Below are 57,671 nucleotides of genomic sequence, written 5' to 3' on the forward strand. Positions count from 1 at the left end.
TTGATTTCTTCTTGAAATTGATAGAAGGTAAATGCATATCCTAACTCTTTTTCTGCTGTTCTAAGTGAGTTATCTACTTTGACCTTAGCTAAACTTTGAGCAAAGCAATCCTCAATAGTATTGAGTTGAATGAGCCCTAGTTGAGCTCCCGATAGCTGTGCAATTAAATCCTCAATTAGTGCTTTAGCCATAGGACTTTGGCTAGCTTTAGCTAAGCTATTTAAGCTGTCTAAAAGCTCTGCCTTTTGCCAAATAAAATCGGCCAGCGACAAAGTACTATCAAATTCTAGTTTAACCTGGGCTAAATATTCCTCTTCTTCTTTTGCTTGTTGTTCCTCTTTGGCCAACTTCTCCTTCAACTCCTCCTCCGTCAAAAAGTCATCTTTGGCCAGGGCTTGGTCCAAAATGGGTTCTAGTTGGTTTGGGGAAAGGACATAAGGAGCAATGCTAGACTCAATAAAGCGGGATTTAGCTCTATACTTCTTAATCTTTTCTACCGTATCATAACGCTCAAAAATTTGGGCCAATTCTTCTAAAAATATACTGGGCGGCTTGTTGTCTGCCTGCTCTACTAAAGCCTTAATATCTGCCGCAATCAGACGGCAAACTTTGAGTTTTTTACCTTGAGAAAAGCTGATATACAAATGATTGAGAGCATTTGTTCTTAGCCATTTGTCTTTTTGAATATTGCTTTTTAGACTTTTTGCTTTATCAGCTAAATCTAGAGCATTCTGGGCAAATTTTACCAAAAAATCAGTTTTGGGAATATCTTCTTCCTTAAGGGCCAAAAATAGCTGCTCCAAATTGGCCTTTTCCATTTTGAGCTGCGGCTTAAAGGCCTTTAGGCCCTCTTTGGTCTTGAGCAAGGCCAGCTTAATTGTAGGGCGATCGGGATCCTCTGCAGGAAGCTCCTGATAAAGCGCATAGAGTTCTTGATATTGGGCCAAGGTTTCTTCATAAAGGGCTGTATCTTCTTGATACTGCTGCTGCTTTGCCAAAAAAAGTTCTCGCTGCTTCATCTGTAATAGATTTAGATGGCCAAAAAATAAACTGGATAAGAGAAAAATGGCTAATGCTTTCATCGTTTTGTTTTTGTGTTTACTTAAAAGTAGTAACTTTTAATTATAAACGCAAAAAAAATAAATTGCTTTTTTTCCCAGTCGCTGCGCTCCTCTAGAACGCAAGAGTTTGGAGCAAAAAAAAGCAGGAAAAATGAAGTCAATCATTTTTCCTGCTTTTGTATTATTATGGACCTTAGGCCTATAGCGGATCAAGTTCAATAAGGACTTGATTTTTCTCTACTGCTGCGCCTTTATCTACCTTAATGGCTTTAATAATGGCATCGGCTGGGGCTTTAATCACATTTTCCATTTTCATGGCTTCAAGGATGAGGACCGCCTCATCTTTTTTCACTTCTTGGCCAACTTCCACCATCAGGTCGAGCAGCAAGCCGGGCATAGGGGCTTTAATATCATTGACCTTAGCGGCTCCTACTTTTTCAAAGCCGAGGCGTTCGGCCAAAAGATCGAAGCGATCTTTAGCACTGAGGCAGTAGGTATTTTGTCCGATACGGATTTCAAAACTTTTGCTTTGATAATCGGCAGCGATTACTCTAGCGGTATAAGATCGGTTTTGGTAGAGAATATGGAAAGCCTGATCTTCTAGTTGGACCAGGTCCCAGTTGAAGTCTTTGGGATCCAATTCTAGAAAATCTTCTTTAGATTGATGTTTAATTTGGTACATAGCACTATGCTTTTCCGAGCTGAGTCAAAAAGTAAATTTCAAAAAGCGTAAAGCAGAAGTATACCCAAAAGAAGGGCAATACAAAAAGCTGGTCGGCTGGTTTAAAGGTATAAAAATAGGCCAAGACCAGCGAAAGGCTGAGCAGCATTTTGATGCTAGTTTGCATCATAAAGACTCGGCTAAACTGCAATTGGTCGGGACTTTGGCTAGCCTGACGGGCCCAAAAGAAGCAGAGCCAGCTAAAGAGCACAAAAAAAAGGTAGCTGGCCCAGGCGAGGCCGCCATAGTTCGCAAAGCGGGGCCAAAACCATTGCAGGCCCAAAAGGCTAGCGGCAACAAAGGCCGAAACGCCTAAAAGGCTAGAATAAAATTGAGATAATTGCATGATTACTCTTCTTCCTGGTCTTTTGGGGGACTTTCGGCCAAGAGTTGGCGAATAAATAGGTAGAGGGCCAAAAAAACGGAGCCTAGAGAGCCCAACACCACAAATAGGGGTTTGCTATCGAGGTATTTATCTAGGTATAGGCCAGCAAAGGAGCCTGCAGCAATCACCAAGGCCATTTGCACGCCCATACCAGAGTACTTCATATAGCCCTCTAGGGCTTTTTTGTTTTTTCTAAAGGCTTGGCCTTTTTTATTTTTTGGATTGTGGCCCATGTTGCAAGTTCATTTTGCAGGCTCCATTCATTTGTGCGCCATCTTCTACGGCCAGTTTAGTGGTTTCTAAATCGCCTTGAATTTTGGCCGATTTTCGAACATCCAATAATTGTTGGCAATAGACATTTCCTAAGACTTTGCCTTCAATGATGGCATTTTGGCAATGAATATTGCCTTTGATGACAGAAGTTTGGCCCAAAACCACTTTGGCTTTGCAGCGCAGATCGCCCTCTATGCGTCCATCTACACGGATATCAATAACAGATTGCACATTTCCTTTTACGATAGCGTCTCGGACGAGGCTGTTATGAGAGACGGCGGCTGTTCGGGCAGCACGTTCTTTATTTTTATTGCTAAACATAAGTGAGTTCGTTAAGAAACAAAGCAAAAAAAGGCTGTCTGTTGAGAGACAGCCTTTTTAGCTAGCAGATTGCATCAAAGCAACTGGGCTAGCCAACTAGTTTGATTTAGCCGATTTTTTGGGGCTAAGAGTAACATGCATACGGCGGTCCTCCATTTTAGGGGGATAATCCGTTACGCTCAATTCTGTTAGTTCTGCAACAAAGCGCTTGAGCAGGGTACGTCCACGGTCCTTAAAGACAATAGAACGGCCTTTAAACTGCACATAAGCCTTTACCTTGGCGCCATCTTCTAGAAAGCTCTTGGCATGCTTAAGCTTAAACTCAAAATCGTGATCATCGGTATTGGGGCCAAAGCGAATTTCCTTAATGACCACCTTCACCTGTTTGGCTTTGAGTTCTTTTTCGCGTTTTTTGCGTTCGTAGAGGAATTTTTTCAGGTCGATAATTTTGCAAACAGGGGGTTTACCCTTGGGCGAAATTTCTACGAGGTCCAATTCCAATTTATTGGCCCAAGAGGCAGCAATTCGCGTTTTAATAACGGTACCACTTTCTACCTCTTTGCCAGCTATTTTACTGATTTCATCAAAGTTATCACCTACCAAGCGAATTTCTGGTACGCGAATATTATCATTGGTTCTGTACTCAGATCCAGGTGTCTCTCTCCGACTATATCTTCCTCGGTTTCTGTTAATTCTTCTAGCCAAACAACTAATAATTTAATGAAAAAAATGAATAGAGAATTTTTTCTCTTTGGGAGAAATTTCTCGGCTTGATGCTTCAAAAGTACTAAAAAAAATTGGCTCTCTTTGTTCCTTTTCAGCGTTTTTTGCATCTTCTAAAAAGAAGAGCTATATATTATAGTTAATTTTGCTTGTTTTTCCTAACTTTTGGGCCCTTTTTATCCATCTAGAGGTGAGCGAAGCGAGCCGGCTGAGGGATGGGCAGCAGGGCGGCAAAGCCGCAGACCCAGCAAAATGAGCGCAGCGAAATTTTGCGCAGGGCCGAGCGAATAGCGAGCTGCGAAACAGCCCGACCCGAGCCGATAGGCGAGGGGCAGCCCCAAAAACATAAAACTAAAACTAAATGAAAAATCCTCCTGTTTATTCCCCTGAAGAGTTGGCTAAGGTCTTACTCTTAGAAGAGTATAGTTTGCCCTATGATTATAAAGATGGGCAATTAGTATTGCCTGCGGATACCGCTAAAAGTTTGTCTTTTTTGCTACAAAAGGAGCAAGAAGAAGGGCAGCGTTATGAGATTTTTGCAGAATTTGATTATCGGCAGATGTTTGATGATCTCTGTGCATTTTTGGATGATCAAAAGATTCCCTATAAAATTTGGGAAAAGCAGCAAGATCCTGGAGAGGATTATGCTCGGGCGCCAGCCTTGAAAGAGAGTGTTTTTTATGTCTATTTGCGTTTGCTTGATTTTGAGCGCACGCAGGCACTTTTGCGAGAGCAGGCCAAGACGCAAAGCATTTATAAGCAGGCCGATTATCATTTGCGGAAATATGGCGATGAGGAGCTGATGAAAATTTTGGAGCAGCCTGAAGATTGGCAGGCGTTGGATGTGGTGGCTGCTCGTTATTTGCTCAATGAGCGGGGCCATGAGATTACGGAAGAGGAGGTAGAGCTGATGCGGCAACATCGGATGATTCAGTTGCGGCAGCCCAGAGCGTTGACCTCCAAAGAGCGCCGAGATGGTTATTTGACGGCTATTCTTTTGGGGCCATTGGGCTTTTTTTGGGGCTACCATTATTATTCTGATCAGCGATTATTACCCAATGGGCGAAAAGTTCTTAATTTTGCGCCCCAAGCTAGGTCTGAGGGGATCCGAATGATGATGATTTCACTGAGTTGGAGCCTTTTGGCGGGCCTTATTTTATATTATATGTTATAAGTTTTTGATGGGACGGAATAAGAAATTACAGAAATTTGCAGAGCTACACGAGCTGCCCAATGTTTATTTAAACTTTGGCGTTAATTCGCCAATTATTGAATTGCCCAATGGCCAAAAGCAGGATATGCGCGGCCAATGGAAAGCGCAATTGGGCCAAGATAAACCTTTGGTGCTCGAGCTAGCCTGCGGAAAAGGAGAGTATAGTCTAGGCCTTGGCCAAATGTATCCCGATAGCAACTTTATGGGGCTGGACCTCAAGGGAAACCGCATTTGGACCGGCGCCAAAAAAGCCTTGGAACAAGGCCTAGGTAATGTCTTTTTTCTCCGTGCCCAAATTGATTTTATCGAGTCCTTTTTTGCATCTGAAGAGGTAGACGAAATCTGGATTACCTTTGCCGACCCCCAAGCCAAAAAGCCTAGAAAGCGCCTGACATCGCCCCTCTTTTTGTCGCGCTACCGAAATATTTTAAAGAAAGGCGGCAAAATCCATCTTAAAACCGATTCGCCTCTGCTTTATGAGTTTACCCTAGAGCAAATTGAGGCGCAAGGCCTTCCCCTAGAGTTTGCCCATGATGATATTTATAGCTTGGCCGAACAAGATCCAAATTGGGGAATTACTACCTATTACGAGCAATTGCACCGAGGCAAAGGCGCTACGATTAAGTACGCTCGTTTTAGGTTGGATTAAATAAGATATAATGCGATTTCGTTCTTTCTTTTCTATTGTCCAAAAGGGCTTGCCTTTTTTGGCCTGCCTGCTTATGTTTATTGGCCTGATTGCCTCTAAAGCACTAATCGCTATTTCCTCGGCTGCTTTTGGACTAGCAGCATTGCCTTATCTCTTTAATAAAGAAAACTGGAAACAGCTTCGGCAACGCTGGCTGTTGTTCTCGCCTAGCCTACTCTTTTTATTGCTAGCTGCTACAGCAACTTATTCTACAAATTGGGAAGAACTCGGGATTCGCCTAAGGGTGATGCTCCCCCTCCTTAGTCTGCCGATTTGTTTTGCTTTTTTGCCAACTCTACCCCAAAAACAATGGCGATGGCTACTGGGCGTTTTTGTGCTCCTAATTAGCTTAGCTAGCTTAGGGGTTTTGTTTAATTACATGATCCACTTTGAAAGTATACAATATGCTTTGCAAAGAAGTAAAGGCATGCCCAACCCCGCCCATGATCATGTGCGCTTTAGTTTGCTCATTTGCTGGGGCTGTTTTCTTTCTGGACAACTATTTATCTGGAAACATGGCCGCTGGCCAGCCCTTTGGGCTATTCTTAGCCTTTTTCTTCTCCTTAGCTTACATATTATGGGCGTCCGCTCAGGGCTCTTGGCTTTTTACCTTTGCTTTTGTATCTACCTAAGCTATCAAGCTATCCAAAAAAAAAGGTACTTACAAATGCTCATTGGCTATGGTTGCCTAATTTTACTTCCCTTTATCGCCTATAAAACGCTACCCTCTTTTAGAAAAAAGGTTCACCTTAGCCAAGAAAATATTCGCCTCTACCAGCTAGGCGTTATCGAAAACTACTCGGATACACAACGAATGCTTTCTCTAGCTATTGGTCTAGAAGTTTGGGGCAATCAACCCCTATTAGGAGTGGGCCTAGGCGACCTAAAAGACCAACAAGAAAAAATCTATAAACAACGATATCCTAAACAACGTCCGATGTATCCACATAGCCAGTATATTACCATCTTGGCTGCAAGCGGAATCTTAGGGCTAAGCTGCTTTATTTTGTTCTTTGCAGGCCCCTTTTTCTCCAATAGCCCAGCCCTTTTTCGCTTTTTTATTGGCCTGATTGCCATCTCCTTCCTCACAGAAAATACACTCTTTCCCACCATCGGAGCTAACTTATATGCCTTTTTTTATTGCTATTTGTTAGCAGAAACTAAAGACTAGGTTCTGGGGCTGCCCTTCACTTCGTTCAGGTCGGGCTGTGTCAGGGCTCGCAGGTCTGCTCGGCCCTGCAGCGCTAAAGCGCTTTGGTCTGGCCCTGCGGGCCCCCCTTATCCATCCCTCAGCCGCGGGCCTACGGCCCTTTGCAGGCGGCTTCGCCGCCTGCCCAAGCCTATAAAGAAGGGGCCAAACTCGCAAAACCCGATTGTGCCACAATTTTTTGCCCCGCTTCTGATTGACAAAAGGCCATAAAGTCTAACCAAAATGGATCTTTAAGGGCCAAGGTATCTAAATATAAGTAGAGGGGCCGCCTAAAAAGATACTGCAGATCTTGCAAATTGGCCTTTCGTCCCGCTACCGCTACTGTAGAAACACTTAGGCCCGCAGGCAACTCATAGGGCGCAAAGGCCAAGCCGTTGGGGTCGTTGGCCAAGTCCTGCAAAAGGTAATCAAAGTTCTCTTGCTGCTTATGGACCGCCCCCAACTCTCCCAATATCCGCTGCACAAAATGAAAGGAACCCGATTGCTCATTGCGCAAATAAAGCCGTATCGGACCAGAAAACCGCGGGTCTATTTCTGCCCAATCTCGAACCTCCCCCCGAAATATTTTGCCTAACTGCAACTTAGTCAGTTGCTTGATCTCTGCCTTTTCTTTATGGACCAAAACCCGCAAGGCATCATAGGCCAAAAGTAACCGCTGCTCCTCCTTTAAGGCCGGAAGCTGGGCCAACAAACTGTCCTCAATTTCCTTAGATGCCATAGCCATTTGCGCCTGACCCGCCGCTAAGGCCATAAAACCCGCCTGAGAACCCTTGGGCAACAACTCTAAACGCAGCTTCTTCCCATCTTGCTCCCAACGGTAAAGATAGGCCCCAGATAATTTTGACTTCTCTAAAGCCTGAACGCCTTTCTGGCGCAAATAAGCCTCTAATAAGGCTGGCATTAAAACCGCCCCCAAGGTTTTTGAACCCGTAATTTTATATAACTTAAGCCCTGATGGCTGGGGGCTATTGCCGCCTTGCTCTATTAGAGAACTAGCCCCCTCAGGCCGACAAGCCCAAAGGCTAAATAGAATCAAAGCATAAAAAAAATGCTTAACTTGGAATACAGGCATGGAAAATAAGATTTTTCAGTCTTGGAATTTTATTTTTGGGGGCAGTTTACGGGGATCTAGGCCAAAAATAGCCGCTCTAGCGCTTTTTCCCCCTTTTCCTATATTGCCAAATTGTTAACAACTCTAGATATTCAGATGATCCAGCTACCTTTTGTCCAACAAGCCGAAAAGCATCGCAACCGTAAAGCCATTACCGACGAAAATGGCTCTTATACTTATCATTACCTTTTGCAAGCTTCGGCTTCTTTGGCAGCCTACTTACTCAATGGTCGAGCAGATCTAGCCGGGGCTAGAGTCGCTTTTATGATTAGCCCAAGTATTTATTTTGTGGCCTCTCAATGGGCCATCTGGCGAGCCGGTGGGGTAGCAGTCCCCATTCATTTGTCTTACCCCCTACCCGCTGTCGAGTTTTTACTGGAAGACACCGGGGCCGAAATATTAGTGGTAGACCGCAGCCATAAAAAACAATTGGAGGGCCTAGAAGACCGACTCAATATTCAAGTCTTTACTATTGAGGAATTACTCAACGACCTGAAAGAATGTAACTTGCCCATCATTTCCCCAAAACGAAATGCATTAATTATCTATACTAGCGGAACCAGCTCCCGCCCCAAAGGCGTACTCAGTACGCACGAAATTATTCAGGCCCAAATAGAAGCACAGGTCCAAGCTTGGGAGTGGCAAAAAACAGATCATATCCTCAATATCCTCCCTTTACATCATGTGCATGGGCTTATTAATGCCCTAGCTTGCCCCCTTTGGGTGGGCGCCTGCTGTACGTTCCATGAAGAGTTTGAGGAACGTAAGGTCTTTTCTACTCTAGAAGCCGGCAGAGTGAATGTCTTTATGGCAGTCCCTACTATTTATTATAAGCTGATAAATACCTATAAAGAGCTACATAAGTACCAACAAAAACATATTAGCTCGGTCTTGGCCAATTTTCGCCTGATGGTCTCTGGATCAGCCGCCCTGCCCGTACAAGTACTCAAAGAATGGCAAACGATTTCAGACCACCGCCTACTGGAACGCTATGGCATGACCGAAATCGGTATGGCGCTCTCTAATCCCTATAACCAACAAAGCCGCGTGCCCGGCCATGTAGGCCAACCCCTGCCTGGCGTAGAACTTCGCCTCTGGGATGAAGAACAAGGAAAAGCCATTACCAAAGAAAATGAGGCCGGAGAAATTCAAGTGAAAGGCCCAACGGTCTTTAAAGAGTACTGGAATCGCCCAGAATATACCGCCAACTCCTTTACCCAAGATGGCTGGTTCCAAACTGGCGATATTGCTATCCTAGAAAAGGGGAGCTACCGCATTATGGGCCGAAAATCTATCGATATTATTAAGTCTGGAGGATATAAAATCTCTGCCCTAGAGTTAGAGGAAATTATGAGGGAACACCCCCTCGTAAAAGATTGTGCCGTCCTAGGCCTAGAGAATATCGAATGGGGCGAAATTGTAGCCGCCGCCGTTATCCCTAATACCCAAGATGCAGAAACCCTAGAACCTCTGCTCAACGAATGGCTGCGCCAAAAATTACCCGCCTATAAGCTGGTGCGCCGCTTCTTACTCCTCCAAGAACTTCCCCGAAATACTATGGGAAAGGTCAATAAACCTAGCCTGAAAAAGATGTTTGAAGACCCCAATAACCAACACTAAAATAGAAAGACTTTTGTTAGACCAAGGGCTATCTGCACCAAAATAGTCGGCCACAAATTGTAAAAGCCGCAAAAAGCCACTATATTCAATGGTCCAAAAAAAAGTACAATTACCCTAATTGACTATACACGCTTATGAAACCGAAATTACAACCAGAAATCCTCCAAGGCCTCAAGTTTGCCGATTATCGCAAATTCTTCTATAAGGAACTCAAACGCATGAAAGCCGGCTTCCCCCAAGGAGAACAAACCGAATACCTCATGCTCAGCGAATTTGAATTTGCCGACCTAAAAGGGAAAAAAATCCCCTTTATCGTTGTCGGAACACTAGGTAGTAGCTGGGGCAAGTTCTATAAAACAGAAGCGAAAAAACGCCCCAATAAAGATTTTAGTAAAGGTAAAGTCTCTTTTGGTGCCACAGAAGGAGGTTTGCAAAATTTCCACTTCGAACTCAATGACGGTAAACTGACCGCCAAACATATCAAAATTGCCGAAAAGGCCCTCTTCAAAAAAGTAAAGCTTAGCCCAAAACTAAGCGAAAATATTGGAGCAGGAGAAGCCGTAGCCGTAGCCAGCGCCACCGCCGCCAAAATGCAAAAAGCTAAGGAGACCCTAGAGAAACAAGGAAAAACCCTCAAAGAAAGCCTGCTCCAACTCAAAGAAGAGTTCCTACAGGTAAAAAAAGAAGTGCTGCCCAAGTTTAAAGTTGGCAAAGCCGGAAATAAAGCCATCAAACAACTTAAAGCCGCTCAAGCCGCTTTCCAAACCTTTAAAAAGGATTATAATGGCGCACACAAAAAAGTGCAAGCCGGCTTTAACTCCGCCTTCCAACAACTAGAAGGCCAAGCCAAAGAAATGGCCAAATTAGCCCTAGCCGTCAAAAAGAACAAAAAGTCTTTGGCCCAAGAATTAGCCGAAGCCTACTTTATGAAGAAGGAAAAACGAACCGCTACCGAAAAAGAAGTAGCCATTATGCAACAAAGCCTCAAAAATGCTATCGCCTACCGCAAACTCGATAGCCAAGACGACCGAGCCCTACAACTGAAGGCCATCTACCTGACCGCCCAACATGTAGGCCCCTTCTTTACCGGAGAAAATACAGACCTCGTCTACCAAAAAATGCAAGCTTAATCGCACTAAGCTATTGCCATATACAGAGGCTGCCGACAATCTGTCGGTAGCCTCTGTTTTTATAGTAATCACTAACAACCCCCAAAACAATCTCTCTATACCACTGTTTCCCCCACTAAAGGGATTTCCCGAAAAAAGACTGGTTTCTTCCCCTAGTTTTTGTATCTTTTCCCCTAAATATTAAATTTTTTGTATATGAGCAGTGCAGATAAAAATCTATCCGACTACCGCCCCGAGGAAATCCCCTCGGCCCAGAATTTTAGCTTCGGTATTGTAACCGCCGCCTGGAACCAAGATATTACAAACGCCCTTTATGAGGGCTGCAAAAATACACTACTCGAGCATGGCTGCTCTAAAGAGCAAATCCACTCGCTTTGGGTGCCCGGCACTTTTGAACTGCCCACTGCCGCCCGCCTTCTCGCCCAAAATAAAAAAGTAGATGCCGTCATCTGTATCGGTTGCGTGATCAAAGGAGAAACCTCCCACAATGAGTACATTAACCAGTCAGTAGCCATGGCCCTACAACAACTCTCTATCGCCTCAGCCAAACCCTTCATCTTTGGAGTGCTTACCCCCAATAGTATGCAACAAGCACTCGATAGAGCCGGCGGAAAACATGGCAATAAGGGCGTAGAATCCGCAGTAACCGCTATCCAAATGGCCGAATTGCGCAAAAACCTGAGTAGCACCGAAAAGAAAATTGGATTCTCCTTTGGACTATAAACAAATATTCTCATGAGCTTAAAAATGACTGTCCGTGTAATCGATACGGGCTTTTTTAAATTAGATGGCGGCGCCATGTTTGGCGTGGTGCCCAAAACACTTTGGCAACGCCTAGAAGAACCAGATGAAGATAATCTCTGTACCTGGGCTATGCGATGCCTCCTGGTCCAAACCGAACATGGCCGAAATATCCTTATCGATACCGGCATCGGAACCAAACAATCCGAGAAGTTTTTCTCTCACTTCAAATTGCATGGCCAAGCCTCACTCTATAGCTCGCTCGCTATGCACGGCCTAACCCCCTACGATATTACCGATGTCCTCCTCACGCATTTGCATTTCGACCATGTCGGCGGCGCCGTCAAACATGATGTAGATGGCAAGCCTACACTCAGCTTCCCTAATGCCACCTATTGGTGCAGCGATAAACAATGGGAGGAGGCCACTATGCCCAACCCCAGAGAACAAGCCTCTTTCTTGCTCGATAACCTGTTGCCCCTAGAGTCTTCAAACCAACTTAAGTTTATCGAAGCCGGCCCCTACGACGCACAAACCCGCTGGTTTAGCAATTTTAACCTCCTCTTCGCCTATGGCCATACCAACGGCATGATCCTGCCCTACCTCATGGTCAATGGCAAAAAAGTGGTCTATTGCGCCGACCTCATTCCTTCTCCCAGCCATATCCGAATCCCCTATGTTATGGCCTACGATATGCGCCCAGAACAAACACTCATCGAAAAGGCCTACTTCCTAGAACGTGCCCTAGCCGAAGAATGGATCCTGGTCTTCGAACACGCCAAATCCGTAGAAGCCGCTACCGTCAAAAGAGATGAACGCGGCCGCATCGTGATCGATAAAATAGATACCCTCGACGCCTTCCTAGGCCAAGCTGATATTTTTGCATAACCTTTTTTGGGGCCTCCCGCCTACGGCGGGCGCTACGTTCCAGGGCTCGCTGTTCGCTCGGCCCTTCGCAGGCTTCGCCTGCTCGGTCTGGCCTACGGCAACCCCTCCACATCGCTAGGCCATAAGGCGGCTGAAGGGCATCTAGCCCCTCAGCCGCCTTCCTAATGTATACCTTATCTAAATTAAAATAATGAAAGAGCAAATCTTAGAGCGCTTTCTGCGCTATGTGAAAATCGATTCTATGTCAGAGTTTGGCGTAGACAAAATTCCCAGTACCGAAAAACAATGGGATATGGCCAAAACCCTCGAGGCCGAACTAAAAAATATGGGCATGCAAGAGGTAGATCTAGACGAACACTGCTACCTCATGGCTACTCTCCCCAGCAATAGCCAAAAAAATATCCCCACAATCGGCTTTGTGGCCCATATTGACAGCTCTCCCGATTTTATCTCGGATGATGTCCGACCCAAAGTATGGCCCAATTATCAAGGCCAAAGCCTCGCCCTAGACGAAGAAGCAGGCATCTTCCTCTCTCCCAAAGAGTTTCCCGAAATGCTCAAGTATAAGGGCCAAACCCTAATTACTACTAGCGGAAATACCCTCCTCTCTGCCGATGATAAGGCCGGAGTAACCGAAATTATGTCGGCCATGGATTACCTCATCCAACATCCCGAAATCGAACACGGGAAAATCCGTATCTGCTTTACCCCAGATGAAGAAGTAGGCCGTGGCGCCGACCTCTTTGATGTGGAGAAGTTTGCCGCCGATTGGGCCTATACTATGGATGGCTCTGAAGTAGGCGAACTAGAATACGAAAACTTTAATGCCGCCTACGCTAAGGTGACCGTCCAAGGCAAAAGCGTACACCCCGGCTACGCTAAAGGCAAAATGGTCAACTCTCACTACCTAGCCGCACAGTTTATACTAAGCCTCCCCCTAGAGGAAACTCCAGAACATACCGAAGATTATGAGGGCTTTTATCACCTCAATAATATGAAGGCTTCTGTAGACCAAGCCGAAATGCTCTATATTGTTAGAGATCATGACCGCCAAAAGTTTGAGGACCGTAAGCAGTTCTTTGAGCAAAAGGTGGCCGACTTTAACCAAAAGCATAACAATTGCCTGAGCCTCGAAATGAAGGACCAGTATTATAATATGCGCGAGAAAATTGAACCCCTTATGCATATTGTAGATTTGGCCGAGGCCGCTATGAAGGACCTCAATATTACCCCCCTGATTAAACCTATCCGCGGCGGTACCGATGGCTCTCGCCTTTCTTATATGGGCCTGCCTTGCCCCAATATTTTTGCCGGCGGAATGAATTTCCATGGCCGCTATGAGTATGTCGCCCTAGAGTCTATGGTGCTCGCTACTCAACTCATCGTTCGCATCGCAGAACGCCTAGCCGAAGAGGCCTAAGCCTTTCTCGCTATCCACAAAAAGGGCTGTCGGCATCGCCGACAGCCCTTTTTGTTTGGCCCTAGATCTAAGATGCCGTTCTGCATCTGCAGAATAGGGCAAAAAGGTATTGATGGGGTGTTTTGCATCTGCAGAATAGGGCAAAAAGGTTTTGATGGGGTGTTCTGCATCTGCAGAATAGGGCAAAAAAGTTTTGATGGGGTGTTTTGCATCTGCAGAATAGGGCAAAAAAGTTTTGATGGGGTATTTGATCTCTGTCAAATAGGGCGTAAAGGTTTTGATGGGGTGTTTTGCATCTGCAGAATAGGGCAAAAAGGTATTGATGAGGTAGATTTCTGTTAATACTTATAGCCCTGGGCTGAAGCCCAGGGTTATTGACTGAGCGAACTGACGGACTAAAGTCCTTGTTCGCTTTTCTACTCCTGAGGCTATTCAGGAAACAAGAAAATGAACCCAAGCCCTAGCAGCAAGCCCGCTCTTTGCATAGCCCCACAACCATGGGCTTCAGCCTGGGAGCTAACTAGCTATGTAAAAGGGGCAATTTTGTGGTTTTAAAGGCCCTAAAAGTTAAAATCATAAGGGTTTTAACCCTCATTCATAAACCATTGCGAAGCAATATCAACTGTTGTCTGGCTGTAGGTTTCAACCTACAGGCCCATATAGCAGGCGGCGCAGCCGCCATGGCCGTAGGCCAAACGGCCTAGCGATGTGCAAGGGTGGCCGTCAGGCCAGACCGAGCCAGCGAAGCTGGCGAAGGGCCGAGCAGACCTGCGAGCCCTGAAACGTAGCGCCCGCCGCAGGCGGGAGGCCCCAAAAAAAATCCCCTTCTGCAGCAACTACAGAAGGGGAAAAAAGGAAACTACCCTAGACAATTAGTCTTGTAGGATAATTTTTTGGCCCAACTGCTCAGTAGGCAATTGGATTTGGAGGTAGTAAGCGCCGGCGGCAAACTGGCTAAAGTCGAGTTGGATATTTTGCTCGATGAGTTCGCCATAGTTTTGCTGCCAAACCATTTGGCCCAAGCTATTGTATAGCGCTAGGCGGACATCCTGAGCGGCTTCTAGGCTCAGCTCTAGCTGTAGTTGCCCTTTGCTGGGGTTGGGGTAGAGCTGTAGGTTGCGCAAGAGGCTAACTTCCTGGACCGAAGAGGCCAAAGAGGCGCAGAAATTATCTGTGCTGCTGCTCCCAAAAGCGGCAGAAGCCATATTGACTACCGTATCATTTGCAGGAGAAATAATATGATAATCGCCATCTTCTGCACAGTTATAGAGCGTACCTTCTATGCCATCGCCATAGCTGTCAAAGATGGTAAAATCGTAGCAATCATTTTCTTGTAGACAGAGTTGTTCACTGTGGAGCGTAGGGCTGTTGCCCGTATAACTATCTTTGCTGTAGAGCAAGATGCCATTGGCATCGCGTACTTCCCAAGACGTTTCAGAGGCATAGCAATCTGTTTTGAGATCTAGCTGAAAGCTAACAGGCTGCGTAATGGCGTAGAAGTCGGCGCTGATCACATCATTGACGCTATTAGAATCTACTTGGCCATTGGGGACCGTTACGGTAGCGCTAAAGGTTTGTGGACCAGCGGCGCTAATGTTAAGGCTAGAAAGACTAACCGTTTCGCTGCTATTGCTAGCTAGGTTGCCGCTCCAGCTATATGCCTGATTGCTCCCGCCATTTATATTGTAGAGAATAGTGGCAGAAGTAAGTGTACTGCTCCCGCCATTATAAATCTCGATGCTGGGGTTAATGCTGCTTGCGCCACAGATAACGCCCGTGATGGCAGGGTCGGTATTTAGGCCAGCATCATTGGCTACAGGGCCAGTAGCGCCGGGGCCAAAGCCCGTTAGGGTTTGTGGGTCGCTATTGTTGGGGTCCAACCAATCTTTGAGGCGGCTGCTGCTAGCGCCGGCGCCATCCCAAGAGATATCAAAGCGGCCATAATAATCCGCAGAGCCGTTATTGACAAGACCAGAGCAGGCGGCACTACCACCATAAAGTTGGCCAATAATCAGTCCGTTGAGGTTGAATAGGGGAGAGCCAGAAGAACCCGGTTCGGTTGTGCCTTCATCCCAGTTGGCCACCTGCCAAGTATCGGCACCGCTAAAGGTAGATGTGCTTAGGCTTTGGTTTTCCTTAGAAATTTTCTTTACATCTCCGCTAGGGTGGTGCACGCAGATCGCGCCATTTGCAGCCGTGCTACTGCGGTCCCAACCGGCCAAATAATAGGGGGCGGTGGGCAGGGCGGTCAATTCTAGCAGGGCAAAATCGGTTCCTGCATCGCTAGCTCTAAGGGTAGCGCCATTCACCTCATTGTAAGGAGCGCCGGGGTCGGTACTGTTCTGCGCTTGCGCACAAACGGCATTGGGGCTTTCCCAATTGAAGCGGAACACCCAAGTAGCGGGGCTACCACTCATACAGTGGTTGGCGGTCAAGAAATAAGGCGTACCATCCTGAGCGGTGTTATTGATGAGGGCCCCAGTACAGAAGCCAGAACCGCCAGTCATCATGATGCCCACCGAGTTGATTTGGTTGCGCCAGTTGTTGCCCAAGGGGCAGTTTACGTCGATATTACAATCGCCTGAACTATTAAGCGCCTTAATCAATTCTTCTGCATAGGGACGAACATCGCGGTAGCCATGCACTAGGGTACCAATATGCAGTTTTCCTTCTCCAGCTACAGCCGCTGGCTCAAAGTATTCAATCACAATAGACTCTCCTTGGAGCAGGCTAGTCCCTAGCATACGGTCGGGATGGTTGTTTTTGGCGGTATAGGCCCCTAGGCGGGCTTTGCGATCTAGGCTATAGAGCTGCACATGAGCCCCTTCAGGCAGCAAATAATCGTCAAAGATGAGGTTCATGCTCAGGGCACCCTCAGAGCGGAAAGCCATGCGCCAAATGCGGTCGCCATTGGGCAAGCTGGTCCAAACTCCTCCTTGTTCTAGGCCATAATTTACGGCAAACTCATAACCAAAGCGCCAAGGACCAATTTTCTCGGCCTCATTGATGGCGTCAATTCTCTGCTGCTCTTCTAAATCAAAAGCAGGCATATTATATACAGGCGCAGCCTGCAAAGCCGTTATCTTTTGGTTCCAGCTTTTGGGCATACCCAAGTCTGTGGTTTGCGCAAATAGGCTAAAGGCCGAAAATAGCAGCAGAAAGGTGAATAAAAATTGTTTTAACATAAGTAAGTAGTTGTATGTAAAAAATAATAACTTCTAAGCTTTTAGGGCATTACCTTAATGCCAAGATAAGCATTTTTGATGGCCTTCCCTTGGGCCTTATTATTTAAACCCTTTTAGTGACATCATTTTTATGTATAGAAAATCTCCATCCGCCTATTTTTTTAGTTTAGGGGCCTCAGCTGCGCTGCGCTTGCTGCGCTACGCTACGGGGCTCGCAGGTCTGCTCGGCCCTTCACAAAAAAGCGCTGCGCGCTTTTTGCTCGGTCTGCCGCTCCGCGGCACCCGCTCCGCATCGCTAGGCCAGCTGGCTCTAGCCCTCTTGTTTTGCTTTGGCCTATCGGCTCCGCTCTCGGCCCAAAAAGCCCCTGCAGTGGATAGCCTGGCCCAAGCCCTATACTTTAGTGGCAACTGTAAGGAGGCAGAGCAGGAGTATCTCCGTCTGCTAGAAACCGTCAAGCCTGAAGAGCAGCCCGCAGTTTATCAAGGTATTGTCATCAGCTTAGCAGGCGTATATGCCTGCCTATTTGAGTACCAAAAAGCTAAGCAGCTCTATTTTGAGGCCCGCAGTTTGGTGGCTAGCCAACCCAATGGAACGGCCTCCGCCCCCTATTTAACCATTTTAGATGGTTTAGCTGGTGTGCACCACCAAATGGACGACCTCCTTTCGGCAGAGCTCTATTATAAGGAATACCTCGAGCGAGAACTCCGAAGAGGCGAACCCAAGAGTTTTAATCGTTCTATTGGACTCAATAATATTTCCTTGGTTTATTATGATCAGGAAAAATGGGATAAGGCCATTAAAAATTACCAAGAGGCCATTGATATTATGAAGTTTCGCAAAGACCCTTATCATAGTTTGCCCTTATATTACTTAAATTTAGGACGGGCCTATCAGGGCAAAAAGGATGTGGAAAACACCCGCAAATATTTCCTTTTGGCCCTAGAAAGTGACAGCTTGGCCTATGAGAAGTCTAATCCTTATTCTTTCTATTTTTCTATTCTCTACAACCTCTCTTATCTAGAGATGGAATTGGGCCAAAGAGATAAGGCCCTAACCTATGTTCGCCGTTGTCTAAAAGAAAACTGCCAACTCCCGAACTTAAGCGAAGAACTAGATGAAAACTGGAAAGCAGCCATCTTGAATGCCGATTATATTTCTGAAGTCCCGGTTTGGGATGCCCTTTGGGCCTATTATGATGTTTTGGCGGGCCAAGATCCCCAAGGGCAATTACTTATTGCACAAACGGCCATGGCTATGCAAAATCGCTATTTATTGCGCTTTGAGGATGAAAATGATCTTTATACGGCCCTAGACTATAAGGGGCAATGGGCCGATTTGGGCCTAAGGGCGGCGGCAGCGGCCTATGCCAAGAAGAAGTCGGCCCAACCTTTTCAGCAAGGGCTATATTTTGCTGAAGAAGGCCTAGCGGCCCTTTTGCGCAGCAAGCTGCGCAAAAATGAGCAGCTCAGTCTGCTGCAGCTCCCTGCAGATTGGGCCAAAAAAGAAGAAGACTTGCGGCAGGCGCAAAAAGCCGCTAAACTGGCCCTATTAGAGGCCGATAGAGCGGAGGAAGACGCTGCTCAAAAAGCGTATAATCAGGCGCAGATCGCCTACAGCCAATTTCAGGATGAGCTGAGAGAACAATTTCCCGACTATCATCAGCTCAATTATAGCGAGGCTAGCATTTCGGTAGAGGCCATACAAAATGTATTGGGCCCCAAAAGAAGCATGTTCATCTTTTTGCAGTCAGATTCGGCGGCATATCGGATGGAGTTGAGCCAGCAGCGGCTTTCTTTGGTCCGCTTGCCAATCATGCAAGATAGTTTGGACCAACAGATTATGGCTTTGCGCAAAATGCTAAGTAATTATAATAGCTTGAAGCAGCAAGACATTGCCGACTTTAAGGAGCGGGCCCATGCGCTTTATCAGTTTTTGTTTCCTAAAGAGATGCCTGCTCAGGGGCAGGAGTTAATCTTTATCAATGAGGGAAGTTTTGCCTTATTGCCCTTTGAGGTGCTTTTGATGGACCAAAAAGGGGCGGACTTTGAGCAGCTGTCTTATTTGCTCCGCAATTACCCCATTAGTTATAGTTATTCGGCAGAGTTGTGGGTACAGGCCGAGCAGGCCTATCGTTCTTCTGCTCAAAAGTTATTTTGGTCTATGGCGGCCAACTATGAGGGCAGTAGCTTTTCTTCCCTACCTTCTGCAGATTTGGAGGCTAAAAAACTGGCCCAGCTGATGGGGGGCGACTATAGTGAGGGGGCCAAAGAAAGTGAATTTAAGCAGGGCGCCAAAAACTATCGGATTTTGCATTTGGCCATGCATGGTTTGCTCAATGACAATAACCCTATGTTGTCGGCCATGGCCTTTAGTGCCAACTCGGAAGAGGATGGTTTATTGCAGGCGCATGAAATTGCGGAACTAGATTTAGGGGCCGAGTTGGTGGTGCTTTCGGCTTGTCAGACTGGCGAGGGGAAATTGCAAACAGGCGAGGGGAGTTTATCTTTGGCTCGGGCATTTCGTTATGCGGGCACCCCCTCTTTGCTAATGAGTTTGTGGCAGGTGAATGATCAGAGCACGGCTTATATTATGGAGGCCTACTACAGGAACTTGCAGTCGGGTATGACAAAAGCCATGGCTTTGCAGCAGGCCAAAATAACCTATTTAGACAACAGCAAGGGCTGGTCTGCTCATCCGGCTTTTTGGGCGGCTTTTGTGCAATTGGGCCAAACGCAGCCCTTGCAGTCGGGCAGCAATTGGGTATTGTGGCTATGGACTTTGGCCGTACCGCTGAGCTTATTATTGGCCTATTACTTTTTGTTTTACAAAAGAGGAAACCGAGAAGAGGCGGCTTAATTGGGCCTGTTTATACTGTAAAGGGAGAAGAGCAAAATGCTCTTCTCCCTTTTTTGTTTTGGGGGGCAGTTACTAGAAAATAGAGTAAGAAGTAGATAATCAAGTATTAGATTGCAGAAAGAAACTTGATTATATTGTCATTGAGGTAATATAATAGAGGCAAATATACAAATATATATGGCCTTTAATGTTTGCGTTAATCGAACAACTCATTAAATGGTTTCCAGTTTTTAGTTAGCTTTCCAGGAGTGTAATTATAGTTAAACTTCACTCTAAATTCTGTTTGTGGTTCTTCTGTACCTCTTATAGCAGATTCCGATAAATACTTTTCGTTATTAAAGTAGTACCATTGGTTGTTTTCTAAGACTACAAGTCCTCCAACATAATTTCCATTATTTGTATTTAACTCTCTCAGTTTTTTAGCAAGTCCTTCAGCACGCCCTTCTGGATTTTGTGCTGTATTTCCACTTTTTGTGTCAAAAATTCCTACTCTACCATCTTTAAATTTTACAATCCAGTCTGGATAAAAGAGTGCTTCTTCTTTTTTAGCTGTGTTGTAATATTTTAAACAGTAAAACTCTTTACCTGAATCTCCATTTTTAAACCACCAATCCAACTTGTCTTTTTTCTGTTCAAGAAAATTCAAGAATTTTAGTTCGTTTTCACGTCCTATGTATTTTTTTTTCAGGTAGAAGGGTTGTATCGCACTCAATTCAGACGTTCCTTCAGTTGTAGTTAATTCTGCATAATCCTCTGTAAATGTATATTCCGCCATAATTTCAAAAAGAGGAGCTTCTCTTTCCTCTAAATCCTTTTTACGATTTTTAAGAAATTCTTTTTTTATTGGATAATAATCTTTCAAGGCTTTAGTTAGCGCTTGTCTAAAAACACTTGATTGCTCTTTTCTTAAATCATTGATTAAAATTCGGTAATATAAATAGCTGTCTTGGTCGAATATGCTCTTAAACCAAACTCTAAAAGCCGATTTTAAGGGTGACCAAGAACGTGAAACATTTGAAACTTTTGCTTCTACTTCTGTTTGTTCTGAAAGTAGTTGAAAGCAATACCAATTAAATAATTTCTCAACATCATTTCTTGAAATTTTATAATCTTCTTCCTGTCCTTTTTTTGCAAAGTCTAAATTGATTTTGTCGTAGTCTGTAAATTCTGCATTAACAATTAACTTATTTGTAAGTATTGGGTTGATTTCGATTCCTTTCGCTTGGATTTTTTCTCTTAGGGTAATTGGGTGATCTGCTTCGTCAAAAGCAAAATAGTTATTAAACGACTTTAAGAAGCTCATTTGGAACTGTACTGCGTTACCTAAGTCACCATAATCTACACGAGAAACAAAATCTGAATAAAGCCCTTCAATATTTTTTAGACCTTCCCTTCGTTTAGACGTATAAATAAATGGTTTATTTTTTATGCTTTGGTCTGGAATTTCTACATCATTACGTCTGTAGTTTGTGTATAAATACCCAGTTCGTAAGTTAGGATTGTTTTTGTAATCATCTTTTTGATTAGGTTCAGCCATGCGTAAAATTCTACCAATGGTTTGAACGTAAAAAGAAGCTGAATTTATTTCTCTGAACATCACTAAGATATGAGCTCTAGGGCAATCCCAACCTGTACCCGCAGCTTGTTTAAAAAGCATAAAGTCAATATCACTTTCATTATGGGTAATGAAGTCCATATTTTTCTGTTTACCATCAAACCATAGAGCTACTTTACGGTCAACGTCTATTTTCTTTTTCTGTAGGTAGTCTAAAACAATTTCTTCTTTCGTTTTTTGTCCAGCATCTTTTAGACGACTATCGTCATTTGGTAACTGAATTAAAACTAAGGGGTTAATATCTTTGTCTAATATTTTATATTCTTCTTTGAGCTCTTTTTGACGTTTAATAGCTAAATCTAAAAGCAATTCGTCTAAATCTTTGTTTGGGTATTTGGCTAAATCTTCTTCTGTTTGTACCGCAATCTTTTCTTTAATTAAGCCTTCTTCAACGACTTTTTCTCGTTTAACTCCAACATATCCTGCTATTCCTTCATCTATTTGGTCTATTCCAGGTATGTTTTTAGGTGTTGCCGAAACATTTATAATTACTTTAGGATTGATAATGTCAATTATTTCTTGAGCTAAACTTGTATTTCTATTTTTGTGGCTTTCATCAACTATTAGAATAAATTCTCTCTTTTCTTTATGTGTGTTTTCGATTAAATCCTCAAAGTAATAGCCTTGTTCCTTTAAAAATGCTTCTTCATCTGGTCGTCTTAGTAAACGGTTTGCTTTTTTTGAAGCAACTAACTTTTGCCAATTAATAAAAAGAATGTCATTTTTGTGAAGTTTACCTTGTTTAAAGTCATTTACTGTTAGTAAACTATTTTCAAGGTTTTTATCGAAATACTTTTGGAACTTGTCTTTACTCTGCATTGCCAAGTCTTCAGAGAATGTAATCCAAATAAAAGCTTTGTCGTAGTCCCAATTTGGCATGCCATTTAAGTTGTGTACAAAATTAGCAACCATAAAAGTTTTACCACTTCCTGTTGGTGATTTAAAAACTAGTGGTCGTTGCGGCTCTGGATTTCCCCATAAATGGATAAAATTAGCAACTAATTTATCTATGGCTTCCTGTTGAAAGTCTAATGGACTAAATTTGCTCATACTGTAACTATATTGTAAATCTTCTTGTAAATTTCTAAAATGGATTGCGGAATTGTTTTGATTTTAACGTGACTTAAGTGATTGAACAACACTTCAAATTCACTTTTATTTCCCCAACTAAAAAGATATAAGGAGATCGGTTTTTTTATACCTTCAACCTTTTTTAAAAAGGCTTCCATTTCAGTTAGCTCCTCTTTGAAGTAAATAGCAGTCGCTTTTTTATCATTTTCAAAAAGCTGGAAACAAGTACTTAATTCAATTTCTTCTAACGTGTCTTCAGCAATTGAAAGCAGGTAGCCTGCCTTATGGGCCAATGAAGACTTATCTTCATCTGTAGCTGAAAGAATATTATTAGAACCTACAAAATCAGTTCGATAATATTTCAATGAATTACCAAGTCCTTGAATTTGGTTTTGTTTCTTTGTGTACCCACTAATTATAAAGATGCCTTTTGTTACTTCAACTTTAATGTTGTCAAATTGACTTAAATAAGGCTCTGAATTGTATTTTTCAATAGCTGAAAGGATTTCAGTGTTATCCTCAATGTTTTTTCTATTTAATTTTAATGAAAATAAAGTGCTTTTTTGGCTCTTGGTTTGATTATATCCATTAACCACATTATTTAATCTTGGCAATGTGATTTCGTGAGCTATGTTTGCTTCATTATTTGTACAAAGTATAACTTGTCGTTTTCCTCCATCAATATTATTTTGCTCCATTACAGCTTGACCAGTAGAGCCGCTTCCTGCAAAAAAATCTAAGATTATAGCATTCTGGTTTGTTGTGCCAAGTGTAAAAATAAACTTTATAAAATCAACAGGTTTCTTACCATTAGTAAATTTAACTCCTCCTTCATATCCTACTTTATTAAAGATTTCTTCAAAATCATAAAAGTTAGGGTAAGGAACCAACTTTGTATCTTTTTTATTCAATGGAAGACCTTGATAGTAAAATCCATTTGTCCCTCTTGAATCAAATGGTTGTCTGATATATCGATAGCCAAGACCGTCTCCTCGCGTTCCCATATCTATAATCTTATAAAGAGTTCCAAAGCCATCGTCAATTTTCCTACTTCTTAGGTTTTTTTCGTAAAATTCTGAGGCAGAACCACTTTGTGTTATTAGAGATCCTCGGATATTATATTCTTTGAGGGCTTCTATTGTTGGGGTAACTTTTTGAATTTCATATTCCCCTGATCGAAAAATATGAACTTTTCGACCTGCTATCGTTGTTATTTCTGGATTTTCAATTTTCTCAACTATCCGATATTGATATGCATTTAATGAAGTATTGTCTCTAACTCTTTTTATTGTTGTAAATTTTTCAGTTTTTCGATACATCAATAAATACTCTGAAGTTTCGTGGAAATCATTGTCACCTCGTAATATTCTATCTTCGTGTCTTACCTTTATATTTAATGTTGTCAGATAATTTGAAGGTTGGAATATTTTGTCACATAATAACTTTAATCCTGAATATTCAACTTCGTTAATTGAAATAAACATTGTTCCATTGTCCTTGAGGAGGTTGTGTGCTAACTCTAATCTTTTACTCATAAAAGATAACCAGTAGCTATGTCTAAGTGGGTGGTCTTTGGGAACAGTTGTTCCATCAGGGTACTTATCTAAAACTCGTTTGTCTTTATATCTAAAACCATCTGAACCTGTATTATAAGGTGGGTCAATATAGATTAGGTCAATTTTTCCTTTATGTGTGTAATTGAGGCAAGTAAGCGAATGATAATTATCACCCTCAATCAAAATATGAGTTGGTTTTCCATCATCATTTTTTATTGCTTTTTCTTTTATCTCTGTCAAAATTGGCAGTTGGTTTTCGCTTTCTTCTTCAAATGCTTCAGGTACGTCCAACCAAGTAATACCATATTTCTCGGTTTTAATTCGGTTGTTAGCAATTTCCAATTTCTTTTTGAGGGCCTCTATTTCAGCAAGTAGTTCTTTCTCCGTCGCCATTAACTTTTCTCTTTATTTAATATATAATCAATTTTTTAGGTCAATATTCAAAAAGCCTGCAATATCGAATCTTTATAGTCCTAGTTGTTCTGAGCTTAAGCGTTTACTTAACCTTTGAGCTCTTTTTAGATTTTTCGGCTAATCAAGTTTACCTATATTATTTTCCAATACTTACATGATTTTGGCTGTTATAGTGTTTGTTTGCAGTTTGCAAAATTACATTTACATCTCAAAAAACTATGTGAAGAGTCAAAATATTTTTGTGTGGGAGGTAGGTTGCTCTTCTCCCTTTTTTGTTTTGGGCCTTAGTGTTCTGCGGCAGGGCCAAAGAGGAGCGAAGCGACGACCGGCTGAGGGATGGGCAGCAGGGGCCGCAGGCCAGACCAAAGCGCGAAGCGCTGCAGGGCCGAGCAGACCTGCGAGCTGCGATACAGCCCGACCCGCCCGCAGGGCGGGGCAGCCCCAAAAAAGGCAAATAATGGTTAAGTCTTTAAGGGGGCTAAAGTTATTTATAAATGAATGAATAAAGGAAAGGGTGAAGCCTATAAATGCTTGTAAATATAGTGCTTAGCGGCTATTGTTGGGCCTTGGAGCTAGGCTTAATAGCTGCCTAAAAGCATTAACTGACAAAGCGGTAATTTTTTTGCTTCAAAATTGAAAAAGCTAAAAAAAAAGCCTAATTTAGAAGCCAATTGGAACCGAACTTTTCATGCACTATAATATCTGCCGAATACTATGGCTGAAGAAACTCAAGAGTCCTTAGCAGAAAACATGGGGCCCGTAAACCTTAATTACGGACCTTTTGAATTAAAATCTGCTTCTGGAGATCCGACTCAGAACATGAGCGCATCTTTGCGTTTATTTGAAAATAACAATGAAATTCCTCCGGGCATCATTCAGGTGATGAAAGAGGGAGAAGATTATAGAGCGAGCTTTGATGGCGCTTATCCTTTGCAGGCGAACTTAGGTGGTTTGCAGACGGAAGGCTTGACGCTCAACCATGTAGCGGTGGGCAGTGGCGGACTGGAGAGTCTGCAGGTCCAGCTTGCTCGTTTGGCGATGGGCCAACAATTTGAAATTACGAATGCGCAGCTTAGCTTATCGGGCAGCAATGGCAACTGGCAGGTGACTGCTGGCGGGGCTTCTGGTGAACTGATGGGGCATGCCTTTACGGCGGCTGGCGTACAACTCAATTTAGATAGTAACGGAAGCTTTGTGGATGCAAGCTTTGATAGTGTGACTGGCGAGGGCATGGAGCTTTCTGGCGGGCGTTTGACGCCTGAGGGTTTGCAGATTGCTAGTGCTGGCTTGCAGTTGCCTGAGGTTTTGGGCCAAAGCATGACGGCTGATTTTACCGATTTGAATATTACGGCAACTGGAGCGACTGGAGCTGGCGTTTTGCGTCAGGATTCTACTTTGGCGCTTTTGGGCGGGAAACTTCAGGTTTCTGGCTTGGTAGGTGCGGTCAATCTTTCTGCTGATAGCTGGATGGTTGATGTGGCGGCCAATGCTGATTTTCAGGATGGTGCACATCAGGTGACGGGCTTGATGGCTCGTTATACGGCCAATGGAGAAAGTACAAATTTGGCGGTAGAAGGAGGCAGTTGGAGCTCTACTGTGGGGGCTTTTACTTTTTCTGGAAATGGCCTTAGTTATGATACGACTTCTGATCAGTTGAATATTGCTACGGCTGAATTATTGGCTGACTTGGAGCAGTTTCAGATGCAGGGTACCGGAACAGGTCTTCGTTTGGGCCCTAATGGCTTTGAGTTTGACCGTATTCAGATGAATACTTTGGCGCCTGTAGATTTGCTGCCGGGCCTTTCTGTAGCTAGCCTATCTGGCGAACTACGCAAGGAAGGGGAGGGCTTTGCTTTTGATGCAGAGGGCCAACAAATTGCGATGAATTATGGCGCAGCTACGGGAACCGTAGGCGCTTTACAATATTATTATAATAGTACGGGCAGCTCTATTGAAGCGCAAAGCATTGCTTTGGAGCATCCTGCTTTGGGTATTTCTGTGGGGAGTTTGAGCCATATTGCTGGACAAACGACCTTAGGCGAGTCTCAAATTACGGTCCGCAATATTGGTAATGCTGGCGATATTGTGGCCAGTAGTGAAGGGATGGAGTTTACAGAGGCTGGCTTGCAGATGACCAACTTTAGTGCTAGCTTGCCCGAGTTTGGCGGAGTAGCCGCTACGGCTACTGCAGCGGGAATCACCCTTGGCGATAGCTTGGCCGTAGAGGGGGGAACCCTAGATCTGGCTGGCGAAATTAGCCTTTTGGGTGGAGCTTTGACGGTAACGAATCCGAGCTCTACTTTTGACTATGCCGAAACAGGTTGGCAAACGGAAACTCAGGGCGCTATTGGTCTAAATGTCCCTAATACAACGGCTTCTGGAGAGCTTAAGGTTTCTGCTGGGGCTGAAGGAACAGAAATGGAGTTGCTCAATGGCCAAATTGATGCAGAAATTGCAGGCGTTGGCCTTAGTGGTACTGGCGTGAGCTATTCTTCTGAAACCGATGAGCTGAATGTAGATCAGGTACAGATTACTGCCTCAGAATTGCTAGAAGGTGGCGAATTGCAGGCTACAGCTACAGGCATCAAGTTTAATCAGTCTGGTTTTGATTTTCAGACGATTGATGTTAGCTCTAGCGGAGCGATGGAGCTATTGCCTGGCTTTACTGTAAGTGCTATTGATGGCTTGCTGAGCAAAAATGGCGAAAACTTCGACTTGGCCTTTGGTGCAGATGCTGCAGTGGCTTTGGGCACAATCAATGGCGCTGCCGAACTAGATTATACCTACGAAAATGGACAGTCTACAATTGAGTTGCCTAGCCTTCAACTCTCTGCGGGCTTGTTTAGCTTTGAAACGGCTAATGTAGCTTATGAAAATAGCCAATTGAGCATTGATACGGTAGATTTGAATCTGGAAAACCTAGGTCCAATTGCAAGTAGCTTGACGGCTTCGGCTTCTGGTATTTTATACAGTAGTGCAGGCTTGTCTATTGATAGCATGAGCGCAGACTTTCCCGATTTGGCGGGTACTGGCGTTTCTGTCTTGGTAGAAAACTTTAATGTGGCTGCTGGTGGGGCTGTATCGGGTAGTGGAACAGTAAATCTGGCTAGTGATATTGTTTTGGCTGGTGGTTCGGCTACCCTGAGTGATATTGAGTCTAGTGTAGATTTCTCGGGCAGTACCTGGGGCGTTTCTATTGGCGCTGGCTTGGCTTTTCAGGTAGCTGGTGTAGAGGCTTCTGGACAGGTAGATGTCAATTATGCTTCTAATGCAGGCCTAGGGATTAAAATCAGAAATAGCCGATTTGATGCTGGTTTTGCTGGCTTTGAGGCGAGCTCTAAGGAAATGGGCTATGAGGCTGCTGAGAATAGATTTGTCGTTGAGTCACCTGCCTTTAGCTTCCCCAATTTTGCCGATGGACTAGAAACGGAAGCCGAGTCGATCTCTATGGAGGATGGCGACTTGAAGATTGAAGATGTTAAGGTCACTTTGGGCTATGAGTGGAATATCCGCGAAGGAATTGTAGCCTCTCTAGATGAGGGCACACTCAATAAAGATGGCGGCAGTACAACGCTTACTGCAGTGGCTTCTCTCAATATTGATTTGCCCAAGTATAGCACAACCGGAAGTGCCGCGGCCTCTTTGGAGGTTTCGCTCTCTGACGGAAATGTGGAGGCTGCTCTAGATAGCCTTTCTTTAGATAATGCGATTGTGAACCTAACGGTAGGGGCCGATTCTAAACTGACAGAAAACGGTTTCTATTTTAGTGAGGTCACTTTGGGCATTAGTGAGGATGCCGATTATGAGACCCTCAAGGAGATGTTCCCTGCCTTTGGTGGCTTGGGGGCTATGGCAATCAATGCGCTTAAAGGCTCTAATGTAGTGGCTACAGGCGTTAATGTGAGCCGAGCAAATGGCTTTGAGGCCGAAGATATTTCTTTGGACTTTGCCAAGATCCCTTTCCAAGCTATGGGCATGGAGGGAGAACTAGATATCAATAATCTTTCGGCCAAATTGGGCGGCTCTAAGGAGTTCAAATTAGAAGATTTTGGTATTCCGACTAGCGTGGGGATTTCGGTGCCTATTGTGGCTGGAATTAACGCTACTGGCGAAATTGGCATTGATGCCGGCATTAAGTTAGGCGCCAATATTCAGGCCCAGGGCAATAAGGATAGCGATGTTTGGGAACTCATGGGCGGCATTGATGCCGATGGCGAACTGTCTGTCTATATTCAGGCCGGCGTAGAGGTAGATGCTTGGGTGGCTGGCGCTGGCGCCGCTATTCGCGCAGCTTTCAATACTGATCTCGATATTAGCGCAGGTATTGGTATGGCCATTACTTATAATCCCGATACCAAGTCTGTAGAGATGGTGCATGAGGGAATCACTTTTGATTATCGCGCCTTGGCCGAAATTTATACTAGCTTGAGCCTAGTGCTAAATGGCCACATTTTGGGCTGGGAAACTGAAGAAATTATCGAGTTGGCCCGCTGGGATATTGGTATCTTGGATGCCAAAGGAGATACAGAAGGAAATTCTTTGGGCGACTTGCTAGGCAACTTTAGCAATAGCGCCAAATTGATGACGGAAGATGATGAATATAACTTAGTATAACTGGAGTTTCTTCTCTAAATGCTATAGGTCCAATACGTTGATGTATTGGGCCTTTTTTATTTTTTTTGGGGGCTGCCCCGCCCTTTGGGCGGGTCGGGCTGTTTATTCCCGTTGGTCATCGAACTGGCGCCCCTATAGGGGCTGGTTGTCGCAGCTCGCTGTTCGCTCGGCCCTGCGCAAAATTTCGCTACGCTCATTTTGCTAGGTCTGGCGCTTTGCGCCACTGCTGTCCATCCCTCAGCCTGCGGCGGCTTTGCCGCCTGCAAGACGCAGAAAAGTGGTATTCGTCGCTGTGCTCCTCATACGCTAATATGTCCCCGCCCACCCACCCCTCTGCGGGATTCCCCAAGGAATCCCTTGGGGGAGCTTGGGCCATTTGGCTCCAAAGAGGCGGCTTTGCCGCCTACTGGCCGCAGGCCAGAACGGCCTAGCGATGCGGCGGGGTGGCCCCTAGGGCCAGACCCAGCCGCCGAAGGCGGCGCAGGGCCGAGCAGACCTGCGAGCCCCAAAGCGTAGCGCCGACGACCGAAGGGAGGCGGAGGCCCCAAAAAAAAAGGCTCCTTCATAAAAAGGAACCTTTTAGGGCGTTAATAATGCTGCCTAATCTCGTGCACAATAAAATCTAATGCGCCCGTATCGTAGAGTAAGCGGCGGCACATCTGAAAAAATAGGAGCTCCTCCCAAAGCCGATAATTTTCATCATCCACCAAAGGATTGCCCGTAGAATGAAAGCGGGCATTTTGAGGCTGAGGCTCAATTTCTGTGGCAAAGCGGGCCTGAATCTGGCTGCTATCGGCTATTTGTAGGCCCAAAATGCGTTTTCGGCCCTCATGTCGGCTATAAATCTGCAAGGGGAGCCCCATAATTGCCTGATGAAAAAAGCTATGTGGCGAAAACAAACTGAATTTTCGGCTTTCTGGAAGCTGAATATGAGCCCCCAAAAAATCAATAATCCATTCATCAATGCTTTTTTGGCCTCTGGCCACATAATAGAAATAGGCCCGCTCCCAATCGGAAGAGGCAGCGGATTGAATTAGGCTATCGTAAGAGGAGCTAGTAGGCATATTGTAGGGCTTGAGTAGGTTAATCTAGGCCTTCTAGGGCCTTGCTATTTACATCAAAAACTTGTTCAAATTCTTCGTCAATCATGCGGGCGCCTCTTTCGCCACGCATAAAGGTGGTCCATTTTACGCCAATGCGATTGACTTTTTTGATAGAGAAGCTAAAGTCCATATAATAGGGATCATCGCCAGCATTACCAATATTGCTGTTCCAAAGACAGCGGCCTGTTTTATCAAAGAGCGCTGCGGCCAGCATATTTTTGGGGTTTTCTAGATAGGTACCCGAAATAGATCGGCAGAACTCGGGCATCACCTCAGTGGCCGTATAAAGTAAGAGGGTTTCGCCATTGGGCTGAACAATTTTGCCCCAAACTACAGCCGATTCTTCTTTTAGGAGTTCTGTTTTATCGCCGAGCAGGCGTTTAAAGTTAGGGACCCATAGCCCAAAGTTTTTATTGACATAATGGGGCTTAATCTGCTTCTCAATGTCTAGGCCTTCATAGTAGTCCTTATCTATAATAGGGAGCCGAAGAGCGGCCAAATTGGCCATGAGGTCTTTGGCTTGGCTATATTTTTCATGGCTAACTGCCTTGAGCTGCATTGGAAAGCGTTTTCCTTGAACACTCCGCCATTCGCCAGTAAGTTGATCGCCATCTAGCTTTAGCTGCATGCGTTCGCCATCGACCAGTTCGCCAGCTTCAAATTTTTGAAAATCTACTTCTATATGGCTAGGGTCGCCTTTTCCTGTTAGGTAGATGCTGGCCCCTTGGCTAGAATTGTAGCCATAATGAATGCCATAGGAGTGCTCTCCATCGCTGTAGCTGTCTACTCGGCTAAGGTATAGCCAGATGGGAATATCTTTTAGGGTACCTTCAAACCATTGGCCGCGGTGGTTCAGTGCTTTCCAGTATTCTTTGGGAGCTTCTTGCAGGGCCTCGGCTTGTAGGCTGCTTTCTGTTTTGGTCGTAGAAGAGGCAGCGCTTTCTACCTGACCATCTTCGGCGGTTTTGGGGGCAGCGGATTGGCAAGAAAATAGGCTTAGGGCCAAGGCGGCCAGAAGCAGTTTAGTATGCTTTTTCATAGGGAGGATTACGTTTAATGAGGGGTATTGTCCTAAAATAAGCTTTCTTCCCTATAGGCCAAAAAAAAGAGCTGTCTTTAGAAGACAGCTCTTTTGAACTTTGTTGCAGAGACAGGACTCGAACCTGTGACCTTCGGGTTATGAGCCCGACGAGCTACCACTGCTCCACTCTGCGATACAAATATAAGGCGAGTATTTGGGTTTTCCAAATGCAAATAAAAAAACAGGCTAAAGTAATTTCACTTTAGCCTGTTAGCTTGCTTTGAATCAATGGATTAGCGTGCAATTATTTTTTTACAATTTTATTAAGGGCTTCTTTATTGATCTTGATTTCGTATTCCTCACGCAGGCTAAGGATCAGGTCTTTTTCTAGCTGATCTTGGAAGTCGGCCACTACATAACCGCGGGCCTCGTCTAGACTTTTGTTGCTAGCGGGAATCACTTCCTCAATTTTGATAAAGTAGTAAGAGCCATCTTTGGTATAGCCTTTATTCATTTTGCGGGCTTTCCACTTGATTGCATCCACTTCGGCATTGCGTCCTTTTTCATAGGTAGCTTCGGTGGTTTGGACCAAGGCTTTGTCTGCATTAAAGAGCTCCATGACTTCTTGGGCCGTTTTCTTTTTGGCCTTTTTGCGCAATTTCTTGATCTCTTTTTTGTCTACAGAACGAAGGGTATAAAAGGTGACCTTGGCTCTTTCGTTCCACTGATAGTCCTCCTTATGGCTTTCGTAAAAGGCTTTGAGGCCTTCCTCATCATTAGAGGCTTTGTCCCAGATGAGCTGTTTTTTTACTTCAAAAAGCAAGATGCCCTCTTCATATTCGCGAAGCAAGGCCTTAAATTCTGGATATTTCTCTTCCAAACGAGTTTCTTCATAAGCCAAGCTTTTTTGGGCCACTAGTTTGGCCAATACTCGCTCTAGCGCATCTTCATGACGGCGGGGACGCATGGCAAAGCGCTCGTTGGGCGAGCGTTGCGCCATCTGAATCAATTCTTTTACGGTCGCATTGAGGTTGCCCAAGCTAAAGACCACTTTCTCATTTTTGAGCAGCTCGGGCTTGGGAGTCCAACGGCCCTGAATAAAGGCTTGGTCTTGGCGCAAAGCCGCAATAACTTCCGCATAGACCTTTTCGTCTAGTTGGTAGCCCGCTTCTTCCTTGATTTTACTCACTAGGGCAGTTTCTACCAACTTAAAACGAGGGTCGCGCTTGACCTTAGCCGTCAATTCGGATTTCATCTGAGGATAGCTGCTTTTGTCCATAGATTTTACCCGACGCAAGATATGCCAACCCGACTCAGATTTTACGGGCTCTCCATAAACGCCATCTTTGGGCAAACCAAAGGCTGCCGCCTCAAAAGAAGCATCAAATTGATTGATGCCTACCCAGCCAATAATGCCCGCTCTTGTTTTTGAGCTGTTATCCTGAGAGTATTTGGCCGCTAGCTCGGCAAAGGTGGCTTGACCCGCCTTGAGGACCCCATGCAAAGAGTCAATTTTTGCCTTGGCTTTTTCTTCTCCACCTTCCTTTTTGGGGCGGATGAGAATATGGGCCAACTGAATTTGGCCATAAGCTGGACGAACCTCTGTTACTTTGAGCAAATGCAAACCGTATTTGCTCCGAACAATCTCCGATACAGCACCCTTTTGGGTCTCATACAGCGCATTTTCTAAGGCATAAGGCAGTTGCAAAACCGTAAAAAAGCCCAAATCTCCTTTTTTACCCTTGCTGTAGCTGTCCTCAGAGTACTTGCCAACCATCGTCTCAAAGTTCTCTGCAGTGACTTCTTGCTGCAGCTTTTTCATCCGAGCATAAGCCTCTTTAACGGCCGTTTCTTCCGCATTTTCTCCCAATTTGATGAAAATCTGAGAAAAACGACGGTCTTCCTGCGCCCGATCAAAAGCTTCTTTAACCAGCTTTTCCGTAATCTCCCGATCCGTCAAATAACTGCTCGATAACTGCCGCTTGTACTGATTCTGCTCCCGCAAAACCTCCGGCTTTTTATCCAAGCCCATTTCTTGGCCCTTAACCACCTGCAACTTGAAGTTGATGTAAAGGTCTAGGTATTCTTCCAATGATTTTTTGCTGTAATCTGCCTTATCACCATTGGTTTTGTCATAGATGTAGGTAAACTCAGAAAGACGAACTTCTACGCCTTTTACCGTAAATAAAATAGGATCATCCTCTGAAGAGGGGACCCCAGAATTGGGTTGATGCGCCCAAACTTGCCCCGCCAAAAAAAATAGGCAGAAGGCCATTATGCTATGCATCTTCATCATAGGTCTTGAAATATATAATAGTTATGAACAAATTGAAACTCTTCTAGCTTCAGCGCCACAAAGTTAAAGGAGTTCTAGCAAAAAAAGAATTTTCAGAAAATAGAACTATGTCTAGCTGTTGGTTTTGGGGCTGCCCCGGCCTGTGGCCGGGTCGGGCTGTGTCAGGGCTCGCAGGTCTGCTCGGCCCTGCGCGGGCTTTGCCCGCTTGGTCTGGCCTTCGGCCACCCTTATCCATCCCTCAGCCGAGGCGCTGCGCGCCTTAGCAGGCAGCAAGCCGCCTGCCTAGACCAATTAGCGCAAACAGTTTTTATAAAGCGGAATCACATTCTGAAAACCCATATATAAAGCATCTACGGTCAAAGCATGCCCAATAGATACCTCCAACAAATTAGGGAGGTTTTGCTTAAAGTAGGCCAAATTGACCAAGTTGAGGTCGTGCCCAGCATTGAGATCAATGCCCACCGCCGCAGCCGCTTCTGCCGCCTTGACATAGGGGGCAATGGCCGCCACCCGATCCGCCTTGTATTCATGGGCATAAGGCCCTGTATAGAGCTCTACCCGATCGGCCCCTAGCTTTTTGGCTCCCTCGATCATTTTAGGGTCGGGGTCTACAAAAATAGAGACTCTGGCCCCTAAGCTTTTTAGCTCTTGGGTCACCTCCTGCAAAAATGAGGCAAAAGCTAAAGTATCCCAACCCGAATCAGAAGTTAAGGCCTGAGCCGCATCGGGAACCAAAGTAACCTGATCTGAAGGATACTTCCGCAAAAGGGCCATAAATTCAGCTGTGGGATTGCCCTCAATATTAAACTCCGTGGCAATTTTTCCCCGCAAGTCTGGAATATCATCATAGCGAATATGACGCTGGTCCGGACGAGGATGTACCGTGATTCCCTCCGCCCCAAATTTTTCGCAATCTAGGGCCACTTGCAGCAAGTTAGGAAAATTAGCGCCCCGCGCATTGCGGATGAGCGCCACCTTGTTCAAATTTACGCTTAAGCGACAAGTTGACATATTTTTTCTTTTTGGTCAATTAGATGGCGCAATATACAGAACTCATGGCAAAAGAACTTTCTTGAGCTAGGAAAGCTAAACCGCTAGGGATCCCTCTTTTTACCTTAACGCTTTTTTAATAGAAAAGTAGAGTAGGGGAATTTGGCCAAGAAAAAAATTAGCGTAAATTTGTATCGCAAGCGATATTAATTATTGACCATATGATTTTAAAAAATACACTTAGAGTAATTTTAGGCCTATTTATGCTTTATGCAGGAGTTGGCCATCTCACTTTTTTGAAAGAGGAGTTTTATGCCCAGGTCCCCCGCTGGCTAACTACTGAACAGGGGGTTATGGACCTAGTGGTCATTCTTTCAGGTATTGTAGAAATTTGTTTAGGGGCCATGATGGTTTTAGGCGGAAAATGGAAAGCCCAAACAGGCTGGGCATTAGCTATTTTCTTTTTCCTCATTTTTCCTGGAAATATCAACCAATATGTAAATGAAATTGATGCTTTTGGCTTAGATACAGACCAAAAGCGCTTTATTCGCCTACTCTTTCAACCTTTGCTTATTCTTTGGGCCCTTTGGTCTACACAAGCCATACAACTTTTAAAGAAAAATAAAAAGCAAGCTTAGCGCAACAGGAGTTAAACTTCTGGGTTGCATAGCTTTCCTTAAATGAACTGAGTTCAGTATATCATTAACAATTAAACAAACCATCCAATGGAATTATTAGATAAGCTAAAATGGCGATATGCCGCCAAGGCCATGAATGGCCAAGAAGTGCCCCAAGAACAAATTGACCAAATTATTGAGGCCATTTCTTTGTCGCCTACCTCTAGCGGCTTGCAGCCTTTTGAGGTGTTTGTCATTACCAACCAAGAGGTCAAGGAAAAAATTAGACCTGTAGCTTGGAACCAAGCTATGGTGACCGATTGCTCGCATCTTTTTGTTTTTGCCGCCTGGGATACCTACACCGAGGAACGCATCAACTATATGTTTGATTTGACCAATGAGATCCGTGGCTTTAAGAATGAGGGTTGGGAAAATTACCGTCAGCAGTTGCTTAAATTTTATCCGCAAAGAGATGCCGAATTGAATTTTCAGCATGCGGCCCGACAAGCGTATATTGCTTTTACCAATGCGATTAACGCCGCCGCCTTTTTGGGCCTAGATGCTACGCCCATGGAAGGGTTTGAGCCCGAGGCCGTAGATGAAATCTTAGGCTTGAAAGAAAAAGGGTTGAGAAGTTGTGTCATGCTGCCCGTAGGCTACCGAGATGCAGAAAACGACTGGCTGGTCAATTTGAAAAAAGTGAGAAAGCCATTGACTAAATTGGTCAATAAGGTAGACTAGTACGCTATCTGTAGTCAATGACTAATGCGCTATGAATTAACAATTCATGGCGCATTTTTTATGCCGTTTGGGCCTTGAAGTAGGGGCATGAAAAAAGGACCAATGGAAAACCATTAGTCCTTTGAAGTAGCGAGAGAGGGACTCGAACCCTCGACCTCAGCATTATGAGTGCTGCGCTCTAACCAGCTGAGCTATCTCGCCTTTTGCCCTAGTGCGATGCAAATATAGGGCAATATTTTCTTTCTCCAAATTTTTCCTAGAAAAAAGCTAAACATTTTTCTTAGAAAGTGGGGCAACCTGTTCTTCTTCGGCCATTATCGCCAAAGTTATAGATTAGCGAGACCTCCATACCACCACGGCTATTGTTAACGGTAGCTAGGCTAGACATGGTTGCATCATAGCTAAAGCCAAATTGGAATTGGTTGACATCTAGGCCCACAATAAAGATCATTGCATCTACGCCCAAGGAGCTAGAGTTATCGGTAACATATTGGTTGGCTAGGCGGCTCCAGAGGCCAAAGCGGAAGGCAAAATCGTCATATTTGGGGGCTTGGTAGCGCAGGCTAAGCCCGGTACTAACTTCGGTAGAGGGGCCTTGAATCATGACTACAGCGCCGGGCAAAAGGCTCATAGAAGAGCGGCGACCGCCTAGGCGGACCTCTCCACCTGCGTGGATATTAAATCGGCTGTAGAGTTTTTCGGTGGGTCCGGCAAAGGTATTTCCAGAAGTATCTACCGGAGAGCGGTCAAAGAGGGAGATATCGGGTTGGTTGAGGTGGAAAATGCTAATTCCGCCATAGGCAGACTGTCGTTTTCCGAAGGTACCGTACCACATTAGGCCAAGATGAAGGTCGGCATACATTCTAGAATCGCGAACGGCCAACATATTTTCGCCGCTATTGATGTTGGGGTTATAGTAGCCATTGTTATATTCGTTATCATATTGGGTCGAGTAGGTGTTTTGGTCCCAATTGATTGCTCTTTGTCCCAAACCGAGGTGACCTCCAGCAATGAGGTAAGAGCTACGTTCTTTTCCTAGTCGGCCACGTCCTTGAGTAAGGAGTTTTTGATAATTTACATCTAGGCCGATATCAGTAATAGAGTAGGAGGAGGCGCCAGCGACATCGCGCATTGCATTGAAGCCGACCCCAACGAAGTCTTCTTTACCGACGGCAAACTTGCCTTCTGCGGTAAAAGAGGCGGTATTATAGGGTTGGTCCAAAACAGAGGACCATTGGCTGCGGTAATTGATACCTAAGCGGTATTGCGACTCCATAACGCCGGCTAGGGCGGGGCTCAGTCGGGCAGGGGCAGAATAATACTGCGAGTAGCGGGGGTCTTGGGCCTTAGCCTCCTGTAAGTTGCAAAAAAAGGCCAGGAGCAAGAGGGCCGAAATAGGTCGGATAAGCTTCATGCGTCTCTTAAAATTTTATCGGTAAAACCTTTAAGGCTATTAGTCCTTAGATGGGTAGAATAAAATGGCCAACAAAAGTACAAAAACTAATGTGGCTGAAAAATATTGTTTTCCTAGAGTGATAAGATGTCTTAGACCTTAAAACGGAGATTTATACAAAATCTTGTAAGCGGCCTTAAAATTCTTTTAAAGAAATGCTATTCTTTTAGATCAAACGGCTATTCTAGCTAATTTGCTGCTAAAGATGGCCGCGGGCAATTGTTAAAAGCGGAATAAAGTCTGTAATTTGGGCCCGCAAAATAGGCGGTAGGGCTTTTTTTGCCTAGCGTTCATTTAATGGGGTTGGGCCATTTGGCCTAGCGATGTGAAGGGGGGCGGCGCAGCCGCAGACCTAGGCGCTTTGCGCCGAAGGGCCGAGCGAAGAGCGAGCCCCGAAACGTAGCGCCGCAGCTTGGCTGCGGAGGCCCCAAAAAATAAGAATTAATATATGAGAACACAATTAGCTATTCATTTTTTTATGTTTTTGCTCTTGGCTGCGGCTTGTCAGCCCAAGGCAGAGCCAGAAAGCCAAAACGAGAAAACGGCTTTTACTGTAGATCGAACCTATTATTATGTTCGTTATTTAGAAGATAGTAAAGAGTTGCAGGCCGAGGCCCGCTTTCAGCAAGATACGGGGAGTTTGGTTCTGCCAGATAAATTGTATTTTGAGGGGCAGCCTATGCAGCCCAAAAAGTTGCCTAAAATTGGTTGGGAGTATCGCTATCATGAGCGTCCAGCTAAATTTAAGGACTGTTATCACTTTAGTTATGGGGGGGCAAGCGATACGATTTGCTTTCCGACCTATAGCAATTTTGCCTTGAAAACGCCGGAAGTATCTTTGGCTACTGGGGGCTTGTTGGCTTGGGAAGGGCAGCCTTTGGGGCAGGCCGAAAGTTTGGTTCTTTTGTTTGAAGATAGCAAAGGGCAATCGAAAACGGTGAATCATGTGGGCTTGACCCGCGGCAGCCAGTTTGAGATTCGCCCCGAACACCTAGAGGGCCTAAATGCGGGCCCAGCTAGCCTGCGCTTGGTACATAAAAGTACCGTGATTCAGAAAGTAGATGGGCAAGTAGAGGTGATTAAATTAGAATATTACCGCAAAGTGTTAAAAATTGAAATTGTAGACTAATGTATATAGTAGCAGAAAAATATTTGGTCACCTCGGATATCTTCGACAAGCAGTTTGTCTGTAACCTAGATGCCTGCAAAGGGGCTTGTTGTTGGGAGGGCGACTTTGGTGCGCCTCTAGAAGAAGCCGAGGTAGAGACCCTCAAAGCCATTTACCCCCTCATTAAAGACCGCCTGACGCCTGCAGGCCAAGCGGCCATTGAAGAGCAGGGCGTGGCCACGCATAGCGAAGAACAAGAGGGCTGGGCCACCGCTCTAATTGATGGCGGTCCCTGTGCCTTTATTCATTATGAGGAGGATGGCCGTGCCAGCTGCGGGATTGAAAAGGCCCATAAAGAGGGCATTATTGATTACCTCAAGCCAGTCTCTTGCCATCTTTATCCTATTCGAACGAAGCAATTACCCGATTTTTTAGCCCTGAACTATGACCACTGGGATATTTGCTCGGCTGCTTGTAGCTTGGGCGAAGAATTAAAGGTCCCTGTTTATCAGTTTCTCAAAGAGCCCTTAATAAAGGCCTTTGGTCCCCATTTTTATGAAGAACTAGAAGCTATGGCTGATTATCATGCCCAAACGGGCGAACAGACCTAGCAATCACTCACCTACTAATATTTGCAAATGATTGCACTAGCTGGAATTATTGTTTTGGGAATTTTGGCCCAATGGGTAGCTTGGCGCCTCCGCCTACCCGCTATCCTCCCCCTGATTTTGATTGGCCTTTTGGTGGGCCCTATTGCCGAAATCTGGACCGGCCACAAGTTTATTGAACCCGTTTTTGATTACCTCTTTGAGGCCAATGGCAAAGATCTTTTGCTGGATGAACACGGCAATCCACAAGGCAATGGAGGACTTTTTCCCTCTGAGGTGCTTTTCTGGTTTGTCTCTCTGGCCATTGGCGTGATCCTCTTTGAAGGAGGGCTTACCCTAAACCGCCATGAGGTAACCGGAGTTGGCCCCGCCATTGGTAAATTAGTGACCCTAGGCTCTGCCATTACCTTTGTTGGTGCAGGCTTGGCGGCTAAGTTTATCATTGGCTTGCCTTATGATATTGCCTTCCTCTTTGGGAGCTTGGTCATTGTGACGGGCCCTACGGTTATTGCGCCCATTTTGCGCAATGTGCCCCTGCGGCGAAATATCTCGACGGTCCTCAAATGGGAGGGGATTCTCATTGACCCCATTGGGGCTTTGGTGGCCGTTTTGGTCTTTGATTTTATCATCTCGCATGAATCAGAGGGCTCTTTTGGCATAGAGGCCTTTAAGGAGTTTACGGGGATTATCTCGGTGGGCTTTACTTTTGGCATTGGTACGGGCTTTGGCTTTTATCAATTGCTCAAAAGAGATATGATTCCGCATTATTTATTGAATGTGGTCTCTCTGGCCCTCGTACTGGGCGCTTTTGCCCTTTCCGATATTGTGGTGCATGAGTCGGGCCTACTGACTGTAGTGGTGATGGGGATGACCCTAGCCAACCTCAAGGTGCCTCACTTTAAGGAGCTGCTTTATTTTAAAGAGTCTTTGACCGTCTTGTTGATTTCGATTCTCTTTATTGTGCTTTCCGCAAATATTGATGGCGAGCAATTATTGCTCTTGGCCGATTGGCGCTATTGGGCGCTCTTTGCGGTGGTGGTGTTGGTCCTTCGTCCTCTTTCTGTTTTTGCCTCTACGGCCAAAGGTGGCCTAGATCTCCGAGAGAAGCTCTTTATTTCTTGGGTGGGGCCTCGTGGCATTGTGGCCGCAGGTATTGCCTCTCTCTTTGGGCTCAAATTGGCCAATTATGGCTATGAGGAGGCCGCACTAATTACGCCTTTGGTCTTTATGATTGTAATGGGAACGGTCTTGCTGAATGCCACTACGGCCCGTTTGGTGGCTAGGTTGCTGGGTGTTACCCTACAACAATCTAATGGACTACTCATTGTGGGGGCCAACCCTGGCGCTCGCCTGATTGCCAACTATTTACAAAACCATGGGCGGCATGTGGTCTTGGTCGATCGCTCCCCAACTTTGGTCCAAGAAGCCCAAGATATGGGCCTCAAAGCCATTGAACAGGATATTATTGAGGGCAATCTGGAGGAGGAGCTAGAGCTCCTCGATATGGGCTATTTGTTGGCCCTTACCCCCAGCATGGCGGTCAATGATGTGGCCTGCAAACGCTATAAAGAGGTCTTTGGCGAAAATGGCACTTTCCGCATTGTTTCTCAGGCCGAAAGCCAGGGCCAAATCGAATTAGCCGATGAGGCCGCCTTTGATATCAAAACCGATTATATCAACTTTTTGGAGACGGCCCGAGACTACCCACATATCCGAGAGTATGTTTTGCAGTCTCAAGAACAGTTTGAGCAGCTTTGCCAGCTGAGCTGCCGCAATACGATTCCGCTCTTTATCCGTAAACCCGATGGCGATTTCCATTTTGTGCGGGCCAACCAGCCCCAAAATGAACAGATCGAAGCGGGCGATACACTGATTTATATGGGCAAAGAAATTGAGGCCCCCACCACCGAAATAGTGGAGGAGCTAGAAGAAGCTTAGGCCATAAATTTACTGCAATACGATAAAGACAGTCTCTGTTTAGGGACTGTCTTTTTTTTGGGGCCTCCCGCCTGCGGCGGGCGCTACGCTTCAGGGCTCGCAGGTCTGCTCGGCCCTGCGGCCTGACGGCCTTGGTCTGCGGCTTCGCCGCCCCCTTTCGCATCGCTAGGCCGTTTGGCCTTCGGCCATCACTGCGGGTTAAAACCCGCAGCCAGATTAGGTCCCAATGAGCCAGCTTTTAGCGGTCCCATGGCTTGCAGCTTAAAAGCCGCAAGACCTGAAAACCGAATGCTTTCGCCTATCTTCAATGAAGCAGGGGCTTTTAAGCCGCTGCGACAAGAAAAATGATGGCTCAAGCAGATTGGCTGCGGCCTTTAGGCTGCAGAAACAGTGATTTTTACCCCCAATTGTTAGAGTTTTGTTAAAAGTTGAAATAATGTAACAAAATCAAAAATGGCAAAAGTTATGTTTGAGACCTAACTGGCTAGGTAAAAAACATAACTGGCTATGTCTGGGAGCTAACTGGTTAGGTAAAAAACATAACTGGCTATGTCTGGGAGCTAACTGGTTAGGTAAAAAACATAACTGGCTATATCTGGGAGCTAACTGGTTAGGTAAAAAACATAACTGGCTATGTCTGGGAGCTAACTGGTTAGGTGAAAAACATAACTGGCTATGTCTGGGAGCTAACTGGCTAGGTAAAAAACATAACTGGCTATGTCTGGGAGCTAACTGGTTAGGTAAAAAACATAACTGGCTATGTCTGGGAGCTAACTGGCTAGGTGAAAAACATAACTGGCTATGTCTGAGAGTTAACTGGTTAGGTAAAAAACATAACTGGCTATGTCTGGGAGTTAACTGGTTAGGTAAAAAATATTTAAACTGTCTCTTGGACCTAGAGGCGGCGAAGCCGCCGGCTGAGGGATGGAGAGGGTGGCCCGCAGGGCCAGACCGAGCAAAAATGCTTCGCATTTTTTGCGAAGGGCCGAGCAGAGCTGCGAGCCCGACAACCAGCCCCAAAGGGGCGCCAGTTCGATGACCAACGGGAATAAACAGCCCGACCCGCCCAAAGGGCGGGGCAGCCCCAAAAAAACAGCAGGAATAAAACTTAAAGAGAAATTGCTAATTGGCTTAGTTTTTGACTTTAAGGATTTAGTTTTTAATGGTTTAGTGAAAGGTTTTTTTCAAGAAAAGAGAGTTAAACAACTCCGCTAAAGTGATTCGGTGGCCTCCCGAATCGCTTTTTTTTGTCTACTTTTTTATCTTAAGGGGAAAATTTTATGATAAAATAAAATCAGGAACAACTATGACGTATAGATGGACGGCCCTTTCGATCTTTATTTGGGCCTTATTGAGCTGCTCGACAATTTACGCTCAGGAGAATACCAAGCTGAGCAATAAAAAAGACGGGGGCTATATTTTTACGCTCCTCAATGATATTGAGGCGACCGAGGTGCAGAGTCAAAACCGTACGGGGACCTGCTGGAGTTTTTCGGCCCTTTCCTTTTTTGAGTCGGAGCTATTGCGGATGAAAAAGGGCAAGCACAATCTTTCGGAGATGTACATTGCTCGTCGGGCTTATTTGGATAAGGCCGTAAACTATGTGCGGATGCACGGCAACTTTAACTTTGGGCCAGGTGGTGCCTTTCATGACATTCCCTATGTGGTGAAGCGTTATGGAATTGTGCCTCAGGAGGTTTATCAGGGCTTGGAGTATGGTATGGACACCCACAACCACTCGGAGCTGAACAATATGTTGGAGGCCATGGTCAAAGAGGTGATCAAGGCGCCGCAGAAGAAGCTTACGCCCTCTTGGAAAAAGGCCATCAATGGGGTCTTAGATGCTTATTTGGGCGAAGTACCCGAGGAATTTGAGTATCAGGGAAAAACCTATACGCCAGAGTCTTATGCCAAAGAACTGGGTTTAGATATGGATGACTATGTAGTGATTACCTCTTTTACGCATCATCCGTTTTATGAGTCATTTGTATTGGAGATTCCCGATAACTGGGCTTTTGGATCTACCTATAATGTCCCTTTGGACGAGCTAGTAGAAATTACCAACAATGCTTTGGAAAAAGGCTTTGGGGTAGCTTGGGCCAGTGATGTATCGGAAAAAGGCTTTTCTTATCGCGATGGCTTGGCGATTGTGCCCAAGGATGAGCGCACAATTCGCATTAAGGGCCGTGACAACCGCAACTTTAGTGATGCGGGGGCAGAAAAAATTGGTTCTGCCTTTGATGAGCCTGTAGAAGAATTGGCTATTACGCAGGAAATGCGTCAGGAGGCCTTTGACAACTACGAAACAACCGATGATCATGGCATGCACTTTACGGGTATGGTAGAAGATCAGCGGGGAACGAAATACTACATTGTGAAAAACTCTTGGGGAAAAACCAATGATTGCGATGGGTATTTTTATGCTTCGGAGGCCTTCTTCCGGTACAAAACTACCAACATTATGGTGCATAAGGATGGAATTCCTAAAAAGATCAAGAAGAAACTAGGCATCAAATAAAACTGTCTTGACAGGAACTATCTGGAGGTCCGAGCAAAATTGTTTGGGCCTCTTTTGGGTTAAATGGGGCTAGTTAATAGCTGTTTTGCCCTTAAATAGGACTTAAAAAAAAGGGGGGGCTTTTGCAAGCCCTAATACTTTTACTAAATTTGCCAACTGATAAAATAGGTCTTTGAGCCTGTTTATCTGGATAAAACAGTTTATTTAGCATCCCTCAAACCTGCAAAACGCTAGTATTTTTGCTAGAACATTGATTTTGCCAAACCAAAAAGATGAATAATTTTAAGTTTTTGAACAACCTTACGGGTTGGCTCATGTTTGCTGTGGCTGCCACAGTTTACCTACTCACGGCCGAGCCCACGGGCAGTCTTTGGGATTGCGGTGAGTTTATTTCTGCCGCCTACAAAATGGAGGTAGTACACCCTCCTGGTGCGCCTTTATTTTTAATGGTTGGTCGCATGTTTGCTTTTGTGGCCGATACTTTTTCGGCGGATAAAGCCAATATTGCCTATGCTCTAAATGCGATGTCGGGCTTATCGACAGCGGCTTTGGTCTTATTCATTTTTTGGTCGACTACCATTTTGGCCAAGCTCAGTTTGTTGGGCCATCGAGTTAAGGTTACTGACACAGGTGACAAGCTTGCTATTTTGGGTGCTGGGGTAGTGGCGGCCTTGTCTACTACTTTTGCCACCTCTGTTTGGTTTTCTGCCGTAGAGGGCGAGGTATATGCTATGTCTTCGGGCTTTACGGGCCTAGTTATTTGGGCTGCTTTGCGTTGGTATGTGACCGACAATGCTCGTTCTGACCGCTGGTTGGTCTTTATTGCCTACATGATTGGCTTATCGATTGGGGTGCACTTATTGAGCTTGCTCGTGATTCCCTTTATTGCGCTTTTGTTTTACTACAAAAAGAGCCAGGTTCGGGAAACAGAGTTTAGCAGCAACATGATGTACAACGTCTTGGCTTTTGCGATTCTCGTTGGGGTGCAGTTTATCTCTACTTTGCCCGTTTGGTTACATGTAATCTTTGCTTTAGCTGTACCTGCTATTTATATTTATTCGGCTATTCAGGCGCCAGCAGCTGAGCGTAAGATTTGGCGGAATATGGGCCTTTCTTTTGCCATTGGCTTTGCGATTCTGATGTTTATGCAGGCCATATTTATTCCGAAACTTCCTGAAATTGCGGCCGGTTTTGACTTTACTTTTGTCAATAACTTTGGTCTTCCTTTAGGCAGCGGAATGATCTTTTTTGTTTTGGTTTTGATTGGCCTAGTGGCTGCTGGAATTTACTATGCCGAAAGCAAAAAGAACTACTATCTACAGATGGGCGTCATGATGTTTGCGGTAGCCTTGATGGGTTTTTCTACCTATTCTTCTATCGTTATTCGGGCTGCGGCCAATACGCCGATCAATATGAACAAGCCCTCTGACCCTTATAGCTTGTTATCTTATATTAACCGGGAACAATATGGAGAGCGTCCGCTTTCTTTTGGTCCTCACTTTGCCGCCGAAAATATTGGCTATGAAGCGGGAGACAAAATTTACCGCCCTGTAGAAAAAGGCGATGGTTTCCGCTATGAGGTAGTGGCCGAAAAAGGAGGCTACAAATACAAGAAATCGGACCAAATGTTTTTCCCTCGTTTGGGGCATATGGACGAGGCGCGCAAGACGCAGTATCGTCGTTGGCTCAAGCTAGCAGATGGAGAAAAGCCCGACATGAATAACAACTTAGATTTCTTCTTCCGCTATCAGGTGGGTTGGATGTATTTCCGCTACTTTATGTGGAACTTTGCGGGCCGCCAAAATGCCAAGCAAGGGTTCTATGAAAACGATCCCACCAAAGGAAACTGGGTTTCTGGTGTTGCTCCTCTAGATGGCATGCGCTTGATTCCGCAGTCTAATTTGCCCGAATCGAGAAGTCAAGATAAAGGCCGGAATACTTATTATCTATTGCCTCTTATTTTTGGTTTGATCGGTTTGGTCTTCCACATTCGCAGACGTCCACAAGATGCCCTAGCTTTGGGTGTTCTTTTCCTCGTTACGGGTTTGGCGATTATCGTCTTCTCGAATCAGCCACCTAGCGAGCCTCGTGAGCGAGATTATGTACTTGTTGGTTCTTTCTTTACTTTCTGTATGTGGATAGGATTGGCCGTCCCCGCTATTTATAGTGAGCTCAAACGAGTAATGGGTCAAGGACAGGCTGGAGCGGCTGTTGCGCTTGCCCTAGTTGTTACAGCGCCTATTATCATGGGCTTTGAGAACTGGGATGACCACTCTAGAGCAAAGCATACGGGAGCTCGTGATTATGCGACGAACTTCTTGATGTCTTGTGCGCCCAATGCCGTGATTTTCACTTATGGCGATAATGATACTTATCCGCTTTGGTATGCCCAAGAAGTAGAAGGCATTCGGACCGATGTGCGGGTGGTTAACTTTAGTCTTTTGGCCGTAGATTGGTACATTGACCAATTGCGTAGAACGATGAATGAATCGCCTGCTATTGCCATGACCATTTCGGAGGCTGCTTATCGAGGAACGGCCAGAAATGCCCTGCCTATCCAAGCTTCTGGCCGCCCCATGAACTTGGTGGATGCCGTTCGCTTTATGGGCGAAAATCATCCTTCGGGGCAGGCGCCTAGCTATTTGCCTACGGATAATATTGTGATTCCGGTAGACAAAAAAGCGGTAAGAGCCAATAAGGCTGTTTCTTCTACAGTAACGGATGAGCAAATTGCCAATCAAATTAACTTGAAACTCAGTAAGCGTTTGGTCTTTAAGGACGAAATTGCGCTTTTGGATATTGTTGGGACCAATATGGCCAATGGCTGGACCCGCCCCATTTATTTTGCAGTTACTGTTCGCCCCGAGAAATTAGGTAGCTTTAAGGATTATCTGCAAATGGAAGGGATGGCGCTCCGCATTGTGCCCATCAAAACGCCTAGCACTAACTCTTATGCGGGGGCTATGGGCATGGGCCGTATCGAGCTTGATAGTATGTACCGCAATGTGGTCGATCGCTTTAGCTGGGGAGGCTTTGACCAATACGAAATGTTTGTAGACGAAAGCTATGCGCCTAGTGTACAAACAACTCAGTTTACCATGGTTCGCTTGGCCAGAGAATTGGCCGCTGCAGGCGATAAGGAAAGAGCCTTGAATGTACTCGATAAGCTCTTTGAGGGCTTTCCTCATATGAACTTCCCCTTAGATGAGGGCTACAGCCGCTTGCAGGCCCTAGAGATGTACGCCAATCTTCAAGCTGGCGATAAGGCCGTGCCTCATTTGAAGGACCTTAGCCTTACCCTAGCCGACAAGATGGGCTATTATGCTCAGTTTGTGGCCCCTTACAGCCTTGGCGAATTTGCCCAGAAATTTGGCGGCCTACAGCAACAATTTGATGCAAAACGAAATCAGTTGCAGCAAATGGTGCAGATGATGAACCAAGCGCCCGAAAATAGTCCGCAAAAGCAACAGCTTTATCAGCAGGCGGTACAATTGAACAATGAAGTAGGACAGTTGGAGGCTCAGAAAGAGGCCTTGCTAAAGGATACGGATAATCCAGAAATGGCCACCGTCTTTAGTGATGAGCTTTCTTTGGCCATCTCACAAAGCAATTTGGTGAAGCGTCTAGCTGGCCAAATTGGAAACCAAGAGCTCCTCAATACGTACAATGAACTCTTTACGCCTTTGGGCTTTGAGCAAGCTTCTGCTGGTGCTGCGCCGGCTCCAGCTCCTCAGCCTGCCCCTGAGCAAGACAAAGAGGAAGCTCCCGAATCTATTTCTGTAGATTCTTAGGGCTTATGCCATAGATGCAAAAAAGCCAGTCTCGCTAGAGGCTGGCTTTTTTTATGCTCCTATAAGAACTATTTTACTGCGGTTTTGGGGCCCGCGGCCAGCAAGCTGGCCGCCGCTATGCTGCGGGGCTCACAAGTCTGTTCGGCCCTTAGGGCTTCACTTCGTTTCGCCCTTGGTCTGGCCTTTGGCCACCCCTGCGCAGCGCTGGGCCTGCGGCGGCTTCGCCGCCTTAAAAATGGCATTTTGTTTAGACAGCCCTTTGGGCTGATTGGACCCGGCCGGCGGTAGGCGGCTGGCCACTTTTTTCTTTGCTCCTTAGCTAAAATTAGCCCTCAATATATTGCATTTCAAGCAAGGGGGTGCGGCAAAGCCGCCTCCGCCTGGGGGCAGGCTTTGTTGGCCTTGGGGGCCAACAAGGCCTGCATGGCCTTCGGCCCTTCGGGCCTCAGCTTCTAATAATCAATATTATGCTGCCATCACTTTTTTTCTGGACGAAAAGGCCAAGGCAGCTCCTCAGACAGCTTAAGTTTTAAGGTAAAGCGTGAAATAGAACCTCCATGCTCATAGAGATAGTATTTCTTCTCTTCTTCTGAGGTCCATTCTAAGTCGAAATAAAATTTCTTATCTGCGAATACCTTGGCTAAAGAATGGCCAAAACTCGTACAGTCTTTACAACTGCTTTCCTCCTCACAGATCGGAATAACATCATAAACTCGATAAATAGAATCATTGGAGCTATTCTCTTTAACAAAGGCTATGTAAAAAAGTGGCTGTTGTTTTATTTTAGCCCAGCGTTCTTCTGAGTTATATTTTAGCCCCTCTTCCTCTAGATTGAAATCAATATAAACATAAACATTCATGCTGCTTGGAGTAAACCTAGGATAATATATAAACAAGCTCCTTGTACTATCCTGCTGCGCCTGAGCTAGCCAACTAAAAGAGAGCGAAAAAAATAGAATTAAAAGGTAGTTATTCATTGCTGGGGAGGGAATTAGGTTTTTGTAAGGGAATAGGTTGATCAAGTAGTAGGTAGTCAGGACAAGCTTGCTGAAAAGAAATGCTCTTTCTTTTTATGCCCAAACTAGGGGCCGAAAAAATAAGCTGGTTTCCCAACAAACTAAAACTATGCTTAGGGTAAGGGCCAAGTAGATAACGGCCAATCAGTTGATGCTGGCTATTAAAAACAGAAAGACTGCTGCTGCCAAGTTGAGTGCTTTGGCTAGCTATGCTATGTATAAAGTGGAGCTTGTCTTGCCCCTGAATGCTCCCCAAATAATGTAAATACAAACTACTATCCTCAGTTTGAGGAATAAGATACCACTTATTGGGGATGCCCTCAGCCAGAACTTTTGCCCAAGGCCCTGAAGCAACAGTATCTAAACTAAAGGCCAGCTCAAATAACTCATTGTTTTCGCAAAAATGAGCGGGCAACTCAACGGTTACGACTTTGGGTGGCTCCTTTTTAGGCTGACAAGCTGAAAAAGCCAAACAGAGACAAACTAGATAAAACCATTTCATTGGGCCAGATTTGAAGCAGGATGTAAAGGATAAAAACCAGAAAATGAACAGCTGTCATAAATACCTTGAGAAGGAATCCCTTTTGCAAAACTGAGGCTGTAGTGCCCACAATCTTGCTCAAAAATTAGGGATTGGCCCAAAATGCCCTTGGGCAATAAATCAGTGTAATTTGATAGCTGATAATAGCCCAATAAGCGATTATCTGCAGCATAACAATAAAGCGCTGCATAACTCCTATGTACCGTACACTCCATAGATGCTGAAACCAACCGCTGAACAAATTTGAAGGTATCTTGCTCTTCACTGATAATTTCCCCCAAATAAGAGAGGTAAAAATGAGGAAAATCAGTTTGCTCAGTTGATATATAGTACCATTTATTAGGGAGGCTCTCGGCCAAAATTTCCAATTGAAAAGCCGCTAACTCCTGCTGATAATTATGCTGCTCTAGCGGCAGCCGCAAACTATCTATAAAAACCGCTAGCCCTAAAACAGGATGCGGCTGGCAGTCTGCAGGAGAAACTTGTAAATAACGAATCTTACTTGCTTGCTTGGTCTGCTTTTCTTCGGCACAAGACAGCAGCAAAAGCAAAAAGAGTCCACTAAATAGAAATTTCATAGGCTAACTTTTACTGCGGTTTTGGGGCCCGCGGCCAGCAAGCTGGCCGCCGCTATGCTACGGGGCTCACAAGTCTGTTCGGCCCTTCGGGCTTCACTTCGTTTCGCCCTTGGTCTGGCCTTTGGCCACCCCTGCGCAGCGCTGGGCCTGCGGCGGCTTCGCCGCCTTAAGATGGCATTTTGTTTAGATGGCCTTCGGCCCTTCGGGCCTCAGCTTCTAATAATCAATATCATACAGCTTCATATCCCGACTACTTTTGGCTTTATCATTAACTAAGCAGAAATAATAAGCTGTGTCTGCCAAATCAAAAAAGCCATATTCATAGAGATTATACTTAAAGGCGTTGGGGGTATTGGGATAAGGAAAAGCCTCCCTTTGGCCCTCCTGAACTAATATAATTTCATCGCTCCAAGCCTCCTTAATGATTAGGTCTCCCTTTTGGGCCTTCCTCCAAAATTTTAGGGTATCCCCAGCAGGAGGTAAGATCAGTTGTTTAGGCGTCCCAAAGGAGTCTATCACAATAAAATGAATAGAGCTACTAAACTGCCCTAGTCGTCCCTTCTTTTTAGCTAAGAGCATCCCCTTAAAATGAATTTTGTTAATCACCAACTGTTCACAATCCTCCCTACTGATTAGATAATCCCAACGGCCCAATAAAAAGAAAAACAGAGCCGCTACAATAGCGATTACTATTACGGCTATTGTAAGGAAAGAATCGATGTTATACACCCAATCAAGGAGCTTGTTAATGATTTTGAACTTATTTTTTTGTGGAATATTTTTCTTTGACATCTTCTATAGCCTTTGTAACACTAATTGAGGTAATATTGCTTATGTCTTCCCCAGCATTTACTCTACTAATTAAATCTTGGAGGCGGCTCATGTCAATGGCGACAATTAGTTCTTCTCCTATGGCTTGGGCCTCTTCTTTTGAGTAACCTGCGTCTTCCAAAGTTGATATAATATTTAGGGATAGTTCTGCAAGCGTTAATTCTTCAAGCGTCTCCATTACAGATGCTTCTGCTGCTTTCAGGATGCTGGCAATAATTATTTTTTTAAGCATTAGCACAGGTATCGCTGCAACTTCAGCATAAGCACTTTTCCAAGCCAGTATCTTTCCTGCATTAAGACCTCTAGCGGGAATGCCTAAGGCTAAAAGATTAAGTGTTCCTATGCTCAAATAGGTTTCATTTTCACTTTTTGTATAGTTACGTCCAGTAAATGGGTCTTCATCCCATAGAAGGCCTTTTGTGAAATTATTGGACTGAGTTATGTTTAATGGTCCAAAAACTCCTTTAATGCACCAATAAGCCGTAGGATGAGTTCTTTTGATCTCTTCAATTTCTGTCTCACCTCCTGAAATAATAGGACTATTTTTTGTTGCTATAAATTTAATTTGGCCATCTTCCTCATCTTGTTCAAGATAGTAGTCATAGTGAATCACTATATCAGATCGATTTACGCCCATCAATTCATCTATAACAACAATATTATAAACTGTTTCAACAACAGTTGTTTCGTCGCCATTATGAAATAGCTCTCGAACAATAATTTTTACTGTTCCTTCCTCTGGCGCATCTAGTTCTGAAACATCCTGTTTTTCTGTATTATTTTTCTCGCTTTGCCCGCCAGCCGCCAAAGCCTGTTGCATCTCCTCTACAAAATCACTTCCTTCCTCCCAATTAAAGTTGAGCTGTTCCTTATCTAAGCCTTGAGAAAGGTCTGTAAATTGAGGGATATCAACTTCCCAGTTTCCATCTAATTGTCCTTTTAGTTCTATTTGGGGAATAGGATCAAAAGGCATATGCTCTTGGAAAAAGCCCGAAATTAAAAGGCTCATTTCTTTTAGGCCTGTAGGTCCCATCTCTAAGCGATGGAGATAGGCATCGTCAAATCCTTCTGTGGCAATGTTTGGAGAAAAATAATACGGCTCTGTCAACCAAAAAAAGCCTTCTTCTTTTTCTTCTAAAGAAAGAGCTTCTCTAGCTATATCCTGTCCCAGAACATGGATATTCTCGGCTGGATTTAACTGATTGACATGGTCTGTCTGTCTGTCTGTCTGTCTGTCTGTCGTCGTACATATTACTTTATGGATATGGTTTAAGAATGAATAAATATAGCTTTTTTATATAAAAAATCTATTAAGTAAGTAAAAATATTGCTTTCCAAAAAGAAGGCAGCTTTCGCTTTGCGAAAGCTGCCTTAAGACCTAGCGCTCAATCAATTCGGCGCTTAAAATAACATTGGCCATTTCTTTGGGCATATCAATGTTGCCGGCTACGGCCATTTTCTGTTGGTATTGAATCTTAAACCATTTGCCTTTGAGCTCGGGGTTTCCGTCCCAGCCTTGGTTATCCATATTGGCCTGGCTTTCGGGGACTTCTTGGGCAAATTTATAGTTGGGGTCTTCATTGCCAAAAAACTCAAGGGTTTCGCCTTCGGTATTTTTAAAGATATAGACAGCGGCATCGCTAAGGAGCTCGAAAGTGACAAACTGAAACTCGCCTGTTTGCTTGGCCTCGGAACTGGTTTCGGGAGTGGTTTCTTCGGGAGTGGTTTCCTGGGCTGTTGTGCTACTGCTTTGGGGATTTTCTTCGATAGCGGGCTTGTTGTTGCCAGAGGTACAGGCTGTAAATAGGAGGGCGAATAGCGCTAGGCTTAAAATAGATTTTTTCATTTTCATGAGGATATTAAGTAGGTGAATAAAAAGACTTTAGCTGAATATAGCGTTTTTGGGAAAGCGTTAGGACTTTGGTCCAAAACAACTGGGCGCAAATAGCTGGGCCGAAGGCCTTTGAAGGCCCAAAGGGCCTAGCTCGCATTGGCCTAGCGATGCGAAAGGGGGCGGCGAAGCCGCAGACCAGAACAAGCCCTTTAGGGCGCAGTTCAACGACCAAAGGGAGTAACCGAAGGTGCGTAGCACCGAAGCGCAGGGCCGAGCAGACCTGCGAGCTGTGACAACCAGCCCCTATAGGGGCGCCAGTTCGACGACCAAAGGGAGTAACCGTAGCGCCTGCCGAAGGCCCCAAAACATAGGCGAAAAAAATAGAATTAAAAGGTAGTTATTCATTGCTGGGGTAGGTTAAATAATAGGCAAAAGCTATAGCTTGGCACTCTATATTGTAAAGTCTCTAGGGCTGGGGAAAGTCTGTTTTGATTGAATCTGCAATTAGTTCTGCTTTTACAATACAGTCTACTATCCCTTTGTTTTCAGCTGTGCAGCCTATGACCACCTCTTTGGGTTGATAATGAATCTTAAACCATTTGCCTTTAAGCTTGGGATCGCCGCCAACATAATCACCGGCTATTTTTGCTTCTTCTTCAGAGAGCGTTATAAAAAAGGATGTTGTAGTATCGTTGTTACAGTTAAAATATATGGTTGATCCAGCCGAATCTTTAAAGGTATAGCTGGGGCCAGGGCCAACAGCAGCGCTAAAGTCGACAAACTGAAGTGTTACAGTTTGGATCTCTGGGCTACTTGTTTTAGGATGAGAGGGGCGGGTACAGGCTGTAAATAGGAGGGCGAATAGCGCTAGGCTTAAAATAGATTTTTTCATTTTCATGAGGATATTAAGTAGGTGAATAAAAAGACTGTAGTTTAATATAGCGTTTTGGGGAAAGCGTTAGGACTTTGGTCCAAAACAACTGGGCGCAAATAGCTGGGCCGAAGGCCTTTGAAGGCCCAAAGGGCCTAGCTCGCATTGGCCTAGCGATGCGAAAGGGGGCGGCGAAGCCGCAGACCGAGGCCGTCAGGCCGCAGGGCCGAGCAGACCTGCGAGCCCTGAAGCGTAGCGCCGCAAGGCGAAGCCGCAGCGGAGGCCCCAAAAAAAGAACTAAACAGAAGCGCTCTAGGCAGAAGCAGAAGATAAAAAGCAGCTTTCAAGCAGGAAGGCGATAATTTTTGAGCAAGTTCTTATATATTTGCCCCAAAGAAGAACGAAATTGCGAACCAATAAACGATAGTCTATGACCAAATTGGATTTAGCCTTTAATAAAAATGAGGACGATAATAAGTTAGAGGTCTCGCGAATGCGCCATTTGTTGGAGCGCATTTATGAGGGGGGAGGAAAAAAACGCATTGACAAATTGCATAGCAAAGGGAAATTGACCGCTAGAGAGCGCATCAGTTACCTGATTGATAAAGATAGTGAGTTTTTGGAGCTAGGCGCTTTTGCTGGCTTTGAGATGTATGAAGAACATGGGGGTTGCCCTGCTGGAGGCGTTGTTGGTGGAATTGGATATGTGAAAGGCCGCCAATGTGTAATTGTGGCCAATGATGCGACTGTAAAAGCAGGCGCTTGGTTTCCGATTACGGGCAAGAAAAACCTTCGTTTTCAAGAAATCGCCATGGAAAACCGTCTACCGATTATCTATTTGGTAGATTCTGCGGGGGTATATTTGCCTATGCAAGACGAGATTTTCCCTGATAAGGAGCATTTTGGGCGTATTTTCCGCAACAATGCCGTGATGTCGAGCATGGGGATTCCTCAAATTGCGGCCATCATGGGCAGTTGTGTAGCTGGTGGGGCCTATTTGCCCATCATGTCGGATGAGGCCCTTATTGTAGATGGCACGGGTTCTATCTTCTTGGCGGGTCCTTATTTGGTCAAGGCCGCTATTGGCGAGCAGGTGGATAAAGAGACCTTGGGTGGGGCTACTACCCAATGCGAAATTTCTGGGGTAACCGATTATAAGGTGCCCAACGACCATGTTTGTCTGGATACCATCAAGGACCTGATTGACAAGCAGGGTGCTTTTGATAAAGCGGGGTTCAACCGAGCCGAACCGGCTTCTCCGGCCAAAGATCCAGAAGATATTTACGGAATTTTCCCCTTCGATCGCAGTCGCCCTTATGATAGCCTAGAGCTGATTGAGCGTCTAGTTGACGACTCTAAACTAACGCAATATAAAGAGGGCTATGGCAAAACCATGATCTGCGCCTATGCTCGCATAGATGGTTGGGCTGTGGGCATTGTGGCCAACAACCGCCAAGTGGTAAAGAATGCCAAAGGAGAAGTGCAGTTTGGAGGCGTTATTTATTCTGATGGGGCCGATAAAGCGGCTCGTTTTATCATGAACTGTAACCAAAAGAAGATTCCATTGGTCTTTTTGCATGATGTGACGGGCTTTATGGTGGGTAAGCGCTCGGAGCATGGTGGAATTATTAAGGATGGGGCCAAAATGGTTTCTGCCGTTTCTAATTCTACCGTGCCCAAGTTCTCTATTGTGATGGGGAACTCGAATGGGGCGGGCAATTACGCTATGTGTGGCAAGGCCTATGATCCTCGTTTGATTGTGGCTTGGCCCAATGCCAAGATTTCGGTGATGGGCGGCTCGCAAGCGGCCAAAGTGCTGCTCCAAATCGAGAAGAGCTCATTGGCGGCCAAGGGCGAAGAGCTCAGCCAAGAGAAAGAGCAGGAGCTGCTCGAGAAAATTGAGGCCCGCTACGAAAAGCAGAGCTCGGCCTATTATGCTGCCTCTCGCCTTTGGGTAGATGCCATCATTGATCCCCTAGAAACTCGTCGTGTGATCTCGATGGGTATCGAGGCGGCGAACAATGCGCCAGTGGCTAAATTTAACCCCGGCATTATTCAGACATAATCCTTAGCTTAATATAGGAAATCATTAAATTTGCTGGCTCTCGACAAGAGAGTCAGCAAATTTTTTACATACAATACACCTCCTTCAATCGAACAAAGCAATATGGGCACCGCCAAAACACCCTCTTTTTTTAGTCGTCTGTTTCTCAATGATCGCAACATTTTGGCCCTGATTAGTCTCAATGCGGTGATTATCTTTTTTCAGGGGTTTCCCGATACGGGCTATGAGCAGCTTTTTACCTATTTGGACGACCTGCTCACGGTTCTTTTTCTGACCGAGCTGTTTGTTAAGGCTAGGCATTATGGGCTGCAGGAGTATTTGCGTTCGCATTGGAACCGCTTTGATCTTACGCTGATTTTGCTCTCTTTGCCCTCCTTATTGGTCCATATTATTCCGGAGCTAACGGATTATGTGAATGTGAGCTTTTTGATGGTGCTGCGGGTGTTGCGGGTCTTTAAATTTTTCCGATTTATTCAGTTTTTTCCACAGGTGGAGCATATTTTCCGCTCGATTAGCGAGGCCCTAAAGGCTTCTTTTATGGTCTTGGTCGGCTTTTTTGTTTTGGTCTTTATTATGGCCATTATTTCCACTTTTTTCTTCCAAGAGGCGGCGCCCAATATGTTCGGCAATCCGCTCAAGGCCTATTATGTTATCTTCCAGGTCTTCACGGTAGAGGGCTGGAACGGGGTAACCGATGCTTTGGTAGAGGAGGCCCAATTTTCGCCAGTGGCCGAGTTTTTTACCAAGGCCTATTTTATTTTCATGCTCATTATGGGGGGTGTTTTTGGACTCTCTATCGTCAATTCGATCTTTGTCGATGCCATGGTCAGTGACCATGATGAAACCGAGCAGCAATTTGAAGATGTGGAGCAGGAACTGAAAAAAATGCACAGTAAAATGGATCGCCTACTGGCCCTTTTAGAGGCCAAGGGTGTTTTGCCAGAAGAGCTAGAGGATATAGATGAGGAGCAAAAGGATTAAGTATTTTTTTGTTTTTTTGGGGCGTTACTCCTTACAGTCGTCGAACTGCGAACTAAAGTCCTTGTTGTCGCCTCCCTTCGGTCGTCGGCGCTACGTTTACTCCCTTTGGTCGTCGAACTGGCGCCCCTTTGGGGCTGGTTGTCGGGGCTCGCAGATGTTTTGGGGCCTCCGCCTCCCTTCGGTCGTCGGCGCTACGTTTTGGGGCTCGCAGGTCTGCTCGGCCCTTCAGCGCTGCGCGCTTTGGTCTGGCCTTCGGCCCCCCCTACACATCGCTAGGCCAGGGCCACTTCCTTTTTTGCGTTTAGGCGGCAGAAAAAGAGAGAGATGTCACATTTCTTCTAAAAAACTGTAACTTTTTTGCCCTTTAGGCCTTATAGTAGTAATTGAGTTAGATGACCAAAGAAAAACACCGAATAAACGGCCCAATTCAAAGGCACAAAAACCAACTATATCAGGAAAGCTTTAGGGAGCTTTCCTTTTTTTATGTCTAGCTTTGTGGGGAGAGAATAGAAGGCTTGGCCGTTTTGCTCTACTTATGTATCTTTGCGCTTGGCTTATTCATTATGGAAGCAGCCCAAGAGGCTTGGCCTTTTGATTTATTTGGATGACAATAAAACATTTGCAGTTTGGCAACTCCAAGAACTGTAGCCTTTTATACCTTAGGCTGCAAACTCAACTACTCTGAAACATCTAGCATTGGCCGTCTTTTTGAAGAGGCGGGTTATGGCGAAGTCCCTTTTAATGAGGGGGCTGATATTTATGTCATCAACACCTGTTCGGTGACCGACTTTGCCGATAAAAAGTGTCGGAAGGTGGTGCGTTCTGCTTTGCGCAAGGCGCCGCATGCCTTTGTGGTGGTGATTGGTTGTTATGCGCAGCTCAAGCCGCAGGAGATTGCCGATATTCCGGGGGTGGATTTGGTCCTTGGGGCTGCCCAAAAGTTTCGGATTCTCGATTATGTGAATGATTTGACGAAGGCGCCAGAAAAAGGGATGGTTTATGCGGGAGAAGTGCAGGAAGCCAATGAATTTATAGATTCATTTTCTTTTGGTGATCGTACTCGTTCTTTCTTGAAGGTGCAGGATGGTTGTAATTATAAATGTTCCTTTTGTACGATTCCGCAGGCTAGAGGAAAGAGCCGCAGTGATACGGTAGCGCAGGCGGTGGCCAATGCGCATAAAATTGCCGAGATGGGCATTAAGGAAATTGTGCTGACGGGGGTCAATTTAGGGGATTTTGGCAATGGCACCGAGGTTATTGAGGGGATGAAGCCTAAAAAAGAGGCTTTATTTATTGATTTGATCAAGGAATTGGAGCAAGTAGAGGGGATTGATCGTTTTCGGATATCTTCTATAGAGCCTAATCTTTTGACCGAAGAGATTATTGATTTTGTGGCTCAATCTAAGCGGTTTTTGCCTCATTTTCATGTACCCTTACAATCGGGAAATAACAAGCAGCTCAAGGCGATGCGTCGCCGTTACAAAAGAGAATTGTATGCGCAGCGAGTGGCTTGGATTCGGGAGAAAATGCCTCAGGCTTGTATTGGGGTAGATGTCATTGTGGGTTTTCCGGGAGAGACGGATGAGGATTTTAAGGAGACCTATGAATTTATTCGGAGTTTGCCTGTTTCTTATTTGCATGTCTTCACCTATTCGGAGCGGGCCAACACGCTTGCGGCGGAGATGCAGGGCAAAGTGCCGATGCATATACGGAGAGAGCGCAACGAGATGCTTCGGATTTTGTCGGAGAAAAAGAAGTTGGCCTTTTATCAGCAGCAATTGGGGCGGGAAGAGTTGGTTTTATTGGAGGCCAAGGAGCAAGAGGGAAAAATGTTTGGATTTACCCGCAACTACGTCAAAGTGGCCTTGCCTTATAAAGAAGAGTGGATTAACAGTTTGCAGCCGATTAGATTGAAGAAAGAGGAATACCTAGCAAATGAATTGCTGGTAGAGG

At 45.1% G+C, this 57,671-nt stretch carries 43 protein-coding genes, 2 tRNA genes and 1 pseudogene (1 of these 46 running past the window's edge); 21 read left to right on the top strand and 25 right to left on the bottom strand.

Translation table 11 applies throughout. The annotated features are described in order from the left end of the window. From SAPGRDRAFT_RS12410 to infC, 6 genes and pseudogenes are all read right to left on the bottom strand, one after another. Positions 1–1,082, bottom strand: a pseudogene (locus SAPGRDRAFT_RS12410) (hypothetical protein); the annotation flags it as partial. Positions 1,083–1,260: 178 nt separating this feature from the next. Further along, complete coding sequence (locus SAPGRDRAFT_RS12415; RefSeq protein WP_002659569.1) at positions 1,261–1,743, bottom strand: acetyl-CoA carboxylase biotin carboxyl carrier protein subunit; 483 nt, start codon at positions 1,741–1,743, stop codon at positions 1,261–1,263. A 4-nt stretch (positions 1,744–1,747) separates the two neighbouring features. After that, positions 1,748–2,128: a hypothetical protein gene (locus SAPGRDRAFT_RS12420; RefSeq protein ID WP_002659570.1), complete on the bottom strand. Its 381-nt coding sequence runs from the start codon at positions 2,126–2,128 to the stop codon at positions 1,748–1,750. Positions 2,129–2,130: 2 nt separating this feature from the next. Then, positions 2,131–2,400, bottom strand: a complete 270-nt coding sequence (locus tag SAPGRDRAFT_RS12425) for an AtpZ/AtpI family protein (RefSeq protein WP_002659571.1) — start codon at positions 2,398–2,400, stop codon at positions 2,131–2,133. Next, on the bottom strand, positions 2,378–2,761 hold the full coding sequence (locus SAPGRDRAFT_RS12430) for a bactofilin family protein (RefSeq protein ID WP_002659572.1): 384 nt from the start codon (positions 2,759–2,761) through the stop codon (positions 2,378–2,380). Before SAPGRDRAFT_RS12430 ends, SAPGRDRAFT_RS12425 begins: the two co-directional genes overlap by 23 nt. 96 nt (positions 2,762–2,857) lie before the next feature. Next, the gene (infC, locus tag SAPGRDRAFT_RS12435) at positions 2,858–3,466 is read right to left on the bottom strand and encodes a translation initiation factor IF-3 (RefSeq protein WP_002659573.1); all 609 of its coding nucleotides are present in this window, start codon (positions 3,464–3,466) and stop codon (positions 2,858–2,860) included. A gap of 379 nt (positions 3,467–3,845) precedes the next feature. On the opposite strand from infC, the gene SAPGRDRAFT_RS12445 reads away from it, so the two are divergent. From SAPGRDRAFT_RS12445 to SAPGRDRAFT_RS12455, 3 genes are read left to right on the top strand one after another with little or no spacing between them, the layout of a single operon-like run. Beyond that, on the top strand, positions 3,846–4,658 hold the full coding sequence (locus tag SAPGRDRAFT_RS12445; RefSeq protein WP_002659574.1) for a hypothetical protein: 813 nt from the start codon (positions 3,846–3,848) through the stop codon (positions 4,656–4,658). Positions 4,659–4,665: 7 nt separating this feature from the next. Next, positions 4,666–5,346, top strand: a complete 681-nt coding sequence (gene trmB / locus SAPGRDRAFT_RS12450; protein WP_002659575.1) for a tRNA (guanosine(46)-N7)-methyltransferase TrmB — start codon at positions 4,666–4,668, stop codon at positions 5,344–5,346. Between the two features lie 10 nt (positions 5,347–5,356). Beyond that, complete coding sequence (locus SAPGRDRAFT_RS12455) at positions 5,357–6,556, top strand: O-antigen ligase family protein (RefSeq protein WP_002659576.1); 1,200 nt, start codon at positions 5,357–5,359, stop codon at positions 6,554–6,556. A gap of 169 nt (positions 6,557–6,725) precedes the next feature. Here the strand turns inward: SAPGRDRAFT_RS12455 and SAPGRDRAFT_RS12460 are convergent, their stop codons facing one another. Next, complete coding sequence (locus SAPGRDRAFT_RS12460) at positions 6,726–7,667, bottom strand: substrate-binding domain-containing protein (RefSeq protein ID WP_002659577.1); 942 nt, start codon at positions 7,665–7,667, stop codon at positions 6,726–6,728. 111 nt (positions 7,668–7,778) lie between these two features. On the opposite strand from SAPGRDRAFT_RS12460, the gene SAPGRDRAFT_RS12465 reads away from it, so the two are divergent. The 5 genes from SAPGRDRAFT_RS12465 to pepT all read left to right on the top strand — a co-directional run bounded on the left by SAPGRDRAFT_RS12465 (position 7,779) and on the right by pepT (position 13,505). Continuing rightward, the gene (locus tag SAPGRDRAFT_RS12465) at positions 7,779–9,326 is read left to right on the top strand and encodes an acyl-CoA synthetase (protein WP_253271322.1); all 1,548 of its coding nucleotides are present in this window, start codon (positions 7,779–7,781) and stop codon (positions 9,324–9,326) included. Positions 9,327–9,460: 134 nt separating this feature from the next. Next, positions 9,461–10,456, top strand: coding sequence for a hypothetical protein (locus SAPGRDRAFT_RS12470; RefSeq protein ID WP_002659579.1), 996 nt, complete (start codon positions 9,461–9,463; stop codon positions 10,454–10,456). 195 nt (positions 10,457–10,651) lie between these two features. Next, entirely contained in the window at positions 10,652–11,179 is a 528-nt protein-coding gene (gene ribH, locus SAPGRDRAFT_RS12475) for a 6,7-dimethyl-8-ribityllumazine synthase (protein WP_002659580.1), read from the top strand. 12 nt (positions 11,180–11,191) lie between these two features. Further along, the gene (locus tag SAPGRDRAFT_RS12480; RefSeq protein WP_002659581.1) at positions 11,192–12,085 is read left to right on the top strand and encodes an MBL fold metallo-hydrolase; all 894 of its coding nucleotides are present in this window, start codon (positions 11,192–11,194) and stop codon (positions 12,083–12,085) included. Between the two features lie 190 nt (positions 12,086–12,275). Then, positions 12,276–13,505, top strand: coding sequence for a peptidase T (gene pepT / locus SAPGRDRAFT_RS12485; protein ID WP_002659582.1), 1,230 nt, complete (start codon positions 12,276–12,278; stop codon positions 13,503–13,505). Here pepT and SAPGRDRAFT_RS12490 read toward each other — a convergent pair. Continuing rightward, positions 13,488–13,817, bottom strand: a complete 330-nt coding sequence (locus SAPGRDRAFT_RS12490) for a hypothetical protein (protein WP_002659583.1) — start codon at positions 13,815–13,817, stop codon at positions 13,488–13,490. The two genes, pepT and SAPGRDRAFT_RS12490, sit on opposite strands and share 18 nt — an antisense overlap. A 560-nt stretch (positions 13,818–14,377) precedes the next feature. After that, positions 14,378–16,690 (bottom strand): T9SS type A sorting domain-containing protein, encoded by a 2,313-nt coding sequence (locus SAPGRDRAFT_RS12495; protein ID WP_002659584.1) that lies wholly within the window; start codon positions 16,688–16,690, stop codon positions 14,378–14,380. A gap of 370 nt (positions 16,691–17,060) precedes the next feature. Here SAPGRDRAFT_RS12495 and SAPGRDRAFT_RS19885 point away from each other — a divergent pair, with 370 nt between their 5' ends. Continuing rightward, on the top strand, positions 17,061–19,547 hold the full coding sequence (locus SAPGRDRAFT_RS19885) for a CHAT domain-containing protein (protein WP_172635359.1): 2,487 nt from the start codon (positions 17,061–17,063) through the stop codon (positions 19,545–19,547). Between the two features lie 196 nt (positions 19,548–19,743). Here the strand turns inward: SAPGRDRAFT_RS19885 and SAPGRDRAFT_RS12505 are convergent, their stop codons facing one another. Both SAPGRDRAFT_RS12505 and SAPGRDRAFT_RS12510 read right to left on the bottom strand, forming a co-directional pair. Next, complete coding sequence (locus SAPGRDRAFT_RS12505; RefSeq protein ID WP_002659586.1) at positions 19,744–22,212, bottom strand: DEAD/DEAH box helicase; 2,469 nt, start codon at positions 22,210–22,212, stop codon at positions 19,744–19,746. Then, a complete protein-coding gene (locus tag SAPGRDRAFT_RS12510) occupies positions 22,209–24,182 on the bottom strand; it encodes a site-specific DNA-methyltransferase (RefSeq protein ID WP_002659587.1) in 1,974 nt (657 codons plus the stop codon). The genes SAPGRDRAFT_RS12505 and SAPGRDRAFT_RS12510 overlap by 4 nt, the downstream gene beginning before the upstream one ends. A gap of 735 nt (positions 24,183–24,917) precedes the next feature. Between SAPGRDRAFT_RS12510 and SAPGRDRAFT_RS12520 the strand changes: the two genes are divergently transcribed. After that, a complete protein-coding gene (locus SAPGRDRAFT_RS12520; protein WP_002659588.1) occupies positions 24,918–28,817 on the top strand; it encodes a hypothetical protein in 3,900 nt (1,299 codons plus the stop codon). A 587-nt stretch (positions 28,818–29,404) separates the two neighbouring features. On the opposite strand, the gene SAPGRDRAFT_RS12535 is transcribed toward SAPGRDRAFT_RS12520, so the two are convergent. The 5 genes from SAPGRDRAFT_RS12535 to SAPGRDRAFT_RS12555 all read right to left on the bottom strand — a co-directional run bounded on the left by SAPGRDRAFT_RS12535 (position 29,405) and on the right by SAPGRDRAFT_RS12555 (position 34,248). Continuing rightward, complete coding sequence (locus SAPGRDRAFT_RS12535; protein ID WP_002659590.1) at positions 29,405–29,881, bottom strand: hypothetical protein; 477 nt, start codon at positions 29,879–29,881, stop codon at positions 29,405–29,407. A gap of 19 nt (positions 29,882–29,900) precedes the next feature. Continuing rightward, on the bottom strand, positions 29,901–30,959 hold the full coding sequence (locus SAPGRDRAFT_RS12540) for a hypothetical protein (protein ID WP_002659591.1): 1,059 nt from the start codon (positions 30,957–30,959) through the stop codon (positions 29,901–29,903). Between the two features lie 103 nt (positions 30,960–31,062). Further along, positions 31,063–31,134: transfer RNA gene (locus SAPGRDRAFT_RS12545), tRNA-Met, on the bottom strand. A gap of 111 nt (positions 31,135–31,245) precedes the next feature. Next, positions 31,246–33,237, bottom strand: a complete 1,992-nt coding sequence (locus SAPGRDRAFT_RS12550) for a peptidylprolyl isomerase (RefSeq protein ID WP_002659592.1) — start codon at positions 33,235–33,237, stop codon at positions 31,246–31,248. A 291-nt stretch (positions 33,238–33,528) separates the two neighbouring features. Further along, positions 33,529–34,248 (bottom strand): pyridoxine 5'-phosphate synthase, encoded by a 720-nt coding sequence (locus SAPGRDRAFT_RS12555; protein ID WP_002659593.1) that lies wholly within the window; start codon positions 34,246–34,248, stop codon positions 33,529–33,531. Positions 34,249–34,448: 200 nt separating this feature from the next. Between SAPGRDRAFT_RS12555 and SAPGRDRAFT_RS12560 the strand changes: the two genes are divergently transcribed. Both SAPGRDRAFT_RS12560 and SAPGRDRAFT_RS12565 read left to right on the top strand, forming a co-directional pair. Beyond that, on the top strand, positions 34,449–34,865 hold the full coding sequence (locus SAPGRDRAFT_RS12560) for a DoxX family protein (RefSeq protein WP_002659594.1): 417 nt from the start codon (positions 34,449–34,451) through the stop codon (positions 34,863–34,865). An 87-nt stretch (positions 34,866–34,952) separates the two neighbouring features. Beyond that, positions 34,953–35,585 carry an NAD(P)H-dependent oxidoreductase gene (locus tag SAPGRDRAFT_RS12565; RefSeq protein ID WP_002659595.1) on the top strand — a complete coding sequence of 211 codons (633 nt, stop codon included), beginning with the start codon at positions 34,953–34,955 and terminating at the stop codon, positions 35,583–35,585. 127 nt (positions 35,586–35,712) lie between these two features. On the opposite strand, the gene SAPGRDRAFT_RS12570 is transcribed toward SAPGRDRAFT_RS12565, so the two are convergent. Both SAPGRDRAFT_RS12570 and SAPGRDRAFT_RS12575 read right to left on the bottom strand, forming a co-directional pair. Then, positions 35,713–35,786, bottom strand: a tRNA-Met gene (locus SAPGRDRAFT_RS12570). A 79-nt stretch (positions 35,787–35,865) separates the two neighbouring features. Next, complete coding sequence (locus SAPGRDRAFT_RS12575) at positions 35,866–36,999, bottom strand: PorP/SprF family type IX secretion system membrane protein (RefSeq protein ID WP_002659596.1); 1,134 nt, start codon at positions 36,997–36,999, stop codon at positions 35,866–35,868. A gap of 487 nt (positions 37,000–37,486) precedes the next feature. Here SAPGRDRAFT_RS12575 and SAPGRDRAFT_RS12580 point away from each other — a divergent pair, with 487 nt between their 5' ends. The 6 genes from SAPGRDRAFT_RS12580 to SAPGRDRAFT_RS12610 all read left to right on the top strand — a co-directional run bounded on the left by SAPGRDRAFT_RS12580 (position 37,487) and on the right by SAPGRDRAFT_RS12610 (position 47,001). Beyond that, positions 37,487–38,167: a hypothetical protein gene (locus SAPGRDRAFT_RS12580; protein WP_002659597.1), complete on the top strand. Its 681-nt coding sequence runs from the start codon at positions 37,487–37,489 to the stop codon at positions 38,165–38,167. After that, positions 38,167–38,757, top strand: a complete 591-nt coding sequence (locus tag SAPGRDRAFT_RS12585) for a DUF3109 family protein (RefSeq protein ID WP_002659598.1) — start codon at positions 38,167–38,169, stop codon at positions 38,755–38,757. Before SAPGRDRAFT_RS12580 ends, SAPGRDRAFT_RS12585 begins: the two co-directional genes overlap by 1 nt. Before the next feature lie 27 nt (positions 38,758–38,784). Continuing rightward, positions 38,785–40,692, top strand: a complete 1,908-nt coding sequence (locus tag SAPGRDRAFT_RS12590; protein ID WP_002659599.1) for a cation:proton antiporter — start codon at positions 38,785–38,787, stop codon at positions 40,690–40,692. Between the two features lie 469 nt (positions 40,693–41,161). After that, on the top strand, positions 41,162–41,731 hold the full coding sequence (locus tag SAPGRDRAFT_RS12595) for a hypothetical protein (RefSeq protein ID WP_002659600.1): 570 nt from the start codon (positions 41,162–41,164) through the stop codon (positions 41,729–41,731). A 267-nt stretch (positions 41,732–41,998) separates the two neighbouring features. Beyond that, on the top strand, positions 41,999–43,210 hold the full coding sequence (locus SAPGRDRAFT_RS12605; RefSeq protein ID WP_002659602.1) for an aminopeptidase C: 1,212 nt from the start codon (positions 41,999–42,001) through the stop codon (positions 43,208–43,210). Between the two features lie 272 nt (positions 43,211–43,482). After that, entirely contained in the window at positions 43,483–47,001 is a 3,519-nt protein-coding gene (locus SAPGRDRAFT_RS12610; RefSeq protein ID WP_002659603.1) for a protein O-mannosyl-transferase family, read from the top strand. Positions 47,002–47,477: 476 nt separating this feature from the next. Here the strand turns inward: SAPGRDRAFT_RS12610 and SAPGRDRAFT_RS12615 are convergent, their stop codons facing one another. The 7 genes from SAPGRDRAFT_RS12615 to SAPGRDRAFT_RS12645 all read right to left on the bottom strand — a co-directional run bounded on the left by SAPGRDRAFT_RS12615 (position 47,478) and on the right by SAPGRDRAFT_RS12645 (position 52,693). Further along, positions 47,478–47,978, bottom strand: coding sequence for a hypothetical protein (locus tag SAPGRDRAFT_RS12615; protein WP_002659604.1), 501 nt, complete (start codon positions 47,976–47,978; stop codon positions 47,478–47,480). Next, the gene (locus SAPGRDRAFT_RS12620; RefSeq protein ID WP_002659605.1) at positions 47,971–48,519 is read right to left on the bottom strand and encodes a hypothetical protein; all 549 of its coding nucleotides are present in this window, start codon (positions 48,517–48,519) and stop codon (positions 47,971–47,973) included. The genes SAPGRDRAFT_RS12615 and SAPGRDRAFT_RS12620 overlap by 8 nt, the downstream gene beginning before the upstream one ends. Continuing rightward, positions 48,516–49,136 (bottom strand): hypothetical protein, encoded by a 621-nt coding sequence (locus SAPGRDRAFT_RS12625; RefSeq protein ID WP_002659606.1) that lies wholly within the window; start codon positions 49,134–49,136, stop codon positions 48,516–48,518. The genes SAPGRDRAFT_RS12620 and SAPGRDRAFT_RS12625 overlap by 4 nt, the downstream gene beginning before the upstream one ends. 216 nt (positions 49,137–49,352) lie before the next feature. Continuing rightward, entirely contained in the window at positions 49,353–49,928 is a 576-nt protein-coding gene (locus SAPGRDRAFT_RS12630; RefSeq protein ID WP_002659607.1) for a hypothetical protein, read from the bottom strand. Then, complete coding sequence (locus SAPGRDRAFT_RS12635) at positions 49,897–51,075, bottom strand: hypothetical protein (protein WP_002659608.1); 1,179 nt, start codon at positions 51,073–51,075, stop codon at positions 49,897–49,899. Before SAPGRDRAFT_RS12635 ends, SAPGRDRAFT_RS12630 begins: the two co-directional genes overlap by 32 nt. Positions 51,076–51,345: 270 nt before the next feature. Continuing rightward, on the bottom strand, positions 51,346–51,813 hold the full coding sequence (locus tag SAPGRDRAFT_RS12640; RefSeq protein WP_156001914.1) for a hypothetical protein: 468 nt from the start codon (positions 51,811–51,813) through the stop codon (positions 51,346–51,348). A 454-nt stretch (positions 51,814–52,267) separates the two neighbouring features. Further along, positions 52,268–52,693: a hypothetical protein gene (locus SAPGRDRAFT_RS12645; protein WP_156001916.1), complete on the bottom strand. Its 426-nt coding sequence runs from the start codon at positions 52,691–52,693 to the stop codon at positions 52,268–52,270. A 418-nt stretch (positions 52,694–53,111) separates the two neighbouring features. On the opposite strand from SAPGRDRAFT_RS12645, the gene SAPGRDRAFT_RS12655 reads away from it, so the two are divergent. The 3 genes from SAPGRDRAFT_RS12655 to mtaB form a co-directional block, all read left to right on the top strand. Continuing rightward, a complete protein-coding gene (locus SAPGRDRAFT_RS12655; RefSeq protein ID WP_037350848.1) occupies positions 53,112–54,737 on the top strand; it encodes an acyl-CoA carboxylase subunit beta in 1,626 nt (541 codons plus the stop codon). Between the two features lie 102 nt (positions 54,738–54,839). Beyond that, positions 54,840–55,718, top strand: a complete 879-nt coding sequence (locus SAPGRDRAFT_RS12660) for an ion transporter (RefSeq protein ID WP_002659612.1) — start codon at positions 54,840–54,842, stop codon at positions 55,716–55,718. A gap of 626 nt (positions 55,719–56,344) precedes the next feature. Next, positions 56,345–57,671 carry the 5' portion of a tRNA (N(6)-L-threonylcarbamoyladenosine(37)-C(2))-methylthiotransferase MtaB gene (gene mtaB, locus SAPGRDRAFT_RS12665; RefSeq protein WP_002659613.1) on the top strand. The gene runs 23 nt beyond the window's last position, so 1,327 of the gene's 1,350 nt are visible here — the first part of the coding sequence; its start codon is at positions 56,345–56,347; its stop codon lies beyond the right edge, outside the window.

Origin of the sequence: Saprospira grandis DSM 2844, from assembly GCF_000275825.1 — a bacterium.
In the GTDB taxonomy this organism is placed as follows: Bacteria; Bacteroidota; Bacteroidia; order Chitinophagales; family Saprospiraceae; genus Saprospira; species Saprospira grandis_A.

Coding starts and splice junctions, on each gene's coding strand:
- SAPGRDRAFT_RS12415 (WP_002659569.1), bottom strand. CDS start 1,743: ATGTACCAAATTAAACATCAATCTAAAGAAGATTTTCTAGAATTGGAT.
- SAPGRDRAFT_RS12420 (WP_002659570.1), bottom strand. CDS start 2,128: ATGCAATTATCTCAATTTTATTCTAGCCTTTTAGGCGTTTCGGCCTTT.
- SAPGRDRAFT_RS12425 (WP_002659571.1), bottom strand. CDS start 2,400: ATGGGCCACAATCCAAAAAATAAAAAAGGCCAAGCCTTTAGAAAAAAC.
- SAPGRDRAFT_RS12430 (WP_002659572.1), bottom strand. CDS start 2,761: ATGTTTAGCAATAAAAATAAAGAACGTGCTGCCCGAACAGCCGCCGTC.
- SAPGRDRAFT_RS12445 (WP_002659574.1), top strand. CDS start 3,846: ATGAAAAATCCTCCTGTTTATTCCCCTGAAGAGTTGGCTAAGGTCTTA.
- trmB (WP_002659575.1), top strand. CDS start 4,666: ATGGGACGGAATAAGAAATTACAGAAATTTGCAGAGCTACACGAGCTG.
- SAPGRDRAFT_RS12455 (WP_002659576.1), top strand. CDS start 5,357: ATGCGATTTCGTTCTTTCTTTTCTATTGTCCAAAAGGGCTTGCCTTTT.
- SAPGRDRAFT_RS12460 (WP_002659577.1), bottom strand. CDS start 7,667: ATGCCTGTATTCCAAGTTAAGCATTTTTTTTATGCTTTGATTCTATTT.
- SAPGRDRAFT_RS12470 (WP_002659579.1), top strand. CDS start 9,461: ATGAAACCGAAATTACAACCAGAAATCCTCCAAGGCCTCAAGTTTGCC.
- ribH (WP_002659580.1), top strand. CDS start 10,652: ATGAGCAGTGCAGATAAAAATCTATCCGACTACCGCCCCGAGGAAATC.
- SAPGRDRAFT_RS12480 (WP_002659581.1), top strand. CDS start 11,192: ATGAGCTTAAAAATGACTGTCCGTGTAATCGATACGGGCTTTTTTAAA.
- pepT (WP_002659582.1), top strand. CDS start 12,276: ATGAAAGAGCAAATCTTAGAGCGCTTTCTGCGCTATGTGAAAATCGAT.
- SAPGRDRAFT_RS12495 (WP_002659584.1), bottom strand. CDS start 16,690: ATGTTAAAACAATTTTTATTCACCTTTCTGCTGCTATTTTCGGCCTTT.
- SAPGRDRAFT_RS12505 (WP_002659586.1), bottom strand. CDS start 22,212: ATGAGCAAATTTAGTCCATTAGACTTTCAACAGGAAGCCATAGATAAA.
- SAPGRDRAFT_RS12510 (WP_002659587.1), bottom strand. CDS start 24,182: ATGGCGACGGAGAAAGAACTACTTGCTGAAATAGAGGCCCTCAAAAAG.
- SAPGRDRAFT_RS12520 (WP_002659588.1), top strand. CDS start 24,918: ATGGCTGAAGAAACTCAAGAGTCCTTAGCAGAAAACATGGGGCCCGTA.
- SAPGRDRAFT_RS12535 (WP_002659590.1), bottom strand. CDS start 29,881: ATGCCTACTAGCTCCTCTTACGATAGCCTAATTCAATCCGCTGCCTCT.
- SAPGRDRAFT_RS12540 (WP_002659591.1), bottom strand. CDS start 30,959: ATGAAAAAGCATACTAAACTGCTTCTGGCCGCCTTGGCCCTAAGCCTA.
- SAPGRDRAFT_RS12550 (WP_002659592.1), bottom strand. CDS start 33,237: ATGATGAAGATGCATAGCATAATGGCCTTCTGCCTATTTTTTTTGGCG.
- SAPGRDRAFT_RS12555 (WP_002659593.1), bottom strand. CDS start 34,248: ATGTCAACTTGTCGCTTAAGCGTAAATTTGAACAAGGTGGCGCTCATC.
- SAPGRDRAFT_RS12560 (WP_002659594.1), top strand. CDS start 34,449: ATGATTTTAAAAAATACACTTAGAGTAATTTTAGGCCTATTTATGCTT.
- SAPGRDRAFT_RS12565 (WP_002659595.1), top strand. CDS start 34,953: ATGGAATTATTAGATAAGCTAAAATGGCGATATGCCGCCAAGGCCATG.
- SAPGRDRAFT_RS12575 (WP_002659596.1), bottom strand. CDS start 36,999: ATGAAGCTTATCCGACCTATTTCGGCCCTCTTGCTCCTGGCCTTTTTT.
- SAPGRDRAFT_RS12580 (WP_002659597.1), top strand. CDS start 37,487: ATGAGAACACAATTAGCTATTCATTTTTTTATGTTTTTGCTCTTGGCT.
- SAPGRDRAFT_RS12585 (WP_002659598.1), top strand. CDS start 38,167: ATGTATATAGTAGCAGAAAAATATTTGGTCACCTCGGATATCTTCGAC.
- SAPGRDRAFT_RS12590 (WP_002659599.1), top strand. CDS start 38,785: ATGATTGCACTAGCTGGAATTATTGTTTTGGGAATTTTGGCCCAATGG.
- SAPGRDRAFT_RS12605 (WP_002659602.1), top strand. CDS start 41,999: ATGACGTATAGATGGACGGCCCTTTCGATCTTTATTTGGGCCTTATTG.
- SAPGRDRAFT_RS12610 (WP_002659603.1), top strand. CDS start 43,483: ATGAATAATTTTAAGTTTTTGAACAACCTTACGGGTTGGCTCATGTTT.
- SAPGRDRAFT_RS12615 (WP_002659604.1), bottom strand. CDS start 47,978: ATGAATAACTACCTTTTAATTCTATTTTTTTCGCTCTCTTTTAGTTGG.
- SAPGRDRAFT_RS12620 (WP_002659605.1), bottom strand. CDS start 48,519: ATGAAATGGTTTTATCTAGTTTGTCTCTGTTTGGCTTTTTCAGCTTGT.
- SAPGRDRAFT_RS12625 (WP_002659606.1), bottom strand. CDS start 49,136: ATGAAATTTCTATTTAGTGGACTCTTTTTGCTTTTGCTGCTGTCTTGT.
- SAPGRDRAFT_RS12630 (WP_002659607.1), bottom strand. CDS start 49,928: ATGTCAAAGAAAAATATTCCACAAAAAAATAAGTTCAAAATCATTAAC.
- SAPGRDRAFT_RS12640 (WP_156001914.1), bottom strand. CDS start 51,813: ATGAAAAAATCTATTTTAAGCCTAGCGCTATTCGCCCTCCTATTTACA.
- SAPGRDRAFT_RS12645 (WP_156001916.1), bottom strand. CDS start 52,693: ATGAAAAAATCTATTTTAAGCCTAGCGCTATTCGCCCTCCTATTTACA.
- SAPGRDRAFT_RS12660 (WP_002659612.1), top strand. CDS start 54,840: ATGGGCACCGCCAAAACACCCTCTTTTTTTAGTCGTCTGTTTCTCAAT.